This window comes from Bradyrhizobium sp. IC3195 (assembly GCF_020193585.1).
Lineage (GTDB): Bacteria > Pseudomonadota > Alphaproteobacteria > Rhizobiales > Xanthobacteraceae > Bradyrhizobium > Bradyrhizobium yuanmingense.
Genome location: NZ_JADYVG010000003.1, coordinates 403,149 through 460,005, shown reverse-complemented (window position 1 = coordinate 460,005; position 56,857 = coordinate 403,149). Strand labels below are relative to the sequence as shown.

54 protein-coding genes and 1 other RNA gene (2 of these 55 only partly in view) are annotated in these 56,857 nt (G+C 65.2%); 27 read left to right on the top strand and 28 right to left on the bottom strand.

Going from position 1 to position 56,857, the window contains the following annotated elements; genetic code table 11:
- A protein-coding gene (locus I6F09_RS09485; protein ID WP_225187929.1) for a DSD1 family PLP-dependent enzyme crosses the window boundary here: on the top strand, positions 1-149 show its 3' portion. The gene continues 988 nt to the left of window position 1, outside the view; only the last 149 of its 1,137 coding nucleotides appear in the window; its start codon lies off the left edge, out of view; its stop codon occupies positions 147-149.
- 104 nt (positions 150-253) lie between these two features.
- Positions 254-841, top strand: coding sequence for an N-acetyltransferase (locus I6F09_RS09480; RefSeq protein WP_085971997.1), 588 nt, complete (start codon positions 254-256; stop codon positions 839-841).
- A gap of 164 nt (positions 842-1,005) precedes the next feature.
- Here I6F09_RS09480 and I6F09_RS09475 read toward each other — a convergent pair whose 3' ends face one another.
- The 5 genes from I6F09_RS09475 to I6F09_RS09455 all read right to left on the bottom strand — a co-directional run bounded on the left by I6F09_RS09475 (position 1,006) and on the right by I6F09_RS09455 (position 3,689).
- Complete coding sequence (locus tag I6F09_RS09475; protein WP_035998346.1) at positions 1,006-1,830, bottom strand: TIGR00282 family metallophosphoesterase; 825 nt, start codon at positions 1,828-1,830, stop codon at positions 1,006-1,008.
- Positions 1,808-2,404 carry a 5-formyltetrahydrofolate cyclo-ligase gene (locus tag I6F09_RS09470; RefSeq protein ID WP_225187928.1) on the bottom strand — a complete coding sequence of 199 codons (597 nt, stop codon included), beginning with the start codon at positions 2,402-2,404 and terminating at the stop codon, positions 1,808-1,810. The genes I6F09_RS09475 and I6F09_RS09470 overlap by 23 nt, the downstream gene beginning before the upstream one ends.
- Positions 2,405-2,574: 170 nt before the next feature.
- A non-coding RNA gene (gene ssrS / locus I6F09_RS09465) (6S RNA) lies at positions 2,575-2,735 on the bottom strand.
- Positions 2,736-3,018: 283 nt separating this feature from the next.
- Entirely contained in the window at positions 3,019-3,402 is a 384-nt protein-coding gene (locus I6F09_RS09460; protein WP_035998340.1) for a cell division protein ZapA, read from the bottom strand.
- Positions 3,399-3,689 (bottom strand): DUF4164 domain-containing protein, encoded by a 291-nt coding sequence (locus I6F09_RS09455; protein WP_011084341.1) that lies wholly within the window; start codon positions 3,687-3,689, stop codon positions 3,399-3,401. Before I6F09_RS09455 ends, I6F09_RS09460 begins: the two co-directional genes overlap by 4 nt.
- 398 nt (positions 3,690-4,087) lie before the next feature.
- On the opposite strand from I6F09_RS09455, the gene tkt reads away from it, so the two are divergent.
- From tkt to I6F09_RS09415, 8 genes are all read left to right on the top strand, one after another.
- Positions 4,088-6,073: a transketolase gene (tkt, locus tag I6F09_RS09450; RefSeq protein WP_225153012.1), complete on the top strand. Its 1,986-nt coding sequence runs from the start codon at positions 4,088-4,090 to the stop codon at positions 6,071-6,073.
- A 148-nt stretch (positions 6,074-6,221) separates the two neighbouring features.
- Positions 6,222-7,229, top strand: coding sequence for a type I glyceraldehyde-3-phosphate dehydrogenase (gene gap / locus I6F09_RS09445; RefSeq protein WP_035998321.1), 1,008 nt, complete (start codon positions 6,222-6,224; stop codon positions 7,227-7,229).
- 182 nt (positions 7,230-7,411) lie between these two features.
- Positions 7,412-8,608, top strand: a complete 1,197-nt coding sequence (locus I6F09_RS09440) for a phosphoglycerate kinase (protein WP_109142460.1) — start codon at positions 7,412-7,414, stop codon at positions 8,606-8,608.
- A gap of 39 nt (positions 8,609-8,647) precedes the next feature.
- Entirely contained in the window at positions 8,648-9,715 is a 1,068-nt protein-coding gene (gene fba, locus I6F09_RS09435; RefSeq protein ID WP_035998315.1) for a class II fructose-bisphosphate aldolase, read from the top strand.
- 218 nt (positions 9,716-9,933) lie between these two features.
- Entirely contained in the window at positions 9,934-10,959 is a 1,026-nt protein-coding gene (locus tag I6F09_RS09430) for a class I fructose-bisphosphate aldolase (RefSeq protein ID WP_225187927.1), read from the top strand.
- 3 nt (positions 10,960-10,962) lie between these two features.
- Positions 10,963-11,667, top strand: a complete 705-nt coding sequence (locus I6F09_RS09425; protein WP_225187926.1) for a thiamine phosphate synthase — start codon at positions 10,963-10,965, stop codon at positions 11,665-11,667.
- Between the two features lie 8 nt (positions 11,668-11,675).
- Positions 11,676-12,749: a Sel1 repeat protein gene (locus I6F09_RS09420; RefSeq protein ID WP_035998306.1), complete on the top strand. Its 1,074-nt coding sequence runs from the start codon at positions 11,676-11,678 to the stop codon at positions 12,747-12,749.
- A gap of 85 nt (positions 12,750-12,834) precedes the next feature.
- Entirely contained in the window at positions 12,835-13,626 is a 792-nt protein-coding gene (locus tag I6F09_RS09415) for an inositol monophosphatase family protein (protein WP_225187925.1), read from the top strand.
- Between the two features lie 141 nt (positions 13,627-13,767).
- On the opposite strand, the gene I6F09_RS09410 is transcribed toward I6F09_RS09415, so the two are convergent.
- The 3 genes from I6F09_RS09410 to I6F09_RS09400 all read right to left on the bottom strand — a co-directional run bounded on the left by I6F09_RS09410 (position 13,768) and on the right by I6F09_RS09400 (position 19,557).
- The gene (locus tag I6F09_RS09410) at positions 13,768-16,929 is read right to left on the bottom strand and encodes a multidrug efflux RND transporter permease subunit (protein WP_225149269.1); all 3,162 of its coding nucleotides are present in this window, start codon (positions 16,927-16,929) and stop codon (positions 13,768-13,770) included.
- 184 nt (positions 16,930-17,113) lie between these two features.
- On the bottom strand, positions 17,114-18,271 hold the full coding sequence (locus I6F09_RS09405; protein ID WP_035998298.1) for an efflux RND transporter periplasmic adaptor subunit: 1,158 nt from the start codon (positions 18,269-18,271) through the stop codon (positions 17,114-17,116).
- A 266-nt stretch (positions 18,272-18,537) separates the two neighbouring features.
- A complete protein-coding gene (locus tag I6F09_RS09400; RefSeq protein ID WP_225187924.1) occupies positions 18,538-19,557 on the bottom strand; it encodes a cyclopropane-fatty-acyl-phospholipid synthase family protein in 1,020 nt (339 codons plus the stop codon).
- A gap of 167 nt (positions 19,558-19,724) precedes the next feature.
- On the opposite strand from I6F09_RS09400, the gene I6F09_RS09395 reads away from it, so the two are divergent.
- The 3 genes from I6F09_RS09395 (at position 19,725) to I6F09_RS09385 (ending at position 22,360) form a co-directional block, all read left to right on the top strand.
- Entirely contained in the window at positions 19,725-20,738 is a 1,014-nt protein-coding gene (locus I6F09_RS09395) for a hypothetical protein (RefSeq protein WP_036021706.1), read from the top strand.
- Between the two features lie 147 nt (positions 20,739-20,885).
- On the top strand, positions 20,886-21,914 hold the full coding sequence (locus I6F09_RS09390; protein WP_036021776.1) for a peptidoglycan -binding protein: 1,029 nt from the start codon (positions 20,886-20,888) through the stop codon (positions 21,912-21,914).
- Positions 21,914-22,360, top strand: a complete 447-nt coding sequence (locus I6F09_RS09385; RefSeq protein ID WP_035998287.1) for a GNAT family N-acetyltransferase — start codon at positions 21,914-21,916, stop codon at positions 22,358-22,360. The genes I6F09_RS09390 and I6F09_RS09385 overlap by 1 nt, the downstream gene beginning before the upstream one ends.
- Before the next feature lie 31 nt (positions 22,361-22,391).
- On the opposite strand, the gene I6F09_RS09380 is transcribed toward I6F09_RS09385, so the two are convergent.
- Positions 22,392-24,242: an ABC transporter ATP-binding protein/permease gene (locus I6F09_RS09380; RefSeq protein ID WP_225141097.1), complete on the bottom strand. Its 1,851-nt coding sequence runs from the start codon at positions 24,240-24,242 to the stop codon at positions 22,392-22,394.
- A gap of 197 nt (positions 24,243-24,439) precedes the next feature.
- Here I6F09_RS09380 and rpmE point away from each other — a divergent pair, with 197 nt between their 5' ends.
- Positions 24,440-24,667: a 50S ribosomal protein L31 gene (gene rpmE, locus I6F09_RS09375; RefSeq protein WP_027573780.1), complete on the top strand. Its 228-nt coding sequence runs from the start codon at positions 24,440-24,442 to the stop codon at positions 24,665-24,667.
- A gap of 205 nt (positions 24,668-24,872) precedes the next feature.
- Here rpmE and I6F09_RS09370 read toward each other — a convergent pair whose 3' ends face one another.
- Together I6F09_RS09370 and I6F09_RS09365 are read right to left on the bottom strand one after the other, a co-directional pair.
- On the bottom strand, positions 24,873-25,382 hold the full coding sequence (locus I6F09_RS09370) for a DUF1465 family protein (RefSeq protein WP_035998279.1): 510 nt from the start codon (positions 25,380-25,382) through the stop codon (positions 24,873-24,875).
- A gap of 477 nt (positions 25,383-25,859) precedes the next feature.
- Entirely contained in the window at positions 25,860-26,051 is a 192-nt protein-coding gene (locus I6F09_RS09365) for a DUF1192 domain-containing protein (RefSeq protein WP_035998277.1), read from the bottom strand.
- 119 nt (positions 26,052-26,170) lie between these two features.
- Between I6F09_RS09365 and I6F09_RS09360 the strand changes: the two genes are divergently transcribed.
- On the top strand, positions 26,171-27,169 hold the full coding sequence (locus tag I6F09_RS09360; RefSeq protein ID WP_225187923.1) for an NAD(P)H-quinone oxidoreductase: 999 nt from the start codon (positions 26,171-26,173) through the stop codon (positions 27,167-27,169).
- 153 nt (positions 27,170-27,322) lie between these two features.
- Complete coding sequence (locus I6F09_RS09355) at positions 27,323-30,199, top strand: EAL domain-containing protein (protein ID WP_035998272.1); 2,877 nt, start codon at positions 27,323-27,325, stop codon at positions 30,197-30,199.
- A gap of 159 nt (positions 30,200-30,358) precedes the next feature.
- On the opposite strand, the gene I6F09_RS09350 is transcribed toward I6F09_RS09355, so the two are convergent.
- The gene (locus tag I6F09_RS09350) at positions 30,359-30,622 is read right to left on the bottom strand and encodes a hypothetical protein (RefSeq protein WP_035998268.1); all 264 of its coding nucleotides are present in this window, start codon (positions 30,620-30,622) and stop codon (positions 30,359-30,361) included.
- Between the two features lie 143 nt (positions 30,623-30,765).
- Here I6F09_RS09350 and I6F09_RS09345 point away from each other — a divergent pair, with 143 nt between their 5' ends.
- Entirely contained in the window at positions 30,766-32,262 is a 1,497-nt protein-coding gene (locus I6F09_RS09345; RefSeq protein ID WP_225171522.1) for a diguanylate cyclase, read from the top strand.
- Positions 32,263-32,374: 112 nt separating this feature from the next.
- Here the strand turns inward: I6F09_RS09345 and I6F09_RS09340 are convergent, their stop codons facing one another.
- Positions 32,375-33,250 carry a UTP--glucose-1-phosphate uridylyltransferase gene (locus tag I6F09_RS09340; protein ID WP_109142449.1) on the bottom strand — a complete coding sequence of 292 codons (876 nt, stop codon included), beginning with the start codon at positions 33,248-33,250 and terminating at the stop codon, positions 32,375-32,377.
- Positions 33,251-33,459: 209 nt separating this feature from the next.
- On the opposite strand from I6F09_RS09340, the gene I6F09_RS09335 reads away from it, so the two are divergent.
- Positions 33,460-34,842 (top strand): lytic murein transglycosylase, encoded by a 1,383-nt coding sequence (locus I6F09_RS09335; protein WP_051056815.1) that lies wholly within the window; start codon positions 33,460-33,462, stop codon positions 34,840-34,842.
- A 171-nt stretch (positions 34,843-35,013) separates the two neighbouring features.
- Positions 35,014-36,738 carry a DUF459 domain-containing protein gene (locus tag I6F09_RS09330; protein WP_225187922.1) on the top strand — a complete coding sequence of 575 codons (1,725 nt, stop codon included), beginning with the start codon at positions 35,014-35,016 and terminating at the stop codon, positions 36,736-36,738.
- A gap of 162 nt (positions 36,739-36,900) precedes the next feature.
- On the opposite strand, the gene I6F09_RS09325 is transcribed toward I6F09_RS09330, so the two are convergent.
- Together I6F09_RS09325 and I6F09_RS09320 are read right to left on the bottom strand one after the other, a co-directional pair.
- Positions 36,901-37,275, bottom strand: a complete 375-nt coding sequence (locus tag I6F09_RS09325) for a CsbD family protein (protein WP_035998251.1) — start codon at positions 37,273-37,275, stop codon at positions 36,901-36,903.
- A 64-nt stretch (positions 37,276-37,339) separates the two neighbouring features.
- Positions 37,340-38,077 carry an SDR family oxidoreductase gene (locus I6F09_RS09320; RefSeq protein ID WP_225126391.1) on the bottom strand — a complete coding sequence of 246 codons (738 nt, stop codon included), beginning with the start codon at positions 38,075-38,077 and terminating at the stop codon, positions 37,340-37,342.
- Between the two features lie 100 nt (positions 38,078-38,177).
- Here I6F09_RS09320 and I6F09_RS09315 point away from each other — a divergent pair, with 100 nt between their 5' ends.
- Positions 38,178-38,957: an SDR family NAD(P)-dependent oxidoreductase gene (locus tag I6F09_RS09315; RefSeq protein WP_225187921.1), complete on the top strand. Its 780-nt coding sequence runs from the start codon at positions 38,178-38,180 to the stop codon at positions 38,955-38,957.
- Positions 38,958-39,053: 96 nt separating this feature from the next.
- The gene (locus I6F09_RS09310) at positions 39,054-39,941 is read left to right on the top strand and encodes a TauD/TfdA family dioxygenase (protein ID WP_225187920.1); all 888 of its coding nucleotides are present in this window, start codon (positions 39,054-39,056) and stop codon (positions 39,939-39,941) included.
- Between the two features lie 150 nt (positions 39,942-40,091).
- Here the strand turns inward: I6F09_RS09310 and I6F09_RS09305 are convergent, their stop codons facing one another.
- Positions 40,092-40,736 carry a YqgE/AlgH family protein gene (locus I6F09_RS09305; protein ID WP_036021679.1) on the bottom strand — a complete coding sequence of 215 codons (645 nt, stop codon included), beginning with the start codon at positions 40,734-40,736 and terminating at the stop codon, positions 40,092-40,094.
- Positions 40,737-40,878: 142 nt separating this feature from the next.
- On the opposite strand from I6F09_RS09305, the gene I6F09_RS09300 reads away from it, so the two are divergent.
- From I6F09_RS09300 to I6F09_RS09285, 4 genes are all read left to right on the top strand, one after another.
- Positions 40,879-41,718, top strand: coding sequence for a protein-disulfide reductase DsbD domain-containing protein (locus I6F09_RS09300; protein ID WP_225187919.1), 840 nt, complete (start codon positions 40,879-40,881; stop codon positions 41,716-41,718).
- Between the two features lie 85 nt (positions 41,719-41,803).
- Positions 41,804-43,162 (top strand): flippase, encoded by a 1,359-nt coding sequence (locus I6F09_RS09295; RefSeq protein ID WP_225187918.1) that lies wholly within the window; start codon positions 41,804-41,806, stop codon positions 43,160-43,162.
- 51 nt (positions 43,163-43,213) lie between these two features.
- Complete coding sequence (locus tag I6F09_RS09290) at positions 43,214-43,450, top strand: hypothetical protein (RefSeq protein ID WP_057028137.1); 237 nt, start codon at positions 43,214-43,216, stop codon at positions 43,448-43,450.
- Entirely contained in the window at positions 43,447-43,773 is a 327-nt protein-coding gene (locus I6F09_RS09285; protein ID WP_225134638.1) for a type II toxin-antitoxin system RelE/ParE family toxin, read from the top strand. The genes I6F09_RS09290 and I6F09_RS09285 overlap by 4 nt, the downstream gene beginning before the upstream one ends.
- Before the next feature lie 126 nt (positions 43,774-43,899).
- Here the strand turns inward: I6F09_RS09285 and I6F09_RS09280 are convergent, their stop codons facing one another.
- The 12 genes from I6F09_RS09280 to cysG form a co-directional block, all read right to left on the bottom strand.
- Positions 43,900-44,688: a 3-hydroxybutyrate dehydrogenase gene (locus I6F09_RS09280; RefSeq protein WP_057028138.1), complete on the bottom strand. Its 789-nt coding sequence runs from the start codon at positions 44,686-44,688 to the stop codon at positions 43,900-43,902.
- 1 nt (position 44,689) lies between these two features.
- Positions 44,690-45,865 (bottom strand): patatin-like phospholipase family protein, encoded by a 1,176-nt coding sequence (locus I6F09_RS09275; RefSeq protein WP_036036932.1) that lies wholly within the window; start codon positions 45,863-45,865, stop codon positions 44,690-44,692.
- A 79-nt stretch (positions 45,866-45,944) separates the two neighbouring features.
- Positions 45,945-46,448: a CAP domain-containing protein gene (locus tag I6F09_RS09270; RefSeq protein WP_035998228.1), complete on the bottom strand. Its 504-nt coding sequence runs from the start codon at positions 46,446-46,448 to the stop codon at positions 45,945-45,947.
- Between the two features lie 107 nt (positions 46,449-46,555).
- Positions 46,556-47,590 (bottom strand): sulfate ABC transporter ATP-binding protein, encoded by a 1,035-nt coding sequence (locus tag I6F09_RS09265; protein WP_035998225.1) that lies wholly within the window; start codon positions 47,588-47,590, stop codon positions 46,556-46,558.
- Entirely contained in the window at positions 47,580-48,491 is a 912-nt protein-coding gene (gene cysW / locus I6F09_RS09260; protein ID WP_035998223.1) for a sulfate ABC transporter permease subunit CysW, read from the bottom strand. The genes I6F09_RS09265 and cysW overlap by 11 nt, the downstream gene beginning before the upstream one ends.
- A 9-nt stretch (positions 48,492-48,500) precedes the next feature.
- Positions 48,501-49,337 carry a sulfate ABC transporter permease subunit CysT gene (gene cysT, locus I6F09_RS09255; RefSeq protein ID WP_074447692.1) on the bottom strand — a complete coding sequence of 279 codons (837 nt, stop codon included), beginning with the start codon at positions 49,335-49,337 and terminating at the stop codon, positions 48,501-48,503.
- Between the two features lie 37 nt (positions 49,338-49,374).
- A complete protein-coding gene (locus I6F09_RS09250; RefSeq protein WP_225126395.1) occupies positions 49,375-50,376 on the bottom strand; it encodes a sulfate ABC transporter substrate-binding protein in 1,002 nt (333 codons plus the stop codon).
- A 120-nt stretch (positions 50,377-50,496) separates the two neighbouring features.
- Positions 50,497-51,222, bottom strand: coding sequence for a phosphoadenylyl-sulfate reductase (locus I6F09_RS09245; protein WP_225187917.1), 726 nt, complete (start codon positions 51,220-51,222; stop codon positions 50,497-50,499).
- Complete coding sequence (locus tag I6F09_RS09240) at positions 51,219-51,734, bottom strand: DUF934 domain-containing protein (protein ID WP_035998199.1); 516 nt, start codon at positions 51,732-51,734, stop codon at positions 51,219-51,221. The genes I6F09_RS09245 and I6F09_RS09240 overlap by 4 nt, the downstream gene beginning before the upstream one ends.
- The gene (locus tag I6F09_RS09235; RefSeq protein ID WP_225183123.1) at positions 51,721-53,376 is read right to left on the bottom strand and encodes a nitrite/sulfite reductase; all 1,656 of its coding nucleotides are present in this window, start codon (positions 53,374-53,376) and stop codon (positions 51,721-51,723) included. Before I6F09_RS09235 ends, I6F09_RS09240 begins: the two co-directional genes overlap by 14 nt.
- A gap of 11 nt (positions 53,377-53,387) precedes the next feature.
- Positions 53,388-53,705, bottom strand: coding sequence for a DUF2849 domain-containing protein (locus tag I6F09_RS09230; protein WP_036021663.1), 318 nt, complete (start codon positions 53,703-53,705; stop codon positions 53,388-53,390).
- Entirely contained in the window at positions 53,702-55,126 is a 1,425-nt protein-coding gene (gene cysG, locus I6F09_RS09225) for a siroheme synthase CysG (protein ID WP_225187916.1), read from the bottom strand. Before cysG ends, I6F09_RS09230 begins: the two co-directional genes overlap by 4 nt.
- Positions 55,127-55,370: 244 nt before the next feature.
- Between cysG and cysD the strand changes: the two genes are divergently transcribed.
- Together cysD and cysC are read left to right on the top strand one after the other, a co-directional pair.
- A complete protein-coding gene (cysD, locus tag I6F09_RS09220; protein ID WP_225187990.1) occupies positions 55,371-56,165 on the top strand; it encodes a sulfate adenylyltransferase subunit CysD in 795 nt (264 codons plus the stop codon).
- Positions 56,166-56,179: 14 nt separating this feature from the next.
- Positions 56,180-56,857: the 5' end (the start) of an adenylyl-sulfate kinase gene (gene cysC / locus I6F09_RS09215; RefSeq protein ID WP_225187915.1), read on the top strand. It continues 1,239 nt past the right edge of the window; 678 of the gene's 1,917 nt are visible here — the first part of the coding sequence; its start codon is at positions 56,180-56,182; its stop codon lies beyond the right edge, outside the window.

Genomic DNA, 56,857 nt, shown 5'->3' with positions numbered 1-56,857 from the left:
CGATCGGCGACAAGGTGACGCTGATCCCCGGCCATTGCGACCCGACCGTCAATCTCTACGACTGGTATGTCGGCGTGCGCGGCTTCAACACGCCGGATGCCCGCGTGGAGGCACTTTGGCCAGTCGCGGCGCGGGGCGCGGTCACCTGAGATTGACGCGTGATTGCGCGCGACGCCGTAGCGCCCGGCCACTATCCTGTGCTGCATCTTAGAATGAATGTGGCCGACGCCATCGACGACTTGGAGACGATATCATGAGCGCAGACTCGGAAATCAAATCTGCGGGCGCCAACATTCAGGCAAGCACTATCAGCACCATTGTACTTGGCTTTGCAGCCGATCCGATGGCGCGTTGGGTTTGGCCCGATTCATCCGAATATCTCAGGATTATGCCTCAATTCGTCAAGGCATTTGGCGGACGGGCATTCGAGCATGGCACAGCTTACATCACAGAAGGGGCTCGCGCGGCCGCCCTGTGGCTGCCGCCCGGCGTCGAGCCCGATGAAACGGCCATGGACGCACTCATGGCGCAATCCCTGCGTCCGGAGATCGCCGATGATATTGGACACATGCTCCAGGGAATGGCCGAACATCATCCCCACGAGCCCCATTGGTATCTGCCTCTCATTGCCTCCGATCCGAACTGGATCGGCCAAGGTCTCGGCACATTGTTGATGAAGCACGCTCTTCGACGATGCGACGAGGAGGGCATCGCCGCCTACCTCGAAAGTTCGAATCCGCGAAACATCTCCCTTTATGAACGCCACGGCTTCAAGATCATCGGCGAGATACAACATGGTTCTTCGCCGACGATGACACCAATGTTGCGGACAGCTTCTTGAACGGAATCCAATCTGTCGAAGAGAAGGGCTCGCAGCCGCCAATGACTGTTGACTTCCGCTTGTGGCCCAAAGCGGAGTTCCCTTTTTGCCCGTCGATGTCCGCTGCTGAGGGCAAAGTTTGATATAATCGTCCGGGGACGACACCGGGTGATTTCGCTCGCGCTTCAGCTCAACCAGAATTTCGGCGTCGTCGGCTCCAGCCTTCCACCCACGCGCACCGGCGCGATCTTGAGCGCGAGCCCTGTCGCATCGTCCGTTTCCACGGCGACGCCGCTGAGCGTCGCGGCGCCTGCGGCCGGCTCGAAGCGGCCGGACGGAATTCCTGATGTGAACCTCCGCAGCGGCTCTTCCTTCTGCATGCCGATGATGGAATCGTAATCGCCGGTCATGCCGGCGTCGGTCATGTAGGCGGTGCCGCCTGACAGGATCTGGTGGTCGGCGGTCGGCACATGCGTGTGCGTGCCGACGACGAGGCTGGCGCGGCCGTCGCAGAAGAAGCCGATCCCCTGCTTCTCGCTTGAAGCCTCGCAATGGAAATCGACGACGATGGCGTCGGCGGCGACGCCGAGCGGACAGGCGCCAAGCTCGCGCTCGAGCGCGGCGAAGGGATCGTCGAACGGGGTCATGAAGACGCGGCCGAGCGCGTTGACGACGAGGGCGTGCTTGCCGTTCTTGGTCTCGACCAAGGCGGCGCCGCGGCCGGGCGTGCCGCGCGGATAGTTGGCGGGGCGCACCAGGCGGTCGGCGCGCTCGATGAACACCAGCGCCTCGCGCTGGTCCCAGGAGTGATTGCCGAGCGTCACCGCGTCGGCGCCGGCCTCGAGAAACTCCTGGTAGATCGCTTCCGTGATGCCGAAGCCACCGGCCGAATTCTCGCCGTTGACGACGACGAGATCGAGCGACCAGTCCTTGACCATGCCGGGCAGATATTCGGAGACGGCCTCGCGTCCGCTACGGCCGACGACGTCACCCACGAAGAGAATGCGCAACTTCAGAACTCCGGAAATCGAACACGTCCGATTCCGTTAGCACATAATCGAGCGCCACGTCGTGGGATAGTGCCGGAACCGCCTCGATCTCCTGCACTGCAAACGCAAGGCCGATGCCGACGATGTGCTTGGATTTGCGCAAATGCGCGAAGGTGAAATCGTAATGCCCGGCGCCATAGCCGATGCGATGGCCGAGGCGGTCGAAGGCGGCGAGCGGCGTCAGCATGATGTCGGGAATGACTTCGGCCGCAGCAGGTGAAGGTTCGGGAATGCCGAGCGGGCCGAGCATCAGGCGGTCGTTCGGATGGAAGAGACGGAAGATCAGCGACTGGCCGCGCGCGGTAACGCAAGGCAGCGCCAGCCTGGCGCCCTCTTCCGCGAGCCTCGCAAGCAGCGGCATCGGATCGATCTCGCTGCGGATCGGCGAATAGCCGGAGACGATGCTGCCGGGCAGCAGCTTGAACGGCAGCCCACGCTTGGCGAGCTTTGCGGCGGCAGCGATGCGTTTCTTCTCGCTCAGCGCATCGCGCTTGGCGAGGGCTTTGGCACGGAGCTCGGCTTTGGAGTTGGGCATGCGCTTTGGTCCCCACGTCATCACCCGCGAATGCGGTTGATCCAGTATTCCAGAGGCGGTGGTGATTCACACAAGGGCCGCGGCGTACTGGATTCCCCGCCTTCGCGGGGAATGACACCTGTTGAATTGGCCGCAGTCGTTTCAACAAGCACAAACGAAGCAAACGAAAGTGCGAAGCCGCGAACGCCGTTGAAGCACTCGATCCCGGAGTTCCCTACGAAAGTAGGTGGGCACCATATGTCCGAGCCCACGGGCCCGGCCAGGGACAGTTCCCTAAAGGATCGATAAGGCCCCGGGGATATATGGCTCCTGACGCACGTCGCAGCCTCGCGCAGGCAATGTAACAACTGTACTGACGAATCGCCAGTGCGACGAGAGTGCGGCTTCCGCTGCGCGCTTTCTTACCCTCCCCTGGAGGGGTCCGGGACGAGCGAAGCTCGCCCGTGGGTCGGCTCACATGGAGCGCAGCGAAATGTGAGACGGGGTGGGGTGATCTCTCCCCACGGGCACTGTTCGTGTGGAGAGATCACCCCACCCCGCTCGCGCTACGCGCGATCGACCCTCCCCCTCGGGGGCCCTCCAGGGGAGGGTAAGGGCACGGCTCCTATCGAGCTTCAGCCGATCGCGATGCCGTTCCCCACCGTCCGGTTCAGGACCTGGGTCGACTTCTCGATGCGCTCGGCGGCGGCGTTCAGCGCGTTGACCACCGCGGTCTGCGTCATCCTGGCGCGCTCGACGGCGGCATTGCGGAAATCCCTGAGCTCGGTCAATTCCTGCTCAAGGGTGCGGACGCGGTTGGTGGTGTCGATCAGCTCATCGCACACGGTGAGCGCAGCCATGACGGTGAGGCGCGCATCGCCGATCTCGCCGAACTTTCCGCGCAGCGACTGGATGCGCGTCTCCAGCGTCTCGGCGAGCTTGAGCAGCCGCACCTCCTGGCCCTCCTCGCAGGCCATGCGATATTGCCGGCCGTTGATGGTGACGTTGATGTGGCTCATCCGTCCTCTCCGGTATCGAGCACCGAGCGTATCGTCACGATCGCGGAATCCAGCCGGTCAGAAATCTCGCGATTGGTGCGCTCGAGCTTGCGTGCCTTCACCAGCGCGCCGTCGAGCTCGTCGGCAAGACGCGAGCGATCCGCGCCGAGCGCCTGGATGCGCGCCGCAAGCTCGTTCTCGTCGCGATCGGCATCGCGACGCCGCTCCACCGCACTTTCGAGCGCATCGAGCGCCGCCATGAGTCTGCGGGTCGCAATCTCGATCTCGACGGCGGACGACTCCGTCATGGCGGAACTGTTGGATACGCGATCGTTCATGCAGTCAGCGGCGGAACCTGGCGGCCTTTGCCCAGTGGCCTTTCCCTGGAGCTTGCCGTCCGGCAAAAGACTCGGTTCGGCAAGCGGTTAGAAGCAGAAATTTACAAAGCAAGCTAGCCAAGCGCAACGCCGCCGCAAAACTATGCACTGTTCAATCGGGACGACGTGTCGCTGCGTCGCTTCCGCCCGGCGCGATCCCGGCGGAAAACCGATGTCCACACAGGCAACTTTTGCGGCCAAACCGGCGTTCGATTGCCTTGGACTCCCGGAACCGAGGTGCTATCCCAGCGCCAACCTTCAGTGGCCGCCAGGCTTCTCCCCGCGCGGGCAACCATCGCCAAGCGCTTCATTTCAGACGGATTTCAGACATGACGCAGGTCGATCACACCCGTATGGCCAACGCGATCCGCGGCCTTTCGATGGACGCTGTCGAGAAGGCGAAATCGGGCCATCCCGGCCTGCCGATGGGCGCCGCCGACATCGCCACCGTGCTGTTCACGCAGTTCCTGAAATTCGATGCCACTGCGCCCGCCTGGCCGGACCGCGACCGCTTCGTGCTCTCGGCCGGCCACGGCTCGATGCTGCTCTATTCGCTGCTGTATTTGACCGGCAATGCCGAGATGACGCTGGACCAGATCAAGCAGTTCCGCCAGGTCGACTCGCTGACCCCCGGCCACCCCGAGAACTTCCGCACCAATGGCATCGAGACCACCACCGGCCCGCTCGGCCAGGGCATCTCGACTGCGGTCGGCATGGCGCTGGCCGAAAAGATGCTCGCCGCCGAATTCGGCAAGAAGATCGTCGACCACCACACCTATGTGCTCGCCTCCGACGGCGACCTGATGGAAGGCGTGTCGCAGGAAGCGATCGCGATGGCCGGCCACTGGAAGCTCAACAAGCTGATCGTGCTCTACGACGACAACGGCATCTCGATCGACGGCCCGACCTCGATCTCCGATTCCGTCGACCAGGTGAAGCGCTTCAAGTCGGCGGGCTGGGCGGCCGAGAAGATCGATGGCCACGACCAGGCCGCGATCGCCGATGCGATCACGCGCGCGAAGAAATCCAGCAAGCCGACGCTGATCGCCTGCCGCACCACGATCGGCTTCGGCGCGCCGCACAAGCAAGGCACCTCGAAGGTGCACGGCGAAGCACTCGGCGCCGACGAGCTCAAGGCTGCCAAGGAAAATCTCGGCATTTCGCTCGAGCCGTTCGCGGTCGCCGACGACGTGCTGAAGGCATGGCGCGCGGCCGGCAGCCGAGGCGCCGCGGCACGCCAGGAATGGGAAGCGCGGCTCGGTGAGCTCGGCAGCCGCAAGCGCGCCGAGTTCGAGCGCCGCCTGCGTCACGAGCGTCCCGCTTCGCTCGCCAAGGCGGTTCGCGCCTACAAGAAGGAGCTGCTGGAAAAGCCGATGACCGCGGCCACCCGCAAGTCGTCGGAAGCGGTGATCGAAGTCATCGCCGGCGCCATGCCGATGGAATTCCTGGCAGGCTCGGCCGACCTCACCGGCTCCAACAACAACAAGGCGAAGTCGGCGACCGCCTTCTCGGCCAAGACGCCGAAGGGCCGCTTCATCCATTACGGCATCCGCGAGCACGGCATGGCGGCCGCGATGAACGGCATTTTCCTGCACGGCGGTTTCGCGCCGAACGGCGCGACCTTCCTCGTCTTCACCGATTATGCGCGTCCGGCGATGCGCCTTGCCGCGCTGATGGGCGCCGGCGTCGTCTACGTCATGACTCATGACTCGATTGGCCTCGGCGAAGACGGCCCGACCCATCAGCCGGTCGAGCATCTCGCAGCGCTCAGAGCCATTCCCAACATGCGCGTGTTCCGTCCCTGCGATGCCATCGAGGTCGCTGAGTGCTGGGAGCTCGCGCTCAACCGCGTCGATGGCCCGACCGTGCTGGCACTGACGCGGCAGAACCTGCCGCAGCTGCGGACCACCGCACCGAACGACAATCCCTGCGCGGCTGGTGCCTACGAGTTGGTCGCCGCCCAGGGCGAAGCCAAGGCGACGCTGTTCGCCTCGGGCTCGGAGGTCGAGATCGCGGTCGCGGCCCAGAAACAATTGGCGGAACGCGGCGTCGCTTCGCGCGTTGTCTCCGTTCCCTCGCTGGAGCTGTTGTTAGCGCAACCAGAGGCCAAGCGCGCCGCCATCATCGGCAACGCGCCGGTGAAGATCGCGATCGAGGCCGCCGTGCGCTGGGGCTGGGACGCCGTGATTGGCCAGGATGGCGAATTCATCGGCATGCATTCGTTCGGCGAAAGCGGCCCTGCCAAGGAGCTTTACAAGCATTTCGGCATTACCGCCGAGGCCGCGGTTAACGCTGTGCTGAAGCGCGTTTCCTGAGAGTTGAGCTTGCCGCAAAAAAGGACTACCTAATCTCCCATATGATCAAGCACCGCCCGGCCGAACCGGGCGTCCGCCCCTAAAAAACCCTCGCAGGCGCGTATAGCGCGTTGTGCGGGATGACAACGGTCATTGAAGGAGACGAAACATGGCAGTCCGCGTCGGAATTAACGGTTTTGGCCGCATCGGCCGCAACATCCTGCGGGCTATCGCCGAGTCCGGCCGCAAGGACATCGAGGTCGTCGGCATCAACGACCTCGGCCCGGTCGAGACCAACGCTCATCTCCTCCGCTTCGACAGCGTCCATGGCCGCTTTCCCGGCACCGTCACCGTCGACGGCGACTCCATCAGCCTCGGCAACGGCAAGATCAAGGTGACCGCCGAGCGCGATCCCTCGAAGCTGCCCTGGAAGGATCTCGGCGTCGACATTGCTATGGAATGCACCGGCATCTTCACCTCGAAGGACAAGGCTAGCGCGCATCTGACCGCCGGCGCCAAGCGCGTGCTGGTCTCCGCGCCCGCCGACGGCGCCGACGCCACCATCGTCTACGGCGTCAACCACGACACGCTGACCAAGGATCACCTCGTCGTCTCCAACGGCAGCTGCACCACCAACTGCCTTGCGCCGGTTGCCAAGGTGCTGAACGATCTCGTCGGCATCGAGACCGGCTTCATGACCACGATCCACGCCTATACCGGCGACCAGCCGACGCTCGACACGATGCACAAGGATCTCTACCGCGGCCGCGCGGCGGCGATGTCGATGATCCCGACCTCGACGGGTGCTGCGAAGGCGATCGGCCTCGTGCTGCCCGAGCTGAAGGGCAAGCTCGACGGCGTCGCGATCCGCGTGCCGACCCCGAACGTCTCGGTCGTCGACCTCAAGATCGTCGCCAAGCGAGCCACCGACGCCAAGGAGATCAACGCGGCGATGAAGCGCGCCAGCGAGCAGCAGCTCAAGGGCATCCTCGGCTACACCAATGCGCCGAACGTCTCGATCGACTTCAACCACGACCCGCACTCCTCGACCTTCCACGAGGACCAGACCAAGGTGCAGAACGGCACGCTGGTGCGCGTGATGTCCTGGTACGACAACGAGTGGGGCTTTTCGAACCGCATGGCGGACACCGCCGCCGCGATGGCGAAGGTGATCTGAGGGAAGCCAAGGTGCTTCCTCACTGGATTGGCATCCCTGGCGTCATACTGTTGATCGCGTTGATCGCGTACGGATTTCGCCGGGGCCTCGCAGTGAAGTCTCCGAAAGACGGTGGAGGGAGCGGCGACCACGGCCATTCGCCTCCCCCCGATTCCGACACTCCGACGCACGGATGATGAACGATGCCCGCTAAATTCCGCACCCTCGACGACGTCGACGTGAAGGGCAAGCGCGTGCTGCTGCGCGTCGACCTCAACGTGCCCATGGAGAGCGGGCGCGTCACCGACGCCACCCGGCTCGAGCGCGTGGCGCCGACCATCACTGAGCTCGCCGACAAGGGCGGCAAGGTCATCCTGCTCGCGCATTTCGGCCGGCCGAAGGGACGCGACGCCAAGGACTCGCTCAAGCCCGTCGCGGAGGCGCTGGCGAAGGTGGTGAAGAAGCCCGTCGCGTTTGCCGAGGATTGCATCGGCGAGCCCGCGGCCAAGGCGGTCGCCGGCCTGAAGGATGGCGACATCCTGTGCCTGGAAAACACCCGCTTCCACAAAGAGGAAGAAAAGAACGATCCCGCCTTCGTCGCGGAACTCGCGAAGCTCGGCGACATCTGGGTCAATGACGCGTTCTCGGCCGCGCACCGCGCCCACGCCTCGACCGAAGGTCTCGGCCACAAGCTGCCGGCCTATGCCGGCCGCACCATGCAGGCCGAGCTGGACGCGCTGGAGAAGGCGCTGGGCTCGCCGAGCAAGCCCGTGATCGCCATCATCGGCGGCGCCAAGGTCTCGACCAAGATCGACCTGCTGGAAAACCTCGTCACCAAGGTCGACGCGCTCGTGATCGGCGGCGGCATGGCCAACACCTTCCTGCACGCGCAGGGCGTTGCGGTCGGCAAGTCGCTGGCCGAGAAGGATCTTAGCCCCACCGCGCTGCGCATCATGGAGAAGGCGGAAGCCGCCAATTGCGCCATCATCCTCCCGGTCGACGCCACCGTCGCCTATCACTTCGCCGCCAACGCGCCGTCGCATGCCTATGGACTCGATGCGATCCCGGCCGACGGCATGATCCTCGACGTCGGCCCGCAATCGATCGCGCGCGTCCATGCCGCGATCGACGATGCGGCGACGCTGGTCTGGAACGGCCCCCTGGGCGCATTCGAGATGCAGCCGTTCGACCGCGGCACGGTCGCGGCCGCCAAGCACGCCGCCGAGCGCACCAAGGCCAAGAAGCTGATCTCGATCGCGGGCGGCGGCGACACCGTCGCGGCGCTCAACCAGGCCCATGTGGCCGGTGACTTCACCTATGTGTCGACCGCGGGTGGCGCGTTCCTTGAATGGATGGAAGGCAAGCCCCTGCCCGGCGTTGAAGTTCTGCGTAGCAAGTAATCAAGCGGCCTTTGAGGCCCCAACGGGAGACAAAGACAGATGGCTCGGATCACGTTACGTCAATTGCTCGACCACGCGGCGGAGAACGATTACGGCGTACCGGCCTTCAACATCAACAACATGGAGCAGGCGCTGGCCATCATGGACGCGGCCAACCAGGTCGATGCGCCCGTCATCATCCAGGCCTCGCGCGGCGCGCGCTCCTACGCCAACGACGTCATGCTCAAGCACATGATGGACGCGGTGACCGAGATCTATCCGCACATTCCGGTCTGCGTGCATCTCGACCACGGCAACGAGCCGGCGACCTGCATGACCGCGATCCAGGCCGGGTTCACCTCGGTGATGATGGACGGCTCCCTCAAGGCCGACGGCAAGACCCCCGGCGACTGGGGATACAATGTCGGCGTCACCAAGACCGTCACCGACATGGCCCATCTCGGCGGCATCTCCGTCGAGGGCGAGCTCGGGGTGCTCGGCTCGCTCGAGACAGGCATGGGCGACAAGGAAGACGGCCACGGCGCCGAAGGCAAGCTCAGCCACGACCAGCTGCTGACCAATCCGGACGAGGCCGTCAAGTTCGTGCAGGAGACCAAGGTCGACGCGCTCGCGATCGCGATGGGGACGTCGCATGGCGCTTACAAGTTTACCCGCAAGCCCGACGGCGACATCCTCGCCATGAACGTGATCGAGGAGATCCACCGCAAGCTGCCGAACACGCATCTCGTCATGCACGGCTCCTCCTCGGTGCCGCAGGATCTGCAGGACATCATCAACGCCTATGGCGGCAAGATGAAGCCGACCTGGGGCGTGCCGGTGGCCGAGATCCAGCGCGGCATCAAGAACGGCGTGCGCAAGATCAACATCGACACCGACAACCGCATGGCGATGACCGGCCAGATCCGGAAAGTTCTGAAGGACAACCCGGAAGAGTTCGATCCGCGCAAGTACCTGAAGCCGGCGATGGAAGCCATGACCAAGCTGTGCAAGCAGCGCCTGCAGGAGTTCAACACCGCAGGCCAGGCCTCCAAGATCAAGAAGGTGCTGACCACCGCCGAGATGGCCAAGCGCTACGCCAAGGGCGAGCTCGATCCCCGGGTCGCGTAAGGCCTCCGTCACATCCTCCCGTCATTCCGGGACACGCGAAGCGTGGGCCCGGAATCCATAACCACAGCCTGGGGTTATGGATTCCGGGCCTGCGCCTTTCGGCGCATCCCGGAATGACAGAAAGACCCTTTACCCTGCGACGAACGATAACTCGGCAATTGCCCGAGAACGGTCTATTTTCACGGGCAAGGGCAGAATCGTTTTGGGAGGACCTCTCGATGAATCTGACTGAGCTCAACAAGATCGCGACCGCCATGGTGGCGCCCGGCAAGGGCATCCTTGCTGCCGACGAATCCTCCGGCACCATCAAGAAGCGCTTCGACGCCATCGGCGTGGAATCGACCGAGGAGAACCGCCGCGACTATCGCGAGATGCTGTTTCGCGCCAAGGACGCCATGAGCCAGTACATCTCCGGCGTGATCCTCTATGACGAGACGATCTGGCAGAATGCCAAGGACGGCACGCCGCTGGTCAAGCTGATCGAGCAGGCCGGCGCCATTGCCGGCATCAAGGTCGACGAAGGCACGCAGGCCTTGCCGATGTGCCCGGGTGAAACAGTCACGGTCGGGCTCGACAAGCTCGCCGAGCGCCTAAAGAAATATCACGAGCGCGGTGCGCGCTTTGCCAAATGGCGCGCGGTGATCGACATCGGCAGCGGCATTCCCTCGATGACCGCGATCAGCGTCAATGCCCACGCGCTGGCGCGCTATGCCGCGCTGTGCCAGGCCGCGCAGATCGTGCCGATCGTCGAGCCGGAGGTGCTGATGGACGGCGACCACGACATCGAGCGCTGCTATGAGGTGACACAACGCGTGCTCAACAAGACCTTCCAGGAATTGCGCGTGCAGCGCGTGGCGCTGGAAGGCATGGTGCTGAAGCCGAACATGGCAATCGCCGGCAAGAAATGCGCAAAGCAGGCCTCGGTCGAGGAGGTCGCGGAGAAGACGATACGGCTGCTCAAGGCCTGCGTGCCGGCGGCGGTGCCCGGCATCGCCTTTCTGTCCGGCGGCCAGTCGGACGAAGAGGCGACCGCGCATCTCAACGCCATGCACAAGCTCGGTCCGCTGCCCTGGGGCCTGACCTTCTCCTACGGCCGCGCGCTGCAGGCCGCGCCGCAGAAGGCCTGGTCGGGCAAGCCTGAGAATGTCGCGGCCGGCCAGCGCGCCTTCAGCCATCGCGCCCGCATGAACGGCCTCGCCTCCAAGGGCGAATGGCAAAGCAGCCTGGAACAGAAGGCAGCCTAGACCTTGTCGAACAAACCGCCTCCGCCGCGCCCGGCGCCGCGTCTCTATCTCGCGACGCCCGTCGTCGATGATCCCGCGACGCTGGTCGCCGCGCTGCCGGGGCTGATCGCGTCCGCCGACATCGCCGCCGTGCTGCTGCGGCTGAAGGAGACCGATCAGCGCGGCATGATCTCGCGCGTCAAGGCATTGGCGCCGCCGGTGCAGAAGGCGGGCGCGGCACTCCTCGTCGACGGCCATCCTGATATCGTCGCGCGCGGCGGCGCCGACGGCGCGCACCTGCCCGGGATCGCCGCGCTGAAGGAGGCCCTGCCGTCGCTCAAGCCGGATCGCATCGCCGGTGTCGGCGGGCTGACGACGCGGCACCATTCCATGGATGCGGGCGAGATGGGCGCGGATTACGTGCTGTTCGGCGAGCCCGATGCGAAAGGCCAGCGGCCGTCGTCGCAGGCGATCGCCGAGCGGCTCGACTGGTGGGCCGAGCTGTTCGAGCCGCCCTGCGTCGGCTTTGCCACCACGCTGGACGAGGCCTACGATTTCGCCGCCAGCGGCGCCGATTTCGTGCTGGTCGGCGACTTCATCTGGGCCGATCCGCGCGGGCCCAAGGCCGCACTGATCGAGGTCGATGCCGCGATCAAGAAGGCCCATGCGACGGCGCTGGCCGGCCAAGATCCTGCGGGCCAAGATCCTGCGAGCCAGGAGCACGGCTAGCGCCCGACATGAAGCTCCCCTGCATCACCATGCTGGCCACGCTGCTGCTGACAGTGCCCGCGGCCGCGCAGCTGCAGATCACCCCGCCGGCGACGACGCCGAGCGCACCGGCAGAGAAGCAGAAGCCAAAGCCGCCCGCCCCTGCCAAGAAGAAAGAGGCAGCACCGGCGCCGAAGCCTACGGCATCTCCCAAGCCGTCCGCTTCGCCCAAGCCGGCAACCGTGATCCCCGCGCCGCCGTCCGACGATCCCAACGTCGACCTCGTGTTCGGCGCCTATCAGCGCGGGCAATACAAGACCGCGTTCGAGCTCGCCACGGTGCGCGCACAAGCGGGCGATGCCAAGGCGATGACCATGCTCGGCGAGCTCTATTCCAATGCCATGGGCATAAGGCGCGATTACGCCAAGGCGGCCGAATGGTACAAGCGCGCGGCCGATGCCGGCGATCGCGAGGCGATGTTCGCGCTCGCCATGCTGCGCATCTCCGGCCGCGGCGGCCCGGTCGACAAAAGCGAGGCGGTCAGGCTGATGGCCTCCGCCGCCAAGCTCGGCGAGCCCAAGGCGGCCTATAACCTCGCCCTGCTCTACCTGGACGGCCAGACCCTGCCGCAGGACGTCCGACGTTCGGCGGAACTGCTGCGCCAAGCCGCCGATGCAGGCCTGCCCGAAGCGCAATACGCGCTCGCGACCTTCTACAAGGAGGGCACCGGTGTGCCGAAGGACCCCGAACGCGCGGTGCGGCTGCTGCAGGCCGCCGCGATCGCCGACAATGTCGATGCCGAGGTCGAATATGCCATCGCGATGTTCAACGGCACCGGCACGCCGAAGAACCAGCCTGCAGCCGTCGCCCTGCTTCGCAAGGCCTCCCGCCAGGGCAGCGCGATCGCGCAGAACCGGCTGGCCTGGGTGCTGATCAACGGCGTTGGCACGCCCGTGGACAAGATCGAGGGCTTCAAATGGCACCTGGTGGCCAAGACGGCCGGCAAGGGCGACCCCGAGCTCGACAAGCAGCTCTCCGATCTGCCGGCCGATGACCGCGCCAAGGCCGAGGCCGCTGCCAGGAAGTGGCTCGGGTCCAAATGACTTGACGCGGGGCCCCTCACGGGGCACCCAGTCCCCCAAACAGGCGCGTTTCCGCGCCCCTCCCCCCGATCAAGACCAGAAGCATATGCTGTATTCCGCCACTATCAACGTCATGGTCAAGGCGGCGCGCCGCGCCGGCCGCAGCCTCAAGCGAGATCTCGGCGAGATCGAGCATCTCCAGGTCTCGCTGAAGGGACCGGCCAATTTCGTCTCGCTCGCCGACAAGCGCGCCGAGGAGATCCTCTACCAGGACCTCGCCAAGGCCCGGCCCGGCTACGGCTTCATCGGCGAGGAAGGGGGCAACCGCGAGGGCACCGACAAGAGCCACACTTGGATCGTCGATCCTTTGGACGGCACCACCAACTTCCTGCACGGCATCCCGCAATTCGCGATCTCGATCGGGCTTGCGCGCGAGGGCACCGTGATTGCGGGCGTGATCTACAACCCCGCCAATGACGAGCTCTACATCGCCGAGCGCGGCAAGGGCGCCTTCCTCAACGACCAGCGCCTGCGCGTCGCCGGCCGCCGCCAGCTGAGCGAATGCGTGGTGGCCTGCGGCCTGCCCCATATCGGCCGCGGCGACCACCAGGAATTCCGCCGCGAGATGACCGCGATCCAGGACCGCGTCGCCGGCTTGCGCCGTTTCGGCGCTGCCTCGCTCGATCTCGCCTTCGTCGCCGCCGGCCGGCTCGACGGGTATTGGGAGCGCGATTTGCAATCCTGGGACATCGCGGCCGGTATGCTGATGGTGCGCGAAGCCGGCGGCACCATCAGCGATATCGCAACGCCGGGCGACCCGCTGGTCACCGGGCACGTCGTGTGCGGGAATGAGTACGTGCACGGGGAGATGGTGAAGATCTTGCGGAAGCCGGCTTAAGGCGGAAGCTCGCGCTCCACATTCCCCTGTCATTCCGGGGCGCGCCTCTTGGCGCGAGCCCGGAATCCATTGATCCTCGTCAATGGTGGCCCGCTGGATTCCGGGCTCGTGCTTCGCACGCCCCGGAATGACGGGGGTGCATCAGTGGCCTGTGTGCGCCCGCGCCGGTCGGCCGTGCGCTTCAGCGTCCCGCGCCGCGTTCGGCTCCCTGTCTCCGCCCAGCACGCGCTGCACCGAGACGAAGAACACCGGCACCATCAACAGCGCCAGGATCACCACGGCGATCATGCCGCCCATCACCACGCTGCCGAGCGCCTGCTGGCTGGCGCCGCCGGCGCCGTGGGCGATGGCCATCGGCAGCACGCCGCAGATGAAGGCAAGGCCGGTCATCAAGATGGGGCGGAAGCGCAGGCGGCAGGCTTCGATGGTGGCTTCGACCAGCGGCTTGCCTTCTTTCCGCAGATCCTTGGCGAACTCGATGATCAGGATCGCGTCCTTTGCGGCGAGGCCAATGATCGTGATCAGGCCGACGGTGAAATAGACGTCGTTGGGCAGGCCGCGCAGCATAGCGGCAGTGACCGCGCCGACGATGCCGAGCGGCACGGTGAGCAGCACCGCGAGCGGAATGGTCCAGCTCTCGTAGAGCGCGGCGAGGCACAGGAACACCACGAACACCGACAGGGCGAGCAGGAACGGCGCCTGCGAGCCCGACAGCTTCTCCTGCAGCGACTGTCCGGTCCATTCATAGCCGAAACCGCGCGGCAACCGGTCGGCGAGCCGCTCCATCTCGGCGATGGCATCGCCCGAGGTGAAGCCGGGCCTGGCCTCGCCGGAGATGCGCACCGCCGGATAATAGTTGAAGCCGGCGATCTGTGTCGGGCCGCGCGCCCATTCGATCGTGGTGAAGGACGAGAACGGCACCAGCTGGCCGCGGCTGTTCTTGACGTTGTAGTTGAGGATGTCCTCGGCCCGCATGCGGTCGCGCGCGTCCGCCTGCACCACGACGCGCTGCATGCGACCGCGGTTCGGGAAGTCGTTGATGTAGTTCGAGCCGAGATTGGTCGAGATGGTGTTGTTGATGTCCTCGAAGGTGACGCCGAACGCGCCGGCCTTCTCGCGGTCGATCATGAGATTGACCACGCCCGCCTCGGGCAGGCCTTCGATATAGACCTTCTGCAGCACCGGGCTGGCATTGGCCTCCGCGATCAGCTGGTCGGCGGCGCGCATCAATTGCTGATAGCCCTTCTGGCCGCGATCCTGGAGGCGGAACGAGAAGCCGGACGAGTTGCCGAGATTGTCGATCGGCGGCGGCTGCAGCGCCGAGATTTTTGCGTCGCGGATCGACGAGCCCAGGTCGCGGTTGACGTCGTTGACGATCGCGGCAGCGGAGTCCTTCGGCCCGCGCTCCGACCAGTCCTTCAGCGTGATGAAGGCCTGGGCGGTGTTCATGCCCTGGCCGGAGAAGCTGAAGCCGGTGAGGAAGGTGACGTTGTCGACGCCCGGCCGCGCGGCGAGATATTTTTCGACCTTCTCGATCACGGCCTCGGTGCGGGCATAGGACGAATCCGAGGGCGTCTGCACGTCGGTGGTGATGAAGCCCTGGTCGTCGACGGGCAGGAAGCCGCCGGGCAGGTTGACGAAGGCCCAGGACAGGCCGACCAGCAGCGCGGCATAGACCAGCATCAGGCGGCCGGTGCGATTCAGCGAAAAGCCGACGGTGCGCGAATAGCGTTCCTTGACGCCTTCGAGCATGCGGTTGAACCAGCCGAACACGAAATTGGTCGAATGACCGTGCCCCTTTGCCACAGGCTTCAACAGCGTCGCGCACAGCGCCGGCGTCAACGACAGCGCCAGGAAGGCGGAGAAGCCGATCGCGGCGACCATGGTGACGGAGAACTGGCGGTAGATGATGCCGACCGAGCCCGGGAAGAACGCCATCGGCACGAACACCGCCATCAGCACCAGCGTGATGCCGATGATGGCGCCGGTGATCTGCGACATGGCTTTCCGCGTCGCTTCCTTCGGCGGCAGGCCTTCCTCGGCCATGATGCGCTCGACGTTCTCGACCACGACGATGGCGTCGTCGACGAGGATGCCGACCGCCAGCACCATGCCGAACATCGAGAGCATGTTGATGGAATAGCCGGCGAGCAGCAGCGTGGAGCAGGCGCCCAGCAGCGCCACCGGGACCACGATGGTCGGAATGATGGTGTAGCGGATGTTCTGCAGGAACAAGAACATCACCACGAACACCAGCACCACGGCTTCGACCAGCGTCGTCAGCACCTTCTCGATCGAGGCCTCGACCACAGGGGTGATGTTGTAGGGGATCTCGTAGGTGATGTTGGCCGGGAAGAAGCGCGACAGCTCCTTCATCTTCGCTTCGACCGCGCTGGCGGTCGCCAGCGCATTGCCGGTTGGCGACATCAGGACCGACAGGCCCGCCGTCGGCTTGCCGTCGAGGCGCGTGTTGAACTGATAGCTGAGGCCGCCGACCTCGATCCGCGCGACATCGCGCAGGCGCACGGTCGAACCGTCGGCGTTGGCACGCAGGATGATGGCGCCGAACTCGTCGGGCGAGGAGAGCTGGCCCTTGACCAGCACCAGTGCCGAGGTGCGCTGGTTCGAGGTCGATGGCTCGGCGCCGATGCTGCCGGAAGCGACCTGCGCGTTCTGCGCGGTGATGGCCTTGTTGACGTCGTCGGCGGTCAGGCCATAGCCGACCAGCTTGGCCGGATCGACCCAGACACGAAGCGAGCGCTCGGTCGAGTACAGCGTGGCGCGGCCGACGCCGGGAATGCGGCGGATCTCGCCGAGCACGTTGCGGATCATGAAGTCGCCGAGGCCGACTTCATCCAGGCTGCCGTCAGTCGAGTTCAGCGTGATGATCTGCAGCACTGCGCTCGAGGCTTCCTCGATCAGGATGCCCTGCTGCATCACCGCGCGCGGCAGGCGCGCCTCGACGCGCTTGATGCGGTTCTGGACCTCGACCGAGGCGGCACTGGTGTCGGTGCCCGGCTGGAAATTGGCGATGATCTCGACCTGGCCGAGCGAGTCGCTGGTCGATTCGAAATTGAGGATGTTGGCGGCGCCGTTGAGCTCCTCCTCGATCAGCCGCGTGACGCTATTGTAGAGGTTTTCCGGCGAGGCGCCGGGATAGCTGGTCGAGACCGAGATCGAGGGCGGCGCGATGATCGGATATTGCGCGATCGGCAGCAGCGGCACCGCGATCGCGCCGATCAAGCAGATGAACAGCGCGACCACCCAGGCGAAGATCGGCCTGTCGATGAAGAAACTCGGCATTGGCCGTTTTATCCTCGTTGTTCGGTTAGACCCTCATGGTGAGGAGCGCGGAACGCGCGCTCCGGACGATGCCGCGCATCGCCGCGAGAACCATGAAGGCCCGGCTCTCTCCCGCGGCCATCCTTCGAGACGCCCGCTTGCAGCGGGCTCCTCAGGTTAAGGACGACACTTGCTGCGCGGAGCGTTACCGCGTGAGCTGCTGAGCGTGCCGGTTGTCTGCGGTCGCTTCCGCCTCCGACCAGGATTGCGGCTTGACCTTGTCGCCGGCCGCGAATTTCTGGAAGCCTTCGACCACGACCTTGTCGCCGGACTTCAGGCCTTCGGTGATGAACCAGAGGCCGTCCTGCACCGAGCCGGTGCGCACCGGCTGCACCGCGATGTGATTGTCGTCCTTGACGACGAACACCTCGCTGCCGCCGCCGCCATTGCGCTGGATCGCCTGCTGCGGCACCGCGATCGCATCGGAATCGAGACCCTGGTCGATGCGGACCCGGACATACATGCCCGGGAGCAGCTCGCGCTTGGGATTGGGGAACTCGCCGCGCAACGTCACCTGCCCGGTGTGGGCGTCGACCTTGGCGTCGGAGAACAGCAGCTTGCCGTCGAGCGAATAGATGGTGTTGTCGTCGAGCACGAGGCGCACCTTGGCGGCATCGGCGGCGATGCGATCGAGGTCGCCGGTCTCGAAGGCGCGGCGGAGCTGGTTGAGCTCGGTCACCGACTGGGTAAAGTCGGCATAGATCGGATCGAGCTGCTGGATGGTGGCGAGATTGGTCTCGTTCTGCACGGCGAGCGCGCCCTCGCTGACGAGGGCCGCGCCGACCACGCCGTCGATCGGCGCACGCACGGTGGCGTAGTCGAGATTAAGCCTGGCCCGCGCGAGCTCGGCCTTGCGGCCCTCGACCTCGGCATGGGCCTGGCGTTCGGCCGCAATCGCCTTCTCGTTCTCGGCTTCGGGCGCGGCGCGATCCCTGGTCAGGGTGGCGATACGATGCGCCTGCTGCTTGGCCTGCGCCAATGCCGCTTCGGCCTTCGCCAGCGCGGCCTCGTTGGCCATGACCTCGACCTCGAACGGGCGCGGATCGATGCGATAGAGCGGATCGCCGGCCCTGACCTCGCTGCCCTGGCGGAACAGGCGCTCTACCACGATGCCGGACACGCGCGGCCGGACTTCGGAGACCCGGGTCGGGGCGATGCGGCCCGGCAGCTCGCGCACCACGGCGCGCGGCTGCGGCTTGACGATAACGATGCTGACGTCAGGGGCAGGCGGTTGGGCGGCGGACACCGCGGAACTGGATTCCTCGCAAGCACCCAGCAGCGGCGCAAGGGCCGCGAGCATCATTGCAACGCATGCCGATCGCGCTCGAATTCCAAACATGAAGTGGGATGCCCCGATTGTTGAAACTGATCATGCTCGCGCGAAGCCCGTTCTGGACCTTTTGCACGCGGCTGATGCCGCCAAAATAGAATGCATCTGCTGCGATGCAACGCATGGCGCGGGCGGCTCATTGTCACACAGCTTATCCCGTTGAAATCAGAAGGCTTTTGCGGTGTAACTTGATTGTGAATCTAAGTTCCACCGGCGCGTGCTGCGGCGGAACACCGCAATTACTCGGCGGCCTTCATCCGGTAATGGCTGACGCCCCATTCTGTTCCGTCGGCGTAACCGAACAGGCCCGAAGTCGCGAGCAGGAACCAGCGCCAGCGACGCATCCAGAGAGCGGTCTCCTCGCCGTGGACCCCGTGCAAGGAGGCTTCGATGGCCTCGCGATGGGCATCGAAATTGGCCAGCCAGTCGTTGGCGGTGCGCTGGTAGTGCGTGCCGCTCCAGCACCATTCCTTCTCGATGGCAAAGATATCGTCGAACTGCCTGACGAGGTGATGGCTCGGCATCAGCCCGCCTGTGTAGACGTATTGCGCGATCCAGTCGTCGCGATCGGCCGGGTCAGGCAGATGCGAGCCGGACCGGTGGGTGACGACGTGCATGAAGAACCGTCCCTCCGGCGCGAGCCATGACCGCACGCGCGTCATCAGCTTGCGCCAGTTGCTCATCCGCTCGAACATCTCGACCGAGACGATGCGGTCGAACTGGCCATCGGGCGCGAACACGTTCATGTCGGCCCTGACCACGCGCAGATTCAGCAGCCCGCGCCGCCGCGCCTCCTCCTCGACGGAGGCGCGCTGCGCCTGCGAGGCCGCGACCGCCGTCACCGTCGCGTGCGGAAATTGCCGTGCCATCCACAGCGACAGCGAGCCCCAGCCACAGCCAAGCTCCAGAATGGCTTGGCCGTCGGTCAGGCCGGCATGCTCGACGGTCTGGCGCAGCGCCTCCTCCTCCGCCTCCCGCAAGGTGGTCGCGTCGGTCTTGTAGAAGCAGGAGGAGAATTTGCGTTTGGGGCCGAGCAAGTCGGCGAAGAAGGCCGCGGGCACCTCGTCATGCCCCGCTGCCGCGCCCTCGGCGATCGGCCGCAGCATCATCCGCCCGGCGAAGGCGGCATCGTCGCCGAGGCCCAGCCCGGACAGGCGCGTCGCCATGCGGGAGCACAGGCGCTGGATCGCGGCGCGGATCACCACGTCCGGCAGCGGCACACGCTCGGCAGTCCCGATGATCGCGGAAACGACGCTCATGCGCCCCCCGAATGGCGAACTCTGCAGAGACCTGCTTATCAAAGCACCGCTTCCGGTCCGGGTTCCCCGAGCTGTCCCCGAAATCGGCGCATCCGGCGCTTTTTTTGGGCCGGCGCTGTGCCATAGTGCGCGCCGCAAGCAAGCTTTACGTAACGGATGATACCGGCATGCGGTCTGGCACTTCCCGATCCACCATGGACATCGAGTACACCAAACTGTCCTCGCCCAGCGTCTTCCTGGTGCGGATGCTGGTCTTCCTGGTGCTGTGCACGCTGGTGAGCGTGGTGCTCTACAAGCAGATCGTCCAGGCCTTCTTCGCCAATCCCGGGCTCAACGCCCTGATCGGGGGGGTGCTGTTCATCGGCATCATCCTGGCCTTCCGCCAGGTCATCCGGCTCTATCCCGAAGTCTCCTGGGTCAACAATTTCCGCGTCGCCGATCCCGGCCTGGCGCCGGCCCGCCACCCCAAGCTGCTGGCGCCGATGGCTGCGATCCTCGGCGGGGAGCGTTCAGGGCGGATGACCATCACCCAGACCACGATGCGGCACCTGCTCGATTCGATCGCGACCCGCTTGGACGAGGCCCGCGACATCTCCCGCTACATGACCGGCCTCTTGGTTTTCCTCGGCCTGCTCGGCACCTTCTGGGGCCTGATCGAGACGGTGGGCTCGGTGGGCAAGGTGATCGACGGGCTCAAGGTCGGGAGCGATTCCGGGGCGCTGTTCGACACGCTGAAGGAAGGTCTCGCCGCCCCGCTCGGCGGCATGGGCATCTCCTTCTCCAGCTCGCTGTTCGGCCTTGCCGGCTCGCTGATCCTCGGCTTCCTCGATCTGCAATCGAGCCAGGCGCAGAACCGCTTCTACACCGATCTCGAAGACTGGCTCGCCACCACAGTGCGCGAGTATGGCAACGGCGAGGCGCCTGTCGCGACCGGCGGCGGCGTCGCCAGCGGCGAGCTTCAGGCCGCGGTCGAACGGCTGCGGTCCGTGCTCGAGGAAGGCAGCGCCGGCCGCGGCACCACCGCGGCGATGGCGAGCCTTGCCGAAGCCATCCAGGCGCTGGTCTCGCACATGCGCACCGAGCAGCAGATGATCCGCGAATGGGCCGACGGCCAGGGCGAGCAGAACCGCGAGATCCGCCGCCTGCTGGAGCGGATCGCGCGCCAGCCGGAGAAGAGTTGAGACGGTGTTGTGCCCCGGACGCGACGCAGCATGAAATGATGCATCGCTGAGCCGGGGCCCAGCGTCAGGGACAAGATGGGTCCCGGCTCTGCGCAGCAGCGTTGCACGCTGCACCGCGTCCGGGACACAAGAGTGGAGACGGATGACATGGCCCTTGCCCGCGCCCGCCGCAGCGAAGGCGGTCTCAACTACTGGCCCGGCTTCGTCGACGCGCTGTCGACGCTGGTGCTGTCGATCGTGTTCCTGCTGTCGGTATTCCTCGTGGTGCAGTTCTTCCTGTCGCAGGAGGTCACCGGCAAGGACAAGGCGCTGGAGCAGCTCAACGCCAAGATCGCCCAGCTCAACGAGCTGTTGTCGCTGGAGAAGCTCGGCAAGCTCACCCTCGACGACCAGGTCTCGTCGCTGAAAGCCGGGCTCGCCTCGGCCGAGTCCGAGCGCGACCGCATCAAGGGTCTCTATGACGGCTTGGCGGCCGCGGGCAATGATGCGCAAGGCAAGACCGCCGAGCTCGGCAAAGCGCTGGACTCCGAAAAGGCGGTCTCGGCGCGGGCGCTGGCGCAGATCGAGGTGCTGAACCAGCAGATCAGCGCGCTGCGCCGGCAATTGGCGGCGCTGGAGGAGGCGCTCGATGCCTCCGAGAAGCGCGACAAGGAATCGCAGAACCGCATCGCCGACCTGGGCTCTCGCCTCAACGTCGCCCTGGCGCAACGCGTGCAGGAATTGTCGCGCTACCGCTCGGAATTCTTCGGCCGGCTGCGCGCCATCCTCGGCAACCGCCCCGACATCCGCATCGTTGGCGACCGCTTCGTGTTCCAGTCCGAAGTGTTCTTCGACACGGGACAGGCGGTGCTGCTGCCCGAGGGCCGCGCCGAGCTCGACACCTTGGCAGCGGCGCTGATCGAGCTCGACAAGAAGATCCCGAGCGACATCCCCTGGGTGCTGCGCGTCGACGGCCATACCGACGTGCGGCCGGTGAGCGGCGCGAACTTCAGGTCGAACTGGGACCTGTCCGCGGCGCGCTCGATCTCAGTGGTGCAATATCTGGTCTCGCTCGGCGTGCCCGCCCAGCGCCTCGTCGCGGCCGGCTTCGGCGAATTCCAGCCGCTCGATACCGGCAACACCGAGGAGGCCTACAAGCGCAATCGCCGCATCGAGCTGAAGCTGACGGAGCGGTAGTGAGCGCGCTCCACCTCCGCCTTTACCGACCCGAAGACGAAGCCGTCGCGATCGATCTCTGGCACCGCACCTGGCAGCAGGCCTATCCGCAGATCGACTTCGCCGCACGGCTCGAATGGTGGCGCGAGCGCTGGCTGAGGGATCTGGTGCCGAAGGCCCAGATCGTGGTGGCGGAGCAGGGCGGCGCGCTGGTCGGTTTCGTCACCGTCGACGGCGAAGGCTATCTCGACCAGCTCGTCGTCGATCCCGCGCATTGGGGCTCCGACGCGGCAAGGCTGCTGGTGGACGAGGCCAAGCGGCTGTCGCCCTCGGGCGTCACGCTGCTCGTCAACAAGGACAATGCCCGCGCGATCCGCTTCTACGAGCGCAACGGCTTCGCCCATGCGGGCGACGACGTGAACCCGACCTCGGGGCGGCCGGTGTTGAAGATGGTGTGGAAGGCGTGAGGTCCCCGGTACTTTCCGCCGTATGAGGCGTCTACGCGCCCTCGAACTGCAGCCGCGCCAGCCGCGCATAGAGCCCGTTCGCCGCGACGAGTTCGGCATGCGTGCCCTGCTCGACGATCCGGCCCTGGTCCATCACCAGGATGCGGTCACAGGAGAGCACGGTGGCGAGGCGGTGGGCGATGACAAGCGTGGTGCGGTGGCGCATCAGCTCTTCCAGCGCGGTCTGCACCAGCGTCTCGCTTTCGGCGTCGAGCGCGGAGGTGGCTTCGTCCAGCAGCAACAGCGGCGCGTCGCGCAGGATGGCGCGTGCGATCGCAATGCGCTGGCGCTGGCCGCCGGAGAGCGTCACGCCGCGCTCGCCGAGCGCAGTCTCGAAACCTTCAGGCAGGCGGCGGATGAATTCGGCGGCATGGGCGAGCTCGGCGGCGCGCTCGACCTCGGCATCGGTCGCATCGGGCCGGCCGAAGCGGATGTTCTCGCGGGCGCTCGCGGCGAACACCACGGATTCCTGCGGCACCAATGCGATGCGCGCGCGGAAATCGCCGGGGTCGGCGGACTTGACCGGCACGCCGTCGAGCAAGATCGTCCCGCTGCGCGGATCGTAGAAGCGCAGCAGCAGATGAAAGATGGTGCTCTTGCCGGCCCCGGAGGGACCGACGATCGCGACCTTCTCGCCGGGGCGCACGGTGAACGACACCGCGTCGAGCACCTTGACGTCGGACCGCGCCGGATAGGCGAAGCTGACCCGATCGAAGCCGACCTCGCCGCGCGCCGGCACCGGCAGCGCAAGCGGCGTCGCAGGCGCGGTGATCTCGGGCTTGACGTGGAGGATCTCGAACAGGCGCTCGGCCGCGCCCGACGCCGCCGAGACCTCGCCCCAGACCTCGCTGAGCTGGCCGAGCCCCGCTGCTGCGAACACCGCATACAGCACGAACTGGCCGAGCCGGCCCGGCGTGATCGCGCCGGTGAGCACGTCATGCGAGCCGATCCAGAGGATGGCGACCACGCTTGCGAACACGATGAAGATGATGATCGCCGTGAGCACGGCGCGGGCCTGGGTCGAGGTGCGCGCGGCTTCATAGGCCTGCTCGACCTCGCCGCCGAAACGCTTCTCGGCAAATTGCTCGCTGGTATAGGCCTGCACGGTGCGGATCGCGCCGACCAGCTCGCCGGCATAGGCGGAGGCGTCGGCGAGCGTGTCCTGCGCATTGCGCGACAGGCGCCGCACCCAGCGCCCGAACGCCACCAGCGGCAGCACGATCAAAGGGATGGCCAGCAGCACGAAGCCCGACAGCTTCGGGCTCGTGATCACCATCATCGCCGTCGCGCCGAGGAACATCATCAGGTTGCGCAGCGCGATCGAGACGGAGGCACCGACCGCCGATTTCAGCTGGGTGGTGTCGGCAGTGAGGCGCGAGATCAATTCGCCGCTGCGGGCGGAATCGAAGAAGGCGGGAGAGAGCGACAATAGATGGCCGAAGACGTCGCGCCGGAGATCGGCGACGATGCGTTCGCCGATGCTCATCACGAGGTAGTAGCGCGCGGCGCTGGCGATCGCGAGCACGGCGACGACCGCGAGCATCACCGAGAAGTAGCTGTTGATCAGCTCGATGCCCTCGGGCGTCAGGCCGAAATCGATCATCCGGCGCACCGCGACCGGCACCAGCAGCGTGGTCAGCGCGGCGATCGTGAGCGCGACGAAGGCCAGCGCCGCGCGGCCGCGATAGCGGATCACATACGGCGCGAGCGCGAGCAGCGGCCGCAACTTGGCGCGGCCCTTGGCCGGCGCTTCGATCAGCTCGGCCTCGATCGAGGGATTGTCCGCGGCGTTCATTGCGGGCCGTTCGACATCGTGGTCATCCAGCCGTTCCACTGCGCTCATGAGATCCGACCCGTTGCATTGATCTGCTCCCAATAGGCCGGTGCATGAGTAGTGGCAAATCCGGGAAGTCCCTTAGGGGCAAACCCGGTCCAGCGCGCGGGCATGGCTTGTTTTGCGGGATTTCGTGAGGTATAGAGCCGCCCAAATCCGTCATTCGCGAGCCACCCAAGAAGGCGCCGGAGCGCCGAGGAATTGCCATGAAAGCCGAAATTCACCCGAATTATCATACGATTAAGGTCGTCATGACCGACGGAACCGAGTACCTGACCCGCTCGACCTGGGGCAAGGAAGGCGACACGCTGAACCTCGACATCGACCCGAAGTCGCACCCGGCCTGGACCGGCGGCTCCGCCCAGATCATGGACCGCGGCGGCCGCGTCTCGCGCTTCCAGAAGAAGTTTTCGGGCTTCCTCAAGAAGGATTGAGCCGGCCGCAAGGCTGGAGATGAAAACGCCCCCGGGAGACCGGGGGCGTTTTTTGTTTCTAGCCGTCATTCCGGGGCGCGACAAAGTCGCGAGCTACGATGCGCAATTGCGCATCTGAGAATCCATAACCTCGATCGGGAGTATGGATTCCGGGCCCGCGCCAAGAGGCGCGTCCCGGAATGACGATTGGAATTGTTGATAGACCCTACCGCTCGAACGCGGCCTTCAGCGCGTTGAGGTGCGGCACCAGCGGGTTGCCGATCGTGGCCTGCTCGGCCGGCGGAGTGTGGATCGTGCTGTCGAGGCGGCGGACGCGGGTCTGCAGGCTCATCGAGCGATGGATCAGGTCCTGAAGCTGCGCGGGCAGCTTCTCGATGGTGTCGGCGGGGCCGGGATCGGCGGCGGTAAGCTTGACCTTGGTCTTCTCGCGATTGGCCTGGCTTAGCGTCATCTCGCCTTCCTTGACCGCGCGGTGCAGCAGCAGCCAGGAGGCGAGCTGCATCAGGCGCGTCGTGAGGCGCATGCTCTCGGTCGCATAGGTGAGGCTGACGGCGCGGTCGAGCGCCTTGGCCTCAACGCGGCCGGCGCCGTCGAGATAGGCGGCGGTCTCCTCGACGAGGTCCATGCCCTCACGGAACAAATTGCCGAACGCCGCAGAATTGGTGAATCGCTCACTGAGCTGAACGAGCGCGCCGTCGGCCTGCAAACGTTCCATGGTTAACGCCTCTTACGCAACTGTTTGACTGCCCGGCTTTGCCGCCGGCTTATGATGAACAAATCATTGCGCGGGCGGGACGCGGAGTCCAGTGACAAGCGCGGATATGGTTTCCGCGGGTCAATCCTTTCGAATGCAACCGGGATGAGAGGTGCAAACCGGGCAGTGAACGCAAAAAAGAGCCGCCGGAGACCGGCGGCTTTGAAAGTTGATAACAGGGAGGCGTCAAACAGAGTGGACAGGAGCCACTCGGTGTCCAAACGAGGACAGTTCCAGTCATAAACCCGAAAGCTTAATCTGAAGTAAACGAGCTAATTTTTTCAGAGTTCATTAGTCATGTGAGCCAGTGGCCGAGTGTGCTGCGGGAACAGACTCTCCGTCGTCATTCCGGGGCGCGACGAAGTCGCGAGCCCGGAATGACGAGGCGGGGAAAGTTCGGCCCACGCGTCCGGGACGACAGTCGCTGTGTGGCGACCACTAAGACTTGAAAATACTGTTCGCCGCATCGCGCGAGGCGCGCTTCTTGGCGGCGGCTTCTTCCAGTCTTGCGATCTCGGTCTTGAGCAGCGCCACGCGCTCGGTCAGTTCCTCCACTGACAAAAGTGAGAGGTCCTGTCCAATTTCATGACTGATCTTCTTGCGCGGGCGGTCGTCGTCTTCGATCGGCATCGTCGCTCCTCCTCTCCGTCCGCGGGTCGGACCAGATGGCCTGAGGCGGTTGCCAGCCTGCACCGCGCTGGCTAAGCAAGGGCCTCGTTTCCTCCCGCACTTTTGCTCAAGGACACATCATGGACAAGCTGCCCGCGCAAATGACCGTGGTCGCCATCTCCAAGCCCGGCGGGCCGGAGGTGCTGGTGCCGGAGCAACGCAGTGTTCCGCAGCCCGGCCCCGACGAGATCCTGGTCAAGGTCGAAGCTGCCGGCGTCAACCGGCCCGACGTGGCGCAGCGCTCCGGCGCCTATCCGCCGCCGCCCGGCGCCAGCGACCTGCCCGGCCTCGAGATATCGGGCGAAGTCGTCGCGGTCGGCAGCAACGCCAAGCGGCACAAGGTCGGCGACAAGGTGATGTCGCTGGTCGCCGGCGGCGGCTATGCGCAGTACTGCATCGCCCAGGACGCCCAGGCGATGAAAGTGCCGCCGGCGCTGTCAATGAAGGAAGCCGGCGCGCTGCCGGAAACCCTGATGACGGTCTGGCACAATGTGTTCGAGCGCGGCGGGCTGAAAGCCGGCGAGACGCTGCTGATCCATGGCGGCTCCTCCGGCATCGGCACCATGGCGATCCAGCTTGCCAAAGCCTTCGGCGCGAAAGTGTTCGTCACCGTGGGATCGCAGGACAAAATCGACGCCTGCCTCAAACTGGGGGCCGACCGCGCCATCAACTACAAGACCGAAGATTTCGTCGCCGTGGTGAAGGCGGAGACCAACAACGTTGGCGTCAACCTGATCCTCGACATGGTCGCCGGCGACTATGTCGATCGCAATTATGATGCCGCTGCGATCGACGGCCGCATCGTCCAGATCGCGACCCTCAACGGCCCCAAGGTCAGCGTCAACATCGCCAAGGTTATGGTCAAGCGCCTGACCCATACCGGCTCGACCTTGCGCCCCCGTAGTAATGCGGACAAGGCGGCGATGGTGGCCGCGATCGAGCAGAAAGTGATGCCGCTTTTGCGCGAAGGCCGCGTCAAGCCGGTGATGGACAGCACTTTCCCGCTGGAAAAGGCGGCAGACGCCCACCGGCGCATGGAAACGAGCGCACATATTGGCAAAATTGTGTTGGAGGCCTAGGCCGCTGGCCCACAGGGCAAGCCGGAAACCCTTTGATTTTCCTCGCTTTCGTGGCATCTATCGCGACGCACCGAACCGCATCGGTCCGGTCTGAAATCGCCTTTTAGATTTGACTTGCACTGACGAGTTTGCGTCGAACGCGGAGAACTGACCTTGCGTCTGATCAGGTGCCTCGCGCCCATCGCGCTGGGCCTCATGATTCTTGTCGCCGCGTATCCCGCGCGCGCGCTCGACGCCGTCAGCGTCCGTAGCGACGCGCCCGCGATCGACCTCACCGGCGTGCTCGAGCACCAGCGCAGCGATGCCGATCGTATCCAGGTCTCCACCGCACCCGGCACCGACGGCATCGTCCGCCGCATCGAGGTGCGCGCCCGCGAGGGCGGACAGAACTGGGTGGTGTTCGCGCTCGCCAACAACACCGACGACCAGCTCGACCGCCTGATCGTCGCTCCGCATTACCGCATCGTCTCCTCGGGATTGCTCTGGCCCGACCTCGGCCTGTCGCGCATCGCGACCATCACGCCCTCGATCGGCGACCGCCCGGAACGGCAGGAAAGCGCCACCGCGGACGTGTTCCGCATCACGCTCGACCCCGGCGCCGTCGTCACCTTCGTTGCGGAGCTGCGCACCGACAAGCTGCCGCAGCTCTATCTGTGGGAGCCGGAAGCCTACAAGGACAAGGTCAACTCCTTCACGCTGTACCAGGGCATCGTGATCGGCATCTCCGGGTTGCTCGCGCTGGTGCTGACCATCCTTTTCGTGGTGAAGGGCAGCATCATGTTCCCGGCCGCGGCGGCGCTGGCCTGGGCGGTGCTGGTCTATATCGGCGTCGACTTCGGCTTCTGGGGCAAGGTGCTCGACATGTCGAACAACGCCGAGCGCATCTGGCGCGCGGCGGGCGAAGCGATCCTGGCGGCGACACTCCTGGTGTTCCTGTTCGCCTATCTCAATCTCAGCCGCTGGCACGTGCGCTATTCGCACATCACCGTCGGCTGGCTCGCGTTCCTCGGCTCGCTGGTGGCGCTCGCGCTGTTCGACCCGGCGGTGGCCTCCGGCATCGCACGCATCTCGCTGGTGCTGATCGCCTTCGCCGGCTTCGCGCTGATCGTCTATCTCTCCACCCACGGCTTCGACCGCGCCGTGCTCTTGATCCCGACCTGGTTCCTGCTCGTTGTCTGGGTGGTCGCAGCCGGCATGACGGTGGCGGGCTCGGTCACCAACGACATCGTCGGCCCGGCCCTGCTCGGCGGCCTCGTGCTGATCGTGATGCTGATCGGCTTTACGGTGATGCAGCACGCCTTTGCCGGCGGCGGCGCCAGCACGGGCGTCGTCTCCGACATCGAGCGGCGCGCCTTGGCGCTGGCCGGCTCCGGCGACCTGATCTGGGACTGGGACGTCTCCGCCGACAAGGTGTTCACCAGCCCCGAGACCGAAGCCCTGCTCGGGCTGAAGCGCGGCACGCTGGAAGGCCCGGCGGCGTCTTGGCTCGAGGTGCTGCATCCGCTCGACCAGGACCGTTTCCGCGCCGCGCTCGACAGCGTGCTCGACCAGCGCCGCGGCCGCCTGGTGCAGGATTTCCGTCTGCGCACGCCGGACGGCCACTTCATGTGGTTCGCGCTCAAGGCGCGCCCGGTGGTCGGCTCGGACGGCGAGGTCTCGCGCGTGGTCGGCACGCTCACTGACGTCACCGAGCTGCGCAACGCCGAGGAGCGCCTGCTGCACGATTCCGTGCATGACAATCTCACCGGCCTGCCCAACCGAAAACTGTTCATGGACCGGCTGGGCGCGGTCGCGCATTTCGCCAAGACCATGCCGACGCTGCGGCCGACGCTGATGGTGATCGACCTCGACCGCTTCAAGCAGGTCAACGATTCCGTCGGCATCGCGGTCGGCGATTCCATCCTGCTCACGCTGGCGCGCCGCCTCACCCGCATCCTGAAGCCGCAGGACACGCTGGCGCGGATGGCCGGCGACCAATTCGGCCTGATCCTGCTGTCGGAGCAGGACCCGGCCCGCATCACCGCTTTCGCCGAGACCATCCGCAAGACCATCCGCGCGCCGATCGCCTTCAACGACCGCGAGATCTTCCTCACCGCGTCGATCGGCCTCGCGCTGTCCGATCCGCAAACCCAGCTCACGGACGAGATCATCAAGGACGCCGAGCTGGCGATGTATCACTCCAAGCGGATCGGCGGCGACCGCATCGACGTCTACAAGCCGGCGATGCGGGCGCGTAAGACCGACCGCCTGACGCTGGAGAGCGAGTTGCGCCGCGCCATCGAGCGCCAAGAGATCACGATCCTGTACCAGCCGATCGTGCGGCTGGAGGATCGCTCCATCGCCGGTTTCGAGGCCCTGGCGCGCTGGGACCACCCGAAGCTCGGACGCATGGCGCCCTCCGAGTTCATCACCATCGCCGAGGAGACCGGGTTGATCGTCGACCTCGGCATGTTCGTGCTCGACCAGACCGCCAAGCAGCTTTCGGTGTGGCAGCGGGCGATGCGCTCGCGCGAGCCGATCTTCGCTTCCGTCAACGTCTCCTCGCGGCAGCTGCTGCGCCACGATTTGATTCACGATGTCCGTACCGTGCTGTCGCGCTCCTCGGTGGCGCGCGGCACGCTCAAGCTCGAGCTGACGGAATCGCTGGTGATGGAGAATCCGGAGCACGCAGCCCAGATGTTGACCCGGATCCGCGAGCTCGGCACCGGGCTGTCGCTCGACGATTTCGGCACAGGCCACTCCTCGCTGGCCTATCTGCAGCGCTTCCCGTTCGACACTATCAAGATCGACCAGTCGTTCGTACGCACCACCAGCCGCGGCACCCGCCCCGTGATCCTGAAGTCGATCATCGCGCTCGCGCATGACCTCGGCATGGACGTCGTCGCCGAAGGCGCCGAGACCGATTCGGACGCCGTCGAGCTCTACCAGATGGGCTGCGAATACGCGCAAGGTTTTGCCTTCGGCGAGCCGATGGACGCGGACGCGGCGATGCGTCTGCTCACGGAAGTGCGGCTGGAAGCTGCGAGTTGATCTTCCCCTCTCCCCTTGCGGGAGAGGGTCCGCTCGCAAGCGAGCGGGGGTGAGGGGTATCTCTCCCCACGTCCAAATCCATCTGAATGCGCGGAGACATACCCCTCATCCGGCGCTTCGCGCCACCTTCTCCCGCAAGGGGAGAAGGGAAGTCACGCACTAGCGCCGCCGCTCACCCTTCTGCTTCCTGAACCGGACGCTCTGGCCGTCCGGCATGCGTGTCGCCACGAAGCCGGCGGCGAGGCAGGCTTCGCGTTGCGGCATCTGGATGTCGGGGCTGCGAAGGCTGTCCCACCATGAGGCACGCTGGGCCGCGCGCGGCAGCGCCGCGCCGATGATCTCCTCGATCTGCTCAAAGCTCAGCACGAGCTCCTCCTGCTTCTGCCGCAGCAGATAATCGCGCAACGCGTCGTAGTCGTTCACACTCGTCCTCTCGTCCGGGGCGAAGTCAGGCTGCTCAAAACCGTCAGCCGCATAAACCGATTCTTAACTCATTGCGGCAGCGCCGTCGCGGCTTAAACACTACGCAAGCTTTCGGGCGCATCCACTATGGACAGGAGCGAAAAATGTTCTCTGGATGGCGCGACGTTGCGGCCCGCCGGCCGTGGCGGATTTCGGCGAAGCTGCTGATCATCTCGTCCGTGGTGACGGTGATCGGCTTTTCCGCCATTTGCGTCAACGTCATGCTCGACATGCGCCGCGGCGAGGAGGCACTCGCCCGCCAGACGCTGGAGAACCTCGCGACCACGATCGAGTCCGACGTCAGCCGCAACGTCGAGATCTACGATTTGTCGTTGAAGGCGGTCGCCAGCAACATGCTGCTGCCCGAGCTCGCGACGGTCTCCAAGACGATCCGTCACCTGATCCTGTTCGACCACGCGACCACCGCCAAGCATTTCGGCGCCATCCAGGTGTTCGACGCCGAGGGCCGGCTGACCATCGATGCCTCCACGCTCGATCCCCTGCCCGAGGACCGCAGCGAGGAGCACTACTTCAAGGTCCACCGGGATAATCCCGGCGCAGGCCTGTTCATCAGCCGTCCCATGCTGTTTCGCGGCGCCTACTCGATCGTGCTGAGCCGGCGCATCAGTGACGCTGACGGCGGCTTCATGGGCGTCGTCGCCGGCTCGATCCGCTTCAGCTATTTCCACGAGCTGTTCGATCGGCTCACCCTCGACCCTGAGGACACCATCACCGTGCTCAAGCGCGACCGCACCATCATCATGCGGCGACCGTTCGATCTCGACATCATCGGCACGAACCTGAACGACCGTCAGAACTGGAAGGCCGACAATCTCAGGGTCGGCGCCGCCTATTCGGGACAGGGCCCGGTCGATGCGACCCCGCGGCTCTATGTCCGCAGCAAGAACAATGGTCCGCTGTTCGTGGTCGCCGGCAAGCCTTTGTCCGCGGTGTTCGCACTCTGGCAAAGGGAGGCGCTCCGCATCGGCACCGTGGTGCTGGCGCTCATCCTGTTCGTGCTGGGATCGACCCTCGTGCTCGCGCGCGAGATCGGCCGGCGCGCCGAGGCCGAGCGCAAGCTCGAGGAGTTGGCGACGACCGACGCGCTCACGGGCTTGAAAAACCGCCGCAAATTCGATTCCGTCATCGACGTCGAATGGCGGCGCGCCATGCGCCAGAAGGCGCCGATCGCGCTGCTCATGATCGATACCGATCACTTCAAGGCCTACAACGACACGTTCGGCCATCAGGCCGGCGACCAGGTGCTGGTCGGCATCGCCATCTGCATTTCCGATTCGGTGAGCCGCGCCGGCGATTGCGCGGCGCGCTATGGCGGCGAGGAATTCGCCGTGCTGCTGCCGAACACCTCCGCCGCCGAGGCCTTCAAGGTGGCGGAGACGATCCGCCGCAAGGTGCAGGGCTGGTCCGACGAGCAGGCGATGTCGACCGTGTCCTGCGGCATCGCCAGCCTGGTCCCGAATGCCGGCATGGATTGGCCGATGCTGGTTGCCGCCGCCGACAAGGCGCTCTACGCCGCCAAGGCCGGCGGGCGCAACCAGTCGGTGGTGGCGAGCCTGCCGCAGCTGTCGTTGGTGGCGTGAGGCGGTCTCTCGCTCTCGTCATTGCGAGGAGCTCTTGCGACGAAGCAATCCAGACTTCCTCAGCGGAAGGATTCTGGATTGCTTCGCTTCGCTCGCAATGACGAGCGGCCCGCTACTGCCCCAGATACTTCTTCATCTCCGCGACCAGGCCGTCGCGCAATTCCGGGCGCTTCAAGCCATAGGCGATGTTGGCGCGCAGGAAGCCGGGCTTGGAGCCGCAATCATGGCGCTCGCCCTCGAACTCGACGCCGTAGAATTTCTGCGTCTTGGCAAGCCCGATCATGGCGTCGGTGAGCTGGATCTCGCCGCCGGCGCCGCGCTCCTGGGTCTCCAGGATCTTGAAGATCTCCGGCTGCAGGATGTAGCGGCCGGTGATCGAAAGGTTGGAGGGCGCGGTGCCCTTGGCCGGCTTCTCGACCATGCCGTCGACCTCGAACATCTTGCCGTTGCGCTTGCCGACGCCGCAGATGCCGTATTGATGGGTCAGGTGATCGGGCACCGCCTCGACCGCGATCAGATTGGATTTCTCGCCGAGCGAGGACGCCATTTCGATCATCTGCTTCAGGCAGCCGGGCGTGTTGAGCACGAGCTCGTCCGGCAGCACCACGGCGAACGGCTCGTTGCCGACGATGTCGCGCGCGCACCAGACCGCGTGGCCGAGGCCGAGCGGCGCCTGCTGGCGGGTGAAGCTGACCGCGCCGGCCTCGGGCTGGTTCTGCGCCAGGATGTCCTGTTCCGCTTTCTTGCCGCGCGCGGCCAGCGTCGTGTCGAGCTCGAACATCCGGTCGAAGTGATCCTCGATGACAGCCTTGTTGCGGCCGGTGACGAAGACGAAGTGCTCGATGCCGGCTTCCTTCGCCTCGTCATAGACGTATTGGATCAGCGGCTTGTCGACGATGGTCAGCATTTCCTTCGGCATCGCCTTGGTGGCAGGCAGGACGCGGGTGCCGAGACCGGCGACGGGGAATACGGCTTTGCGAATCTTCATGGGATCGATCGAATACCTTGGGGGCACATGGGACGGGAGCAATGGCATCCTTGCTAGCCTGTTTGCAGCCGCCAACAAAGGCGGATGTGGGGCCTCGCCCCGACGGAGTTAAGAAAAAGGCCGCCACCAAAATTTCACCTTTGTTAAGCTATTGGCAACGCTAACCAGGCCTCCTGTGGCGGGTTTTTCAGGCCGACGGGTGGAACATGATGCAATCAATGGCAGGACTGGCGAGACGGGCTGGCGGCGCAGTCGTTGCGGCCGCTTTGCTGCTGCCGGCCGGCGCACACGCCCAGGCGCAGAACGGCCTGTCCAACCTGTTCGGCGGCATCTTCTCGGGATCGAACCCGGCACCGGCGCAACCCACACCTGGCCCGAGCGGCGCGCCGACGGGTCCATTGCCGTGGAGCGGCGAGGACGGCGCCTCCGGCCATCCCTTGATGACGGCCGCCGCGATCCGCGAGGCTGCCGGCAATTTCAACAATTGCGTCGCTGCGATGTGGCCCGATGCCGCACGACGCGGCGTCACGCAGGAGAACTTTCAGCGCTTCACCGCCGGGCTCTCACCCGACCTGCGCATCATGGACCTCATGGATTCGCAGCCGGAATTCACCAAGTCGATCTGGGCCTATCTCGACATCCTGGTGAACGACAACCGCCTCGCCAAGGGCCGCGAGGTCCTCGCCAAATACAAGACGCAGTTCGACGCCACCGAAAAGGCCACCGGTGTCGACCGCTACATCATCGCCTCGATCTGGGGCATCGAGTCCAATTACTCGACGCAGATCGGCGATCGCAGCGTGCTGCAATCGACCGCGACGCTCGCCTGCATCGGCCGCCGCCAAGCCTATTTCAAGGACGAATTCCTCTCCGCGCTGGAGATCCTCAACCGCGGCGATTTGCGTCCGGAGCAGCTGCGCGGCTCCTGGGCCGGCGCCTTCGGCCCGACCCAGTTCATGCCGACCGCGTTCAAGCGCTTCGCGGTGGACGGCGACGGCGACGGCCGGCGCGACGTCGTCGACAATCCGACCGACCTGATCGCGTCGACCGCCAACAATCTGAAGAAGGACGGCTGGCAGCCAGGCCAGACCTGGGGCTACGAGGTCGTGGTACCGCAAGGCTTCAACTACATGCTGGCCGACCGCGCCAAGGCGATGCCGATCGCGCAATGGGAGAAGCTCGGGCTCAAGCGTCCGAACAACCAGGCCTTCCCGCATCCTGCGGACAAGGCTTACCTGCTGGCACCCGCCGGCGCGCAGGGACCGGGCTTTTTGATGCTGCAGAATTACCGCGTCATCATGAAGTACAACCCGGCGGAAGCCTATGCGCTGGCGATCGGCCATTTCGCCGACCGCCTGCGCGGGGGACAGCCTTTCGTGCAGCCCTGGCCGCGGCAGGAGCGCGAGCTGTCCCGCACCGAACGGCTGGAGCTGCAGCAGCTGCTGGCTCAGCGCGGCTACTACAAAGGCACCCCGGACGGCCAATTCGGCGGCCTGACCAGGGAGGCTCTGCGTAATTTCCAGGCCTCGATCGGGGTCCCCGCCGACGGTTTTGCCTCCTCCGACGTGCTGGACCGGCTGCGCGGGCGGTAAAATTCGCGCTCGAAGTAACCTTGAAGGGGGATTTTGGCTGATAGCCTTGACCTGGACTGGTGTTACCCGGTCTATGGACAAGAATCTGCGATGGAATTTGCCCGTTTGGCGCCTGATTCCGTTATTATATTGAGCTAACTCCGATCCCCCATTGCGCGTGCCCGAGATCGCATGTCGAAGAAGTCCCTGTTCAAGGCGCTGACCGAGACCGGCCCGTTGATCGCGCTGGGGACGGCGCTTGCGATCCTGGTGTCGGTGGCGGCACCCGCTTCGGCGCAGTTCTTCAACTTCCCTGGCTTCGGCGGTCCGCCGCAGCGTTCGGCCCCACCACCGCCACCACGGGGCGGCGGAGGTGGCGGATGGTTCGGCGGCGACTTCTTCGCACCCTTCCAGCCGCCGCCGCAGGCGCCGCGCCAGGATTTTTCGCGCGCGCCGGCACCGGCCAAGCGCGACACGATTCCTGAGAAGAACGTGCTGGTGATCGGCGATGCCATGGCCGACTGGCTCGCCTATGGCCTCGAAGACGCCTACGCCGAGCAGCCCGACATGGGCGTGATCCGCAAGCACAAGACCACGTCCGGCCTGATCAGGTACCAGCCCAAGGGCGAGCCTGCGGACTGGGCCGCGGCGGCCAAGGGCATTCTCGAGACCGAAAAGCCCGACGTGATCGTCGTCATGCTCGGCCTCAACGACCGTGTCGCAATCCGCGAGCCGGCCGCCGACAAACCCGACAAGCCGGCCGCGGAGAAGGACAAAGATAAGAAGAACGACAAGGGTGCGCGCGCAAAGCCGCAAGGCAAGCCCAGCGACGCCAAGCCCGGCGACGCCAAGCCCGGCGACAGCGCCGCCAAGCCGGACGATAAGCCTGCCGACGCCGACCTGCCGCAGGACGACGCCGACAATGCCGACACGCCGGCAGCCGCGCCGGAAAAGACCGCGCGCAATCCGAACGGCCTCTACGAATTCCGTGACGAGCGCTGGGTCGAGCTCTACGGCAAGAAGATCGAGGAGCTCGCGGCCGTCCTCAAAACCAAGGGCGTGCCGGTGCTCTGGGTCGGCCTGCCCGCGGTCCGCGGACCGAAGGGCACCGCGGACACGCTTTTCCTGGATTCGCTGTACCGTGAGGGCGCGGCCAAGGCCGGCATCACCTATGTCGACGTATGGGACGGCTTCGTCGACGAAGCCGGCCGCTTCCTGCAGAAGGGCCCGGACTTCGAAGGCCAGATCCGCCAGCTCCGCAGCTCCGACGGCATCTATTTCACCAAGGCCGGCGCGCGCAAGCTCGCGCATTATGTCGAGCGCGAGATCACGCGCCTGCTTGCCGGACGCTCCGGCCCGATCGCGCTGCCGAGCGAGCCCGCGACGCCCGACACCAGCGCCGAGCCGGGCAAGCCCGCGCCGCGTCCGCTGGCCGGGCCGATCGTGCCGCTGGTTGCAGCCTCGATCTCGACCGATCAATTGCTGGGCGGACCGGGCACGCGTCCCGCCGCTGTCGATGCGCTCGCCGCCAAGACCATGGTAAAGGGTGAACCGCTGGCAGCCCCGGCCGGCCGCGCCGACGATTTTGCCTGGCCGCGCCGGGAAGTCGGCCGCGAGCAGGCCAAGGGCGATACGCCGATGGCGGCAACGACGCCGGAGGGCGGGGCAGCTCAAGGCGTATCGGGCGCCGCCGCCGCGATCGCACCGCCAAAGCTCGCGCCGAAGAAGCCGCAGGTCGCCCCGCAACTGCCGGCCCAGGCAACGCCCACATTCCGTGATTTCTTCGGCTTCGGCTCGCCACAGCCCCCGCCGCCGCGCCAAATGGCGCCGCCGCCCGGGCCGCGCAATCCGAATCCCAATCCTGGGATCCCGCGTCCGCCGGCTAACGTCGGCCGCTCCGCCGAGATGTTCCGGTAAGGCAAGGTCTCGTGTCCCGGACGCAACGCAGCACCTTCTGGTGATGCGGCGCAGAGCCGGGACCCAATTCGTGCGGCATTCAGAAAAGATGGCCCCGGCTCAGCGATGCAGCGTCTCACGCCGCATCGCTGAGCCGGGGCACGCGTGACAGGCGTTCGGCAACTAGCCGTAATAGCGCCAGCGTGACGGCGGGCGGCGGGCGGGACGCGACATCAGCAGCGCCAGCGCGAAGCCGATGCCGCCGGCAACCAGCAGCGCGCCGAGCGGATTGTCCTGCACCTTCTGCGCAATGGCCTTCGAGCCGTCGCGGAAAGTCTCACCACTGTTCTCGTAGGCGTCCTTGGCATAGCCCGCGGCGGTGTCCGTGGCGTCGCGCACGGCATCCTTGGCCTGGCCGTAGAGATTCTGCACCGTGCCCGCGGCTTCCCGCGCCTTGCCCGACGCCTGCGTCTTGGCATCGCCTGCCATGTCTCCGATCGCGCCTTCCGCGCGTCCGGCATATTCCTTCGCCGATCCAACAATCCGATCCGTGTCCATGATGATCCTCCTCGGTGGTCAGCCGAAGTAACCGATCAGACGCAGCGCGGTTCCTTAGGCTCTCCTATAGAATCAGGCCGCCATCGACGACCAGCGTCTGGCCGATGATGTAGGACGACAGCGGCGAGGCCAGGAACAGCGCCGCGCCCGCCATGTCGGCCGGCGTACCCAATCGCCGCAGCGGGATGCGTGCGAGCGCGCCTTCGAGCCGCTTCGGATTGTCGGTCGTCACCTTCGTCATCTTGGTGTCGACGAGCCCTGGCGCGATGCCGTTGACGCGGATGCCGTCCTCGGCCCAGGCCTCGCCCAGCGTCCGTGTCAATCCGACCGCACCGGTCTTCGAGGCGTTGTAGGCGGGATTGCCCATTGTGGAATGATAGGCCGCGGTCGAGGACACGATGATCAGCGCGCCCTTCGCGTCCCGCAACATGGAATGAAAGCGCGTCGCGCAGGCCATCAGGCTCATCAGATTGACCTCGACGACCTTGCGGAAGCCCGCCATCTCGAATTCGCCGCGGCGGTAGATCACCGCGCCCTGCGCGAGCACCAGGATGTCGAGACGGTCGAACGGCGGCCTGAATGCTTCGATGGCATTGGGATTGCTGACGTCGAGCTGCGCGTAAGCAAGACCTTCGAGATCGGAGCCTTCGTCGGCTGAATATTCCGTTGCGTGAGCACGCGTGCCGCAGACGGCAACAGCTGCGCCCTTTGCGCGAAAGGTCTGCGCGATGCCGTTGCCGATGCCGCTGGAACCGCCGACCACCAGCACCTGCTTGCCTGAGAAATCGAGCTCGTTTGCCATTGTCGGCCTCCCCTTTTGTTTTCTGCTTGTTTGACCTGTCTGCGGATCGATGCCAGCCTTGTCAATCACAACAAGAACCAGCTCGGCGCGAGGGAACAGCATGTCCGACGTCAGGGAGCTCAGCCGGTCCGTGAAGGGGCTCACCGTGCTCGTCACTGGCGCAGCCAGCGGCATGGGGCGCGCCACTGCGCGCGTATTCGGAAACGAAGGTGCGAACGTCGCCGTCACGGATTTCGACGAGCAAGGCGCGCAGGACGTCGCCAAGGAGATTGCGGCGAGCGGTGGCGCGGCAAGGGCGTGGAAGCTCGACGTCGCCGACGGCGGCGAAATCAAACGTGTGGTCGGCGATGTCGCCGCGCATTTCGGCGCCCTCGACATCGTCGTCAACAATGCCGGCATCTCCGTGCGCGTCGCGATCGACGATGAGGGCTACGAGGACGCCTGGGCGAAGGGCATCGCCGTGATGCTGACGGCGCACCCACGCATCATCCGCGCCGCGCTGCCGCACTTGCGCAAGTCGAAGAGTCCCCGCATCGTCAACATCGCCTCGACCGAGGCGCTCGGCGCCACCGCATTGCACAGCCCGTATTCGGCCGCGAAGGGCGGCGTCGTGAGCCTCACCCGCTCGCTGGCGGTGGAGCTCGGCCGCGAGGGCATCACCGTCAACTGCATCTGCCCCGGACCGATCCGCACAAAAATCACCGACCGCATCCCGGAGGAGCACAAGACCATCTACGCCAAGCGCCGCACCGCACTCGGCCGCTACGGCGACCCTGAAGAGGTCGCGCATATGACGCTGAGCCTGTGCCTGCCGGCGGCGTCCTTCCTCACCGGCGCGGTGATCCCGGTGGATGGCGGGCTGATGGCGCGGAACGCGTGAGAGCCATGCGCGCGGCGCGTTGACATCGCCGGATGCGGGAGTCATTTTTTCCACAAACAGAGCGGGGAAACCGCTCGTAGATGCGGGAGGAACGCAATGACCATCGCCATCCGGCAGCTTCAGAAACATTTCGTCGGCGAGGTGTCCGGCCTCGACTTGCGCAGGCCGCTCACGCCGGATCAGGCGCGCGAGATCGAGGCCGCCATGGACAAGTACGCGGTGCTCGTCTTCCACGACCAGGACATCACCGACGAGCAGCAGATGGCATTCGCGCTGAATTTTGGCCAGCGCGAGGAGGCGCGCGGCGGCAACATCACCAAGGCGGATGAACACCGCCTCACCTCAGGCCTGAACGACGTCTCCAACCTCGGCAAGGACGGCAAGCCGCTGCCCAAGGACAGCCGCGCCAATCTGTTCAACCTCGGCAATTGCCTGTGGCACTCGGACAGCTCGTTCCGTCCGATCCCCGCAAAATTCTCGCTGCTATCGGCGCGCGTGGTGAACCCGAAGGGCGGCAACACCGAGTTCGCCGACATGCGCGCGGCCTATGACGCGCTCGACGACGAGACCAAGGCGGAGATCGAGGATCTCGTCTGCGAGCATTCGCTGATGTATTCGCGGGGATCGCTCGGCTTCACCGAATACACCGACGAAGAGAAGGAGATGTTCAAGCCGGTGCTGCAACGGCTGGTGCGCACGCACCCCGTGCATCGCCGCAAGTCGCTGTATCTGTCATCGCATGCCGGCAAGGTCGTCGGTATGAGCATGCCCGAGGGGCGGCTATTGCTGCGCGATCTGACCGAGCACGCCACGCAACCCGAGTTCGTCTACGTGCACAAATGGAAGCTGCATGACCTCGTGATGTGGGACAACCGCCAGACCATGCACCGCGTCCGCCGCTACGACCAGTCCCAGCCCCGCGACATGCGCCGCGCGACGGTGGCAGGGACGGAGCCGACGGTGCAGCAGCAGGCGGCGGAGTAGGCCGGGTCGGAGTAGCCACAAATTCGGTCGTCGTCCCGGACAAGCGGAGCGCTGGGCAACGCGTAGCGTTGTCCGGCGCGAAGCGCCGATCCGGGGACAGCGGAGAATAACTGAGGGCAGTGGAGAGTGTGGCAATAGCGGCCGATAACGCTACGCGTGCCCGGCCTCGTTCGAGAGCATGCCGGGGTCGATACCGATCTTCTGCAAAGCACGGTTGTACTTGTCGTCGACGTCGTCGCCGAAAATCAGATCCGCGTCCGCGTCGCAATGCAGCCAGCCGTTGCTCTGGATCTCCGTCTCGAGCTGGCCCGGCGCCCAGCCGGCATAGCCGAGCGCGAGGATGGCGTGCTTGGGGCCGGAGCCGTTGGCGATGGCGCGCAGAATGTCGACCGTCGCGGTCAGGCAGACGCCGTCATCGATCCGCAGCGTGGCGTTCTCGATGTAGAAGTCGCTGGAATGCAGCACGAAGCCGCGCCCGGTGTCGACCGGCCCGCCCCGCAGCACCTTCATACTTTCGGCATTCTCCGGCAGCTTGATGTGCTCGCCCTTCTTGATGATGCCGAGCTGCTGCAAGAGCTCGGGGAAATCGATGCTGCCGGCGGGGTGGTTCACGATGATGCCCATCGCCCCCTCCGCCGAATGGGCGCAAAGATAGATCACCGAGCGCTCGAAGCGGGAATCGCCCATCACGGGCATTGCGATCAGGAGCCGGCCGTCGAGATAGCCGCCGGAACTGGGCAGCGCGGCGCCCGAGCTGCGGGTGCTTTCGCCCGTCCTCTTGCCTGTGGGAGCCATCGCTCGAGCACTCCGGTTTCAATTCCTATCCTGATGTCGGGCCGGGCGGCTGTCAAATCAAGGGTTGCGGCGAGTTGATTCGAGTGCATCCATCACAAGCAATTCAATGGTTTGGCCCTAGGTGACCCTGTAAAGACGTGCCATGTCCAGCATTGTTCCCCTGCGTGCGGCGATTGGCGTCGCGACAACCCTGCTCGCGTCGTCGTTGGCTATCGCGGCCCGTGCCGATGACGCATCGCCTTGGCAGCGCGATGGACATTCCGCGGTGCGGCTCCTGGCGGGCTCGCGCAGCGGCGCGGTGCTGCTCGGCGGTATCGCCTTCCAGCTGCAGCCCGGCTGGAAGACCTACTGGCGGTCGCCCGGCGATTCCGGCGTTCCGCCCCGGTTCGACTTCTCCAAGTCCGACAATGTCGAGGCGGTGACGGTGATGTGGCCGGCACCGCTGAAGTTCGATGACGGCGCGGGCGGCCATTCGATCGGCTATCGCGACCAGGTCGTGCTGCCCCTGCGCATCGTCGCCAAGGCCGCGGACAAGCCGGTGACCTTGAGGGCCGAGATCAACTACGCGGTGTGCGAGAAGCTCTGCATTCCCGTAGAGGCCAGCGCCGAGCTCGGCTTCAACAGCGTCGCCTCGACCGAGGACGCGAACTTGCGTGCCGCGCTCGACACCGTGCCGAAGCCCGCCAATATCGGCGACCCCAATCCGCTCACCATTCGCGACGTCAAGCGGGACGGGCCCAAGAACGTAGTGGTCGATGTGGTGGCGCCGGACAGAAGCAAGGTCAATCTGTTCGTGGAAGGCCCGACGCCCGATTGGGCGCTGCCGATTCCGGCGCCGGTGCAGCCCAGCCCGCCCGGGGTCGTGCGCTTCTCGTTCGAGCTCGACGGGCTGCCGCCGGGCGCCAAGCCCGAGGGCGCCGCGCTGAAGTTCACGCTGGTCGGGCCGGAGAAGGCGTACGAGTTCAACACGAATTTGAACTAGCGTCCGCCCAACCGAATCTTAACGAATGGTTGCTAATCCCTCGCCTGCCGCTGCAGGTCGCTGGGGATTGTTCGAATTGGCCGTGATGGATGCACCACCCGCAACGACCGGACCGGCCGGGCTGGTCGCGCGGCTGCGCGCCAAGCTCGCGGGCGGATCGAGCGAGGCGTCGCTGACGCGGCGGCTCGCCGGCACGATCTTCATCATCCGCGTCATCAGCGCCGGCCTCGCTTTTGTTTCGCAGGTGCTGCTGGCGCGCTGGATGGGCACGTCCGATTACGGCATCTACGTCTATGTCTGGACCTGGGTGCTGCTGCTCGGCAGCATGATGGATTTCGGCATCTCGGCCTCCGCACAGAAGATCATTCCGGAGTACCGCGCCAGCGGCGCGCACGCGCTGCTGCGCGGCTTCCTCTCCGGCAGCCGCTGGCTGACCTTTGGCGTGTCCACGCTGGTCTCGCTCGGCCTTGCCGGCATCGTCAAAGTGCTGTCACCCTGGATCGATCCGGCCGAGGTGCTGCCGCTCTATATCGGCTGCATGACGCTGCCGGCCTTCGTCGTCGCCAACACCCAGGACGGCATCGCGCGCTCGCACGACTGGATGCAGCTCGGCCTGATGCCGCAATTCATCATCCGCCAGGCGCTGATCATCGGCATCACGGCGCTCGCCTTCCTGCTCGGCTATCACCTCGGCGCCGTCGCCGCGATGGTCGCGAGCCTTTGCGCGGTATGGATCGCAATGGCCGGGCAGATGGTGGTGCTGAACCGCAAGCTCGCCGATCACATCACGCCGGGGCCGAAGGCCTATGACGTCAAGGGCTGGCTCGCGGTCTCCCTGCCGATCCTGCTGGTCGAGAGCTTCTATCTGCTATTGTCGTACACCGACGTGCTGGTGCTGCAGCAATTCCGTCCCTCGGACGAGGTCGGCGTCTATTTCGCCGTGGTGAAGACGCTGGCGCTGGTCTCATTCATCCACTACGCGATGTCCGCGACAACGGCGCATCGATTCGCCGAATACAATGCCAGCGGTGACAAGGCGCGCCTTTCTGCTTACGTCGCGCATGCGATCAGCTGGACGTTCTGGCCGTCGCTGGCCGCGACCATCGTGCTGCTCGCGCTCGGCAAGCCGCTGCTCTGGCTGTTCGGGCCGCAATTCACCGTCGGCTACGACATCATGTTCGTCGCCGCGATCGGCCTCGTGGTGCGCGCGGCGATCGGCCCGGTGGAGCGCCTGCTCAACATGCTCGGCCAGCAGAAGATCTGCGCGCTCGCCTATGCGCTAGCCTTCGTGATGAACCTCGTGCTCTGCATCGCGCTGGTGCCGCGCTACGGCGGCCATGGCGCGGCGGCCGCGACCTCGATCTCCCTCACCTTCGAGACGGTGCTGTTGTTCTGGATCGTGCGGCAGCGGCTCGGGCTGCACGTGCTGGCGTTCGGACGTTAGCTATCAGCTTGAGATGATTGGAAAGCTCTTCGGCACCTGATATAGTTGGGTATGGCTGCAAGCGATCTGCGAGATCTTCTGGAACGTGCCCAGACTTGGCCCGAAGAGGCCCAGAACGAGCTGGTTGCGATTGCCAGCGAAATCGAGAGCGAACTGCTCGGCGGCGAGTATGTTGCGACGCAGGAAGAGCTGCGAAGTATCGACGCTGCGTTAGCCTCCATAGATCGCGGCGAGTTCGCTACGGATGCCGAGGTCGCAGAAGTCTTCGCGAAATTCAGGCGCGGATGAAGGTCGTCTGGTCCCGAGAGGCGCTTGCTGACCTCGAAGACATTGCAACCTATTATGCCAGCAACGCCAGCCCAGCGATCGCCGATGCCATCGGACGAAGATTTGCGGATGTTATCGAGCGCGTCCGGCGTGCGCCTTTCTCATCGCCACGGGTCACACAACGTTCCCAAGTCCGCGTGGCAACGGTCGTCCGCTATCCATTTCGGATATTTTACCGTGTCACCGGCGAGTTCGTTCATATCGTCCATATCCGCCACGCGTCGCGGCGGCCCCTTGCCGGACTGAACGAGCCGGAAAGCCAATATGGTTCGCCTCGGACCTGAGAACGGCTGGTTCGCAGTAGGCGCGGGAAGAGGTGAGACACCCAGTGCCACTGACGCTGGTCGCGAACAGCGGAAAGATGGTGGGCACGGCGCTGGCACCTTTGCCCACCCTACAGCACTGTGCGCCTACTCCGCGGTCCAGCCGCCGTCGATCGAGAGGTTGGTGCCGGTGATTTGGGCGGCGTCGTCGCTGCACAGGAACAGCGCGAGCGCGGCGACCTGCTCGGAGGTGACGAACTCCTTGGTCGGCTGCGCATCGAGCAGCACGTCGTTGATGACCTGCTCGCGCGTCAGATTGCGCGCCTTCATCGTGTCGGGGATTTGCTTCTCGACCAGCGGGGTCCAGACGTAGCCGGGGCTGATGCAGTTGCAGGTGATCTTGTGGGTCGCGACTTCCAGCGCCACGGTCTTGGTGAGGCCGGCGATGCCGTGCTTGGCCGAGACGTAGGCCGACTTGAATGGCGAGGCCACCAGCGAGTGCGCCGACGCCGTGTTGATGATGCGGCCCCAGCCCTTCTTCTTCATGCCGGGCACCGCGGCGCGGATGGCGTGGAAGGCCGAGGACAGATTGATCGCGATGATCTGGTCCCATTTCTCCGGCGGGAATTCCTCGATGGGCGAGACGAACTGGATGCCGGCATTGTTGACGAGGATGTCGACCGAGCCGAACGTCTTCTCGCCGAGCGCGATCATGCCGGCGACCTCGGCGGGCTTGGTCATGTCGGCGGGCGAGTAGACCGCCTTGACGCCGAAATCGGATTCGATCTTGGCGCGCTCCTTCTCGATGTCTTCCGGCGAGCCGAAACCGTTGATGACGACGTTGGCACCGGCGCCGGCGAAGGCGCGCGCGTAAGCGAGCCCGATGCCGCTGGTCGATCCGGTCACGACGGCGTTCTTGCCTGACAGAGTACCCATTCTATTCGCTCCTTTTTGCCGGGGGCGCGGTGACGTCCCCCGTGAGATCGTAGGTCACCATGGTCTCGCCGGACTGCGGCCGCTCCAGCCAGTCCTTGTGGCGCATCGACAGGTGCACGTCACGCACGCCGGCCTCCCAATGCTCGACCATGGCAATGTGCGAGAAATCGTAATCCTTGGACGAGGATTCGTAGTTCTTGCTGCGGTAGATCAGATGCACCACGGTGACGGTGCTTTCGCGCGACACTTTCGCCAGGAATTCGACGGAAGGATCGTTCTTGAGATAGTCCGGCAATTTGCCGATCAGATCGCGCACGGCCCTGCGGGCGTTGTGCAGCTGCTTGTTCTTGTCGGTGTTCATCCGCGTGCGGCTGGAATAGCGGATGTCCTTCTCGCGCTCGGCCGCCTCCAGCAGCGAGTTCGGCAGGTCGCCGCGCGCGGAAAACAAATCGACCTGAAAGATCAGCATGTCGCGTTCGACCTCGGCATCGAGCACGTAGTCGAGCGGAGTGTTGGAGGCTATGCCGCCGTCCCAATAATGCTCGCCGTCGATGACGACGGAGGGAAAGCCCGGCGGCAGCGCGCCGGAGGCCATGATGTGCTCGGGGCCGATCTTCTTGCCGAGCTTCTTGAACGCGTAATTGTCGAAATATCTGAAATTGCCCGAGGTGACGCCGACCGCGCCGACCGACAGGCGTGTCTTCAGATCGTTGATGCGGTCGAAATCGACGAGACGCTCCAGCGTCTTCTTCAGCGGCGAGGTATCGTAATAGCTTTCGGCCTCGGGATGCCCCGGCGGCCACAGCGGCGCCGGCGGAATGCGTGGCGTGAAGAAGCCGGGCACGCCAAACGTCGCAATCAGCGCGGCACTGGTGGAATTGAACAGCTCGCGGCTGCGGTCGCTCTTGCCGACCGGCTTCCACGGCACCGGGGCCGACACCATTTCCCAGAACTCCTTGAGCCGCTCGACGCGGGTGTGCCCCTCATTGCCGGCGATGATGGCGGCATTGACCGCGCCGATCGAGATGCCGGCGACCCATTCCGGATCGAAGCCGTAGCCACACAGCGCCTGGAAGGCGCCAGCCTGGTACGAGCCCAGCGCGCCGCCGCCCTGGAGGACCAGGACGCGTTGCGCATTCGTGGGGATTGTTGCGGTTTCCGGACTATGATCGGTCATGCGGGAACAATAGCAAAAGGCTGGCCACCGTGGCGACACTCCGCCGCGACGTCAATGCATCCCCGGGATCAAGTCTGGCTTATCGAGGCTCGGTGGAGGCCAGGATCATGGTCCAGAACACCTTGTATTTGGTGCCTGGAGCATAGCTCGCCGCGATGCCCAATTTTGTGACACCGCTCTTGAGCATGTTCGCGCGGTGCGGAGGCGAGTCGCGCCAGCCGGAAAACGCTTCCGCCAGCGTATGATAGCCGGCCGAGATGTTCTCGACCGCCACGGTGGCAGGATAACCGCCAGAGGCCAGACGCTTGGCGAGCGGCGCGCGGACGTCGTGGTCCATCTTGTTGGCCGCCGCCATCGCGCCCGATTGGGATTCGGCGAGCCGCGTCAAATCCGGGTCGACCACGACCGTACCGAGCCCGTTGTTCTGGCGGTATTGCGAGATCATGATCGCAGCTGCCTGGACGTCGAGCTTGGAGCCCGGCACCGCCATGTCGGCATACATCGACGGCTGCTGGACCGGTGCTTCGTTGCCGGCACAACCGGCGAGCAGCAACATGATGAGAATTGCGGCCGCAGCGCGCATGAATCGGGGCCCCCAAATGAGGGGCTGTTGTTGCATACCAACAATGGCTGAAAGGTGAATTTTGAAGAGAATTTGAGCCGTCATTCCGCGGCGGAATGACGGTGGGCTCAGCCCGCAAAAATCCGGTAGCGACGCGGATTGAGGCCGATCGTGTCGCCGGCGCGCAGTTCCTTGTCGCGGGGGGCGTCGATCTCGATGGTCTCGCCGCCGGACAGGGCTACTTCCGCCCGCTGCACCGGACCGAAATTGCGGACGTGCTGGACCGCGCCCTCGAAGGCGCCGCTGCCGGGCGGGCCGACCAGCATGTCATGTCGCCGCACGAACAGCTTCGACGCGCCAGGCGCAAGCCCATCGGCCGCCAGATCGAGCTGCCGGTCGCCGAGCCGGATCGCACCATCGCCGATCTGGATCGGCAGCACGATGGATTCGCCGATGAAGCCGTGCACGAACGCCGTCGCCGGATTGTCGTAGACGTCGTCGGGCGAGCCGATCTGCTCGATCCGTCCCTTGTCCATCACCACGACGCGGTTGGCGACTTCCAGCGCCTCCTCCTGGTCGTGCGTGACGAAGATCGAGGTGACATGGATCTCGTGATGCAGCGAGCGCAGCCATTTGCGCAGCTCCTTGCGCACCTTGGCGTCGAGCGCGCCGAAGGGTTCATCGAGCAGCAGAATGCGCGGCTCGATTGCAAGCGCACGGGCGAGCGCGATGCGCTGACGCTGGCCGCCGGAGAGCTGGCTCGGATAGCGGTCGGCGAGCCAGTCGAGCTGCACCAGATCGAGCAGCTCCTTGACGCGCGAGCGGATCGCAGCCTCATCCTTTCGGACCGCGCGCGGCTGCACGCGGAGGCCAAAGGCAACGTTCTCGAACACCGTCATGTGGCGGAACAGCGCATAATGCTGGAACACGAAGCCGACGTGGCGCTCGCGGGCTCCTTGCGCCAGCGCGTCCTCACCGTTGAAGGAGACTTCGCCCGAGTCCGGCCAGTCGAGGCCGGCGATGATCCGCAGCAAGGTGGTCTTGCCGGAGCCGGACGGACCGAGCAGCGCCAGCAGCTCACCGTCGTTGACCTTGAGATCGACGCCGTCGAGGGCAGCAAAACTGCCGAATTTCTTGACGAGATTCTTGACTTCAATGGTCACTGGCGTCTTGTCCTTCGTCGAGATGACGTTCGAGAATGGTTTTTGCGATCAGCGTGATCAGCGCCAGCATTGCGAGCAGCGAGGCGATCGCGAAAGCGGCGACGAACTGGTATTCGTTGTAGAGGATCTCGACCAAGAGCGGCATGGTGTTGGTCTCGCCGCGGATGTGGCCGGAGACGACGGAGACCGCACCGAACTCGCCCATCGCGCGCGCGTTGCAGAGCAGGACGCCGTAGAGCACGCCCCATTTGATGTTGGGCAGGGTGACGCGGAAGAAGGTCTGCAGGCCGGAGGCGCCGAGCGAGATCGCAGCCTCCTCCTCCTGCGTGCCCTGCTCCTGCATCAGGGGGATCAGCGCGCGCGCCACGAAGGGGAAGGTCACGAAGGTGGTGGCGAGCGCAATGCCGGGGACCGCGAACAGGATCTGGATGTCGTGCTCGCGCAGCCAGCTGCCGAGATAGCCTTGCGCGCCGAACAATAGCACGAAGACGAGGCCCGAGATCACCGGGCTGACCGAGAATGGCAGGTCGATCAGCGTGATCAGGAAGGTCTTGCCCGGAAACTCGAATTTTGCAATCGCCCAGGCGGCGACGAGGCCGAACACCAGATTGAGCCCGACCGAGATCGCCGCGACGATCAACGTCAGCTTGATCGCCGCCATCGCCTCCGGCTCGGCGAGCGCGGCGAAATAGGCGAGGATGCCGCGCGAAAATGCCTGCGCGAACACGACGACCAGCGGCAGCACGACGAAGACGGTGAGAAACAGCAACGCCAGCGTGATGATGACGATGCGGACGGCGCGCGGCTCGGTGCGCAAATTGTTCCGCGCCGCCGCCGCGTGCGCGCGTGCCTGCGAGTCGGAGGCCGAGAGCGACACGGAATCTGCGATCTGCATCGTCATGGTCCGCCCTCAGCGCGCCGGAATCCGGCTCTGCGCCCAGCGCTGGAGCCGATTGACCGCGAAGATGATGACGAAGGAGACGACCAGCATGACCACCGCAATCGCGGTCGCATCGGCGTAACGGAATTCGGACAGGCGTATCACGATCAAGAGCGGCGCGATCTCGGAGACGTTGGGCAGATTGCCGGCGATGAAGATCACCGAGCCGTATTCACCGACCGCGCGGGCGAAGGCGAGCGCGAGGCCCGTGAGCAGCGCCGGCGCGAGCGAAGGCAGGATCACGCGAACGATGGTCTGCAAGCGGCTGGCCCCCAGGCTGCCCGCGGCTTCCTCGATTTCAGGGTCGAGATCCTGCAGCACCGGCTGCACGGTGCGGACAACGAAGGGAATGCCGATGAAGATCATGGCGACGAAGATGCCGACCGGCGTGAACGCCACCTTGAGGCCGAGCGCGGCGAGCGGCGCCCCCAGCCAGCCCTTCTCGGCGAACAGCGCCGTCAGCGCGACGCCGGCCACCGCCGTCGGCAGCGCAAACGGCACGTCGACGATGGCATCGAAGATGCGGCGGCCGGGGAAGCGGTAGCGCACCAGCGCCCAGACGATGATGCTGCCCATCACCAGATTGACGCAAGCCGCCGCAAAGGCGAGGCCGAACGAGACGCGGAGCGCGTTCAGGGTGCGGCGGCTGGAGAGGATGTTCCAGAACTGCTCGGGGCTGAGCTCAAGCGATCTCAGGAACAGGCCGGCGAGTGGAATCAGGATGATCACGGACAGCCAGGAAAGCGTCAGTCCCATGGTGAGACCGAAGCCCGGCAATGTCCGGCGTCGTGCTGCGAGTGCGCTCACCAGGCCCCCTGCTAAAGCCACCTACGACAGCGCCCGATCAGTTCTTGTAAATCTGATCGAAAACGCCGCCGTCTGCAAAATGTTCCTTCTGTGCCTTGGTCCAGCCGCCGAAGACGTCGTCGATCGTGAACAGCTCGACCTTGGCGAAGGCATTTTCGTACTTTTTGGCGGTCTCGGCATCACGCGGACGGTAGAAATTGCGCGCGGCGATTTCCTGCCCTTCCTTGGTGTACCAGTATTGAAGGTAGGCGTCAGCCGCATTGCGGGTGCCCTTTTTGTCGGCAACCTTGTCCACGATCGCGACCGGCGGCTCGGCGAGGATCGACTGCGGCGGTGCAACGATCTCGAACTTGTTCGCACCGAATTCCTTGAGGGCCAGGAACGCCTCGTTCTCCCAGGCGAGCAGCACGTCACCGACGCCGCGCTCGACAAAGGTCACAGTGGCGCCCCGGGCGCCGGTATCGAGCACCGGCACCTGCTGGAAGAGCTTCCCAACGAAGTCCTTGGCCTTGTCGGCCGAACCGTATTTCTTTTGCGCAAAGCCCCAGGCGGCAAGATAATTCCAGCGCGCGCCGCCCGACGTTTTCGGGTTCGGGGTGATGATGGCAACGCCCGGCTTGATCAGATCATCCCAGTCCTTGATGCCCTTGGGATTGCCCTTGCGCACCAAGAACACGATGGTCGACGTGTAGGGCGACGAATTCTGTGGCAGCCGTTTCTGCCAATCCGTCGCGGTGAGGCGCTTGCTCGCGATGGCGTCGATGTCATAGGCCAGCGCCAGCGTCACCACATCAGCCTGCAAGCCGTCGATCACCGCGCGCGCCTGCGAGCCGCTGCCGCCGTGCGACTGCTTGATCTCGACGCTCTTACCGGTTTCCTTCTGGTAGGCGCTCGCGAACGCCTTGTTGAACTCGACATAGAGCTCGCGCGTCGGATCGTACGACACGTTCAGCAAATTGATGTCGGCGGCCAGAGCCGAGCCTGCCCAGAACCCCGTCGCGAGCAATCCTGCGGCGAGCGGAACGATACGGCGCATCATGTCCATCTCCATTCACCTCGACGACATCGGCGTCGTCGACGGCAGGCATAACTCGTGGCGAAACGCTCTTGTGTCAACGGAACCCGATTTTCTTGTTCGCTAGCTTGCAGCGCGACTGTGCTACGAAGTCTTCATCGTATGGATGCCGCATTCTGTCTTGGCCCGGCCGCGCCACCGGCCGGCGCGTGCATCCTCGCCCTCAGTCGTTCTGCTGGTGCAAGGCATACACCCAACCGACAGGAATCCTGACACAACCAGAGGGTGCCGCGGCAATTTAGCGCGGGTGAAGATCGCCTCGATCTCCTCGCGCGAGACGTTGGCGAAGGGATTGAATTTCAGCCGCGCGCCATCGTCCTCGACGACCGGAATGTCGGCGCGCGCATTGCCCTGAAAGCGCTTGCGGCCGTTGAGCCAGGCGCCGAACGGCTTCAGCGCACGCGCCAGCGGCTCGACCTTGCGGATGCGGCAGCAGGCGTCGGGATCGGAGAACCAGAGGTCGCGGTCGGGGTCTTCGCGCGACAGCGTCTCCTCGGCCGGCTTGATCGAGCGGACGTCCTTCAGGCCCAGCGTCGCAATCAGCGTATCGCGATAGGCCAGCGTCTCCTCGAACAACCAGCCGGTGTCGAGAAAGACCACGGGGATCGCCGGATCGACGTCCGCCATGACCTTCAACAGCGTCGCCGATTCCGTGCCGAAGGACGACACCAGCGCAAGCTTGTCGCGCCCGACCGTCTTCAGCGCCGCGGCAATGACCTCCGCAGGCGAGGCATCGCGCAAGGCGCGATCGAGCTCGTCCGCCGAAGGTAGCGCAGACACGGGCGAAACCTGAGGCGCGATCGCGTTCACGTGCCGACCCCTTCGGAGTGACGCAATTGCATGCGCCGGTGCAGCGCGGTGATGCGGCCATCGCCGGTCGGCTGGTAGAATACCGAGTAGCGCTTGGCGGTCTGCATGAAGGCTTCCGCATCGGCCTGCTTCTTGACCTCGAAGGCATCGAAGCCGGCGCGCAGCATGAACACGAACTGGTCGCGCAGCACCTGACCGGTCGCGCGCAATTCGCCGCGGTAGTTGTAACGTTCGCGCAGCAGCCGCGCCTGGCTGTAGGCGCGCCCGTCACGGAAGGTCGGGAACACCAGCGCGACGGCGGCGATCTGGCCGAGATACGGCACGAGCTCGGCGATGTCGCGATTGTTGGGCCAGATCACCCCGACCTTTCCGGCGCGCTTGAGCAAGCCCTCGGCCTCGCCGAGGAAGCGCTCGGCGGGCACCAGGATGTCGCCGCCCTCGGGCAGCGGCGTGTCGACGGCGAGCTTGACGAAGCGGTCGTCCGTGATCTTTCCGCCATTAACGAGTGGCATAGACGCGCTCCTTGAAGGGTTCGACGCCGAGGCGCTTCACCGTGTCCATGAACAGCTCTTCGGGCCGCTCGCGCAGCGCCAGATAGGCTTCCACGATGTCCTCGACCACGTCGGCGACCTCGTCGAACTTGACGCCGGGACCGATCAGGGTGCCGAGCGCGGCGTTCTCGTCGGCACGGCCGCCGATGGTGATCTGGTAGACCTCCTCGCCGTTCTTCTCGACGCCGAGAATGCCGATATGGCCGACATGGTGATGGCCGCAGGCATTGATGCAGCCGGAGATGTTGATATGCAGACGGCCGATCAGGTTAGCGAGCTCGTGATTGGCGAAGCGCCGCGTCAGCTCCTGCGCGATCGGAATCGAGCGGGCATTCGCCAGCGAGCAATAGTCGAGCCCGGGGCAAGCGATGATGTCGGTGATCAGGTTGACGTTGGGCGTCGCCAGCCCGAGCTTGTCGAGCGCCTTCCACAGTGCCGGCAGGTCGCGCTTGGCGACGTGCGGCAGCGCTAGATTCTGCTCGTGGCCGACGCGGATCTCGCCGAAGGAATATTTGTCGGCAAGATCTGCCAGCGCGTCCATCTGCTCGGCGGTGGCATCGCCCGGAGGCCCGCCGGTCGGCTTCAGCGAGATCGTGACGATGGAGTAACCTTGCACCTTGTGCGGGGCCACCGAGTTCTTGCGCCATGCCTCGAAATCAGGGTCGGCCGCGGCCTGGCGCAGTTCGTCCGGCATATGCGGCAGCTTCTCGTAAGCCGGATAAGTGAAGCGCGAGCGGATGTCCTCGATCACCTCCTCGTCGATCTGGAGCGAGGAGTTGCGGATATGCTGCCACTCCTCCTCGACCTCGCGGGAGAATTTCTCGATGCCTAGCTCGTGGACCAGGATCTTGATGCGCGCCTTGTAGATGTTGTCGCGGCGGCCGTACTGATTGTAGACGCGTAAGATCGCCTCGATGTAGCTGAGGATGTCGCGGCCGTGCACGAAGTGCTTGATGGTCTTGGCGATGAACGGCGTGCGGCCGAGACCGCCTCCGACCAGAACCTCGAAGCCGGTCTCGCCCTTTTCGTTCTTGATCAGGCGGAGGCCGATGTCGTGGATCTTGATCGCGGCGCGGTCGTGGTCCGAGGCGGTGATCGCGATCTTGAACTTGCGCGGCAGGAACGAGAATTCCGGATGCAACGTGGTGTGCTGGCGGATCAGCTCCGACCAGATGCGCGGATCCTCGATCTCGCCCGGCGCGACGCCGGCCCACTGGTCCGAGGTGACGTTGCGCATGTTGTTGCCGGAGGTCTGCATCGCGTGGATGCCGACCTTGGCGAGGTCTTCGAGTGCATCCGGCAGCTCGGCGAGCTTGATCCAGTTGAACTGGATATTCTGCCGCGTGGTGAAGTGGCCGTAGCCGCGATCGTATTTGCGCGCGACATGGGCGAGCGCCCGCATCTGGTTCGTCGCCAGTGTGCCATAGGGGATCGCGACGCGGAACATATAAGCGTGCAGCTGCAGATAGACGCCGTTCTGCAAACGCAGGATCTTGAACTCGTCCTCGGTGAGCTCGCCGGAAAGGCGCCGCTTCACCTGGTCGCGGAACTCCGAGACGCGCTCGTTGACGAGCGTGCGGTCGATTTCGTCGTAAGCATACATAAGTGGGTGCCTTAAACCTGGGCCGGCTGTCCGATGGTGACGCCGGTGCGGCGAATCTGCTCGCGCAGATTGCCGGGCTGGACCTTGCCATCGTCGCCGATCTGCACCGGCGCGATATAGGGGCCGATGGCGCCGACGTCATCGGCCACGGCTTCCGCAAGCAACGCCTTGGCCTCGTCGGAGTTGCGCACGATCGCGGCTTCCGACAGCTCGGCGGACCAGCTGTTGGCGGCGGTGCGGTAGACCACGATGCCGTCCCAGGTGCGGTTGGCGGTCACGACCGAGGGGCCGGCGATACGGATCTTCTTTTGTTCGAGCGGAGAGGTCATTCGGCTGCATCCAATAGGTCAGAGATGATTTGTTTGGGTGTCTGGCGGCGAAGCGAGCCGGCATGCCGGACCACGTCGCCGATGATGAGGATGGCGGGACCGCCATGGATCCGCCGCACCAGTTCCGGCAGATCGCGCAGCGTGCCAATTGCGCCTTGCGCATCGGGCCGCGTGACGCGGGCGAACACGCCGACCGGCGTCTCCGGCGAGCGGCCGGCCGCGAACAAGCCTGCGCGCACGGCGGGCGCTGCGGTCATGCCCATGTAGACCACGACGGTCATCTTGGTGTCGGTCAGTGTCGACCAATCCACGTTCTCTGCATCGCGGGCCTTGTGTGCGGTGAGGAAGGTGATGCGGGTCGCTTCGTGACGATAAGTGAGCGGCACCTCGAAATCGGCAGCGGCGCCGAGCCCTGCGGTGATGCCGGGAATGATCGAATAGGCGACGCCGGCGGCGCGCAACGCTTCCACCTCTTCGCCGCCGCGGCCGAACACGAAGGGATCGCCGCCCTTCAGCCGCACGACGCGCTGGCCCGATTGCGCGGCCTCGATCATGCGCTTGTTGATGGCGTCCTGGCCGATGCCGGGCTTGCCGACGCGGCGGCCGACCGCAACGCGCGTGGTGTCGCGGCGAATGCGGTCGAGAATCTCGGGCGAGACCAGCTCGTCATGGAAGACGATGTCGGCGTCCTGCAAAGCGCGCAGCGCCTTGATGGTGAGCAGATCGGGATCGCCGGGGCCAGCGCCGACCAGCGCGACGGAGCCTTCCGGCTTGTCGGCGCGCGCGAACGCGGTGGGATCGGAGATCGCCTTGAGCGATGCATCGGCTTCGCTGTTGCGGCCGCCCAGCACGGCGGCGCCGATCGGACCGTCGATGACGCGCTCCCAGAAGCGGCGGCGCAGCGGAAACTCGGCGATGCGCTCGTTGATCGACTTGCGGAAGGTGCCGATGAACTCGGCGAGTTCGCCAATGCGCGCCGGCAGCAGCGCCTCGATCTTCTCGCGTACGCGCCGCGCCACCACCGGAGAGGTGCCGCCGGTGCCGACCGCGACCACGACATCGCCGCGATCGACGATGGCGGGGAAGATGAAGCTGGAATGCTCGAGGTCGTCCATGACGTTGACGGGCAGGCCAGCCGCCTTGGCGCGAGCCGACATGGCCACACCGACATCGCCTGCGCCCGCGCAGACGACGGCGATGACGCCGGAAATATCCACCGTGAGCGGATCGCCTGCCGCGATCTCGATGCGCGCCAAGTCTTCGGAGCCGAGGCCAAGGTCGTGATTGCCATCGATCGCATGCACGCGCAGGCGCGCGCCGGCAGCGACGAGCACGCGCAGCTTGGCGCGCAAAAGCTCGCCCGTCCCGATGAGGACCACCGGGCCGGCCTTGAGATCGAGAAACACCGGCAAGAACCGCATGTGATACTCGCTTCCCCACAAACGGGGTTGACTGGAATTATTTTCTATATATGTCTCGTTTCGAGCGCGCAAAGAGAAAATTTTTTCTTCTCTTCCGCACCGCAACTATAGAATTTTCGCCTCCAAACGCAAAGTGGCAGAGATGCATCTTCTCAAGGACGATTCCGCTGCTGATCGACTGAGCAATCCGGCGCTGGCTGAGCGCGTGCGCGCGCAAGAATTTGCTGCCGAACTTGCCTCGAGCATGGACCATCTCGACCAGCTCGAAGCGCAGAGCATCTACATCTTCCGTGAGGCCTTTGCCCGGCTGAAGAAGATTGCCCTGTTGTGGTCACTCGGCAAGGACTCCAACGTCATGATCTGGCTGGCGCGGAAAGCCTTCTTCGGCAAGATGCCGTTCCCGGCCCTTCACGTCGATACCGGCAAGAAGTTTTCGGAGATGTATCGCTTCCGCGATCATTACGGCAAGGAATGGGATCTCGATCTGCGCGTCGAGCCCTGCCCGCCGATTGATGCCGTCGACCCAACGCTGCCGCCGGCCGCCCGTTCCGCCGCGCGCAAGACCGAGGGCCTCAAGATGGCGCTCGCAAAGTATGGCTTTGACGGCCTGATCGCCGGCATCCGCCGCGACGAGGAAGCGACGCGCGCCAAGGAGCGGGTGTTCTCGCCGCGCGGCTTGGAGGGCAATTGGGACGTGCGCGACCAGCCGCCGGAATTCTGGGATCATTTCAACGCCTCGCCGCCGCAAGGCGCGCATCTGCGCATCCATCCGATCCTGCATTGGACCGAGGCCGACATCTGGGCCTACACCAAGCGCGAGAACATCCCGATCATTCCGCTGTACCTCGCCAAGAACGGCAAGCGTTATCGCTCGCTGGGTGACCAGGACATCACCAATCCGGTTGCCTCGAATGCCTCGAACATCGACGAGATCCTGATCGAGCTCGAACAGACCAAGGTGCCGGAGCGCTCGGGGCGCGCGCTCGACCACGAGACCGAGGACGCCTTCGAGCGCCTTCGCGTCGCCGGCTATCTCTGATCAAGGACGCGGCCATGAACATGATCGTCACGTCAGCCTCGCCCGGCACGCCGAACGGCACCACGCGTCCCCAGGTCCGCATCGTCATCGTCGGCCATGTTGACCACGGCAAGTCGACCCTGGTCGGCCGCCTCCTGCATGAAACCGGCAGCCTGCCCGAGGGCAAGCTCGAAATGCTCAAGGCCGTCAGCGCGCGGCGCGGCATGCCGTTCGAATGGTCGTTCCTGCTCGACGCGCTGCAGACCGAGCGCGACCAGGGCATCACCATCGACACCACGCAGATCCGCTTCCGCACCAATTCGCGCGACATCGTGCTGATCGATGCGCCCGGCCACGCCGAATTCCTCCGCAACATGATCACCGGCGCTTCGCAGGCCGACGGTGCGGTGCTGATCATCGACGCGCTGGAGGGCGTGCGCGACCAGACCAGGCGGCACGGCTATCTCCTGCATCTGCTCGGGGTGAAGCAGGTCGCCGTCGTCGTCAACAAGATGGACCGCGTCGATTTCTCCGCCGCACGCTTCAAGGACATCAGCGACGAGATCTCCGCGCATCTGAACGGCCTCGGCGTGACCCCCACGGCCGTGATCCCGATTTCCGCGCGTGACGGCGACGGCGTTGCGATGCGCACCGACCGCATCTCTTGGTACAAGGGACCGACCGTGGTCGAGGCGCTTGATCACCTCGAGCCG

Coding starts and splice junctions, on each gene's coding strand:
- I6F09_RS09480 (WP_085971997.1), top strand. CDS start 254: ATGAGCGCAGACTCGGAAATCAAATCTGCGGGCGCCAACATTCAGGCA.
- I6F09_RS09470 (WP_225187928.1), bottom strand. CDS start 2,404: ATGCCCAACTCCAAAGCCGAGCTCCGTGCCAAAGCCCTCGCCAAGCGC.
- I6F09_RS09460 (WP_035998340.1), bottom strand. CDS start 3,402: ATGAGCCACATCAACGTCACCATCAACGGCCGGCAATATCGCATGGCC.
- I6F09_RS09455 (WP_011084341.1), bottom strand. CDS start 3,689: ATGACGGAGTCGTCCGCCGTCGAGATCGAGATTGCGACCCGCAGACTC.
- tkt (WP_225153012.1), top strand. CDS start 4,088: ATGACGCAGGTCGATCACACCCGTATGGCCAACGCGATCCGCGGCCTT.
- gap (WP_035998321.1), top strand. CDS start 6,222: ATGGCAGTCCGCGTCGGAATTAACGGTTTTGGCCGCATCGGCCGCAAC.
- I6F09_RS09440 (WP_109142460.1), top strand. CDS start 7,412: ATGCCCGCTAAATTCCGCACCCTCGACGACGTCGACGTGAAGGGCAAG.
- fba (WP_035998315.1), top strand. CDS start 8,648: ATGGCTCGGATCACGTTACGTCAATTGCTCGACCACGCGGCGGAGAAC.
- I6F09_RS09430 (WP_225187927.1), top strand. CDS start 9,934: ATGAATCTGACTGAGCTCAACAAGATCGCGACCGCCATGGTGGCGCCC.
- I6F09_RS09420 (WP_035998306.1), top strand. CDS start 11,676: ATGAAGCTCCCCTGCATCACCATGCTGGCCACGCTGCTGCTGACAGTG.
- I6F09_RS09415 (WP_225187925.1), top strand. CDS start 12,835: ATGCTGTATTCCGCCACTATCAACGTCATGGTCAAGGCGGCGCGCCGC.
- I6F09_RS09410 (WP_225149269.1), bottom strand. CDS start 16,929: ATGCCGAGTTTCTTCATCGACAGGCCGATCTTCGCCTGGGTGGTCGCG.
- I6F09_RS09405 (WP_035998298.1), bottom strand. CDS start 18,271: ATGATGCTCGCGGCCCTTGCGCCGCTGCTGGGTGCTTGCGAGGAATCC.
- I6F09_RS09400 (WP_225187924.1), bottom strand. CDS start 19,557: ATGAGCGTCGTTTCCGCGATCATCGGGACTGCCGAGCGTGTGCCGCTG.
- I6F09_RS09395 (WP_036021706.1), top strand. CDS start 19,725: ATGCGGTCTGGCACTTCCCGATCCACCATGGACATCGAGTACACCAAA.
- I6F09_RS09390 (WP_036021776.1), top strand. CDS start 20,886: ATGGCCCTTGCCCGCGCCCGCCGCAGCGAAGGCGGTCTCAACTACTGG.
- I6F09_RS09380 (WP_225141097.1), bottom strand. CDS start 24,242: ATGAGCGCAGTGGAACGGCTGGATGACCACGATGTCGAACGGCCCGCA.
- rpmE (WP_027573780.1), top strand. CDS start 24,440: ATGAAAGCCGAAATTCACCCGAATTATCATACGATTAAGGTCGTCATG.
- I6F09_RS09370 (WP_035998279.1), bottom strand. CDS start 25,382: ATGGAACGTTTGCAGGCCGACGGCGCGCTCGTTCAGCTCAGTGAGCGA.
- I6F09_RS09365 (WP_035998277.1), bottom strand. CDS start 26,051: ATGCCGATCGAAGACGACGACCGCCCGCGCAAGAAGATCAGTCATGAA.
- I6F09_RS09360 (WP_225187923.1), top strand. CDS start 26,171: ATGGACAAGCTGCCCGCGCAAATGACCGTGGTCGCCATCTCCAAGCCC.
- I6F09_RS09345 (WP_225171522.1), top strand. CDS start 30,766: ATGTTCTCTGGATGGCGCGACGTTGCGGCCCGCCGGCCGTGGCGGATT.
- I6F09_RS09340 (WP_109142449.1), bottom strand. CDS start 33,250: ATGAAGATTCGCAAAGCCGTATTCCCCGTCGCCGGTCTCGGCACCCGC.
- I6F09_RS09335 (WP_051056815.1), top strand. CDS start 33,460: ATGCAATCAATGGCAGGACTGGCGAGACGGGCTGGCGGCGCAGTCGTT.
- I6F09_RS09330 (WP_225187922.1), top strand. CDS start 35,014: ATGTCGAAGAAGTCCCTGTTCAAGGCGCTGACCGAGACCGGCCCGTTG.
- I6F09_RS09325 (WP_035998251.1), bottom strand. CDS start 37,275: ATGGACACGGATCGGATTGTTGGATCGGCGAAGGAATATGCCGGACGC.
- I6F09_RS09320 (WP_225126391.1), bottom strand. CDS start 38,077: ATGGCAAACGAGCTCGATTTCTCAGGCAAGCAGGTGCTGGTGGTCGGC.
- I6F09_RS09315 (WP_225187921.1), top strand. CDS start 38,178: ATGTCCGACGTCAGGGAGCTCAGCCGGTCCGTGAAGGGGCTCACCGTG.
- I6F09_RS09310 (WP_225187920.1), top strand. CDS start 39,054: ATGACCATCGCCATCCGGCAGCTTCAGAAACATTTCGTCGGCGAGGTG.
- I6F09_RS09305 (WP_036021679.1), bottom strand. CDS start 40,736: ATGGCTCCCACAGGCAAGAGGACGGGCGAAAGCACCCGCAGCTCGGGC.
- I6F09_RS09300 (WP_225187919.1), top strand. CDS start 40,879: ATGTCCAGCATTGTTCCCCTGCGTGCGGCGATTGGCGTCGCGACAACC.
- I6F09_RS09295 (WP_225187918.1), top strand. CDS start 41,804: ATGGATGCACCACCCGCAACGACCGGACCGGCCGGGCTGGTCGCGCGG.
- I6F09_RS09290 (WP_057028137.1), top strand. CDS start 43,214: ATGGCTGCAAGCGATCTGCGAGATCTTCTGGAACGTGCCCAGACTTGG.
- I6F09_RS09285 (WP_225134638.1), top strand. CDS start 43,447: ATGAAGGTCGTCTGGTCCCGAGAGGCGCTTGCTGACCTCGAAGACATT.
- I6F09_RS09280 (WP_057028138.1), bottom strand. CDS start 44,688: ATGGGTACTCTGTCAGGCAAGAACGCCGTCGTGACCGGATCGACCAGC.
- I6F09_RS09275 (WP_036036932.1), bottom strand. CDS start 45,865: ATGACCGATCATAGTCCGGAAACCGCAACAATCCCCACGAATGCGCAA.
- I6F09_RS09270 (WP_035998228.1), bottom strand. CDS start 46,448: ATGCGCGCTGCGGCCGCAATTCTCATCATGTTGCTGCTCGCCGGTTGT.
- cysW (WP_035998223.1), bottom strand. CDS start 48,491: ATGACGATGCAGATCGCAGATTCCGTGTCGCTCTCGGCCTCCGACTCG.
- I6F09_RS09250 (WP_225126395.1), bottom strand. CDS start 50,376: ATGATGCGCCGTATCGTTCCGCTCGCCGCAGGATTGCTCGCGACGGGG.
- I6F09_RS09240 (WP_035998199.1), bottom strand. CDS start 51,734: ATGCCACTCGTTAATGGCGGAAAGATCACGGACGACCGCTTCGTCAAG.
- I6F09_RS09235 (WP_225183123.1), bottom strand. CDS start 53,376: ATGTATGCTTACGACGAAATCGACCGCACGCTCGTCAACGAGCGCGTC.
- I6F09_RS09230 (WP_036021663.1), bottom strand. CDS start 53,705: ATGACCTCTCCGCTCGAACAAAAGAAGATCCGTATCGCCGGCCCCTCG.
- cysG (WP_225187916.1), bottom strand. CDS start 55,126: ATGCGGTTCTTGCCGGTGTTTCTCGATCTCAAGGCCGGCCCGGTGGTC.
- cysD (WP_225187990.1), top strand. CDS start 55,371: ATGGACCATCTCGACCAGCTCGAAGCGCAGAGCATCTACATCTTCCGT.